General features: G+C 76.4%; 3 protein-coding genes (1 of these 3 only partly in view). All 3 read left to right on the forward strand.

What is annotated here, in order from left to right; translation table 11 throughout:
• Positions 1-11722 carry the 3' portion of a non-ribosomal peptide synthetase gene (locus ABT354_RS28465; RefSeq protein WP_351498908.1) on the forward strand. 5900 nt of this gene lie to the left of the window's left edge, so 11722 of the gene's 17622 nt are visible here — the last part of the coding sequence; the start codon falls outside the window, past its left edge; its stop codon occupies positions 11720-11722.
• A gap of 428 nt (positions 11723-12150) precedes the next feature.
• A complete protein-coding gene (locus tag ABT354_RS28470) occupies positions 12151-29097 on the forward strand; it encodes an amino acid adenylation domain-containing protein (RefSeq protein WP_502983518.1) in 16947 nt (5648 codons plus the stop codon).
• Positions 29094-46424 (forward strand): non-ribosomal peptide synthetase, encoded by a 17331-nt coding sequence (locus ABT354_RS28475; protein WP_351498912.1) that lies wholly within the window; start codon positions 29094-29096, stop codon positions 46422-46424. The genes ABT354_RS28470 and ABT354_RS28475 overlap by 4 nt, the downstream gene beginning before the upstream one ends.
• Positions 46425-46553: the final 129 nt, after the last annotated feature.

The raw sequence follows: 46553 nt of genomic DNA on the forward strand, positions 1-46553 counted from the left end.
CCGGATGTACCGCACGGGTGACCTGGCCCGGCGGCGCCCCGACGGCACCCTGGAGATCGTCGGGCGCGCCGACCACCAGGTGAAGATCCGGGGCCACCGGGTCGAGCCGGGCGAGATCGCCGCCGCGCTGCGCACCGATCCCCGGGTCGGGGACGCGGCGGTGGTCCCCCACAGCCTTCCCGGCGACCCCGCGCCCCGGCTGGTGGCCTATCTCACCGGGCCCCGGGACGCGGCCGAGGCCGAGCTGGTCCGGACGGATCTGGCCGGGCGTCTGCCGGGGCATCTGGTCCCCGCGCTCTGTGTGGTGCTCGACGCGCTGCCGCTCACCCCCAACGGCAAGCTGGACCGGGCCGCGCTCCCGGCGCCGCGACTCGATGTCCGGGGCGGCCGGGCCCCCCGGGGCCAGCGCGAGGAGCTGCTCGCCGGGCTCTTCACCGAGATCCTCGGGGTGCCGGAGGTCGGCGCGGACGACGACTTCTTCGCCCTCGGCGGCCACTCCCTGCTCGCCGCCCGGCTGGCCGGACGCTCCGGCGAGGCCCTCGGCCGCACCCTCTCGGTACGGGAGATCTTCGACGCGCCGACCGTGGCGGGGCTCGCCGCCCGGACGGCGGGAGCCGGGGCCGCGCTGCCCGCCCCGGTGCCCCGGCCGCTGCCGGAGCACCCGCCGCTCTCCCCCGCGCAGGCCCGGCTCTGGTTCCTCAGCCGGCTCGACGGCGCCGCGCCGGAGGTGCCGCCCGCCTATCAGCTGCCCTTCGTCCTCACCCTGGACGGGGTGGTGGACCCGGACGCCCTCACCGCCGCCGTCGGGGACGTCGTGGAGCGGCACGAGGTGCTGCGGACCGTCTTCCCCGACCGCGACGGACTCCCGTACCAGCGGATCCTGCCGGCCGGGGGGCCGGTCACGGTCCGGTCGGTCAGCGGGCCCGAGGAGCGGGAGCGGCTGCTCGACGCGGTCTGCCGGGAGCCGTTCGACCTGGCGGCCGAACCGCCCCTGCGGGTCACCCTGTTCCGGGAGCCGGAGCGCACCACCGTGCTCTTCCTGCTCCATCACATCGGCGCCGACGAGGGGTCCGTGGACCCGCTGCTCGCCGATCTCTCCGCCGCCTACGCCGCCCGGCTCGCGGGCGGGCGGCCCGATTCTGCGCCGCTGCCGCTGACCGGGGCCCAGCACGCCCTCTGGCAGCGGGAGGTGCTCGACGGCGAGGGGTGCCGGGCGCAGCTCGGCTTCTGGCGGGAGACCCTGGCCGGGGCCCCGGCGGAGCTGGCTCTTCCGGCGGACCGGCCGCGTCCGGCCCGGCCCGGTGGCCGGGGCGGGGTCGTCCCCTTCGCCCTCTCCGAGGAGGTCTCCCGGGGGCTGCGGGAGCTGGCGCGGGCGTGTGGCGCCACCCCCTTCATGGTGGAGCAGGCGGCCGTGGCCGCGCTGCTGAACGCGCATGGCGCGGGTGACGACATCCCCCTCGGGGTGCCCACGGCGGGCCGTGACCGCACCACCGAGGAGCTGGTCGGCTTCTTCGTCAATACGCTGGTGCTGCGGACCGACCTCTCCGGGAATCCCAGTTTCCGGGAGCTGCTCGGGCGGGTCCGTGCCGTCGCGCTGGACGCGTTCGACCATGCCGATGTGCCGTTCGAGCGGGTCGTGGAGGAGCTGAATCCGGAGCGCTCCGGCGGCAATCCGCTGTTCCAGGTGATGCTGACGCACCGGGTGCGGACGGAGCCCCCGTTCGCCGCCCCGGGGGTCACCGCCGGCTTCGCGCTGCGGGAGACCGGGGCGGCCAAGTTCGATCTGCTCGTCGGCTTCACCGACGATCCGGGCTCCGGGCTGATCGACGGGGCGCTGCTCTATGCCGAGGACCGGTTCGACGCCGCCACCGCGCGGGATCTCGCCCGGCGGCTGGTCGCCCTGCTGACGACGGCGGTCACCGATCCCGGGCTGCCGCTGGGGCGGTACGAGGTGCTGACGGCCGGCGAGCGGGACGCGCTGGCGGCCGCGTGGAGCCCGGGCGCTGTCGCCTCCCCGGCGGACTCCCGTACGGAGGACACCGCCCCGGAGGAGACCGCCCCGGTCGAGGTGACCGAGCGGTTCGCCGCCGCCGTCGCGGCCCGCCCGGACTCCGTCGCGGTGGTCCATGGGGGCAGCGCCCTCACCTACCGCGAGCTCGACGAGCGCACCGACGCGCTCGCCCGGCGGCTCATCGCGCGGGGCGCCGGCCCCGAGGAGCGCGTCGCGCTGCTGCTGCCCCGCTCGCTCGCCCTGGTGGAGGCGGTCCTCGCGGTCGCCAAGACCGGTGCGGCCTATGTCCCCCTGGACCCCGCCTATCCCATCGACCGGCTGGCCGGCACCCTCGGTGACGCGGCGCCCCTGCTGCTGCTCACCGACGCGGAGACGGACCCGGCCGCGACGGCCGCCCTCGCCGCGATGGCGCCCGGGGGGCCGCGTCCGGAGGCGCTGGAGCTGTCGCGGCTCGCCCAGGAGACCGGGGGCGGCCGCACCGGGGGCATCACCGACGCGGAGCGGACTGCTCCGCTCCACCCCGACCAGGCCGCCTATCTCATCCACACCTCCGGCTCCACCGGCCGTCCCAAGGGCGTCGTCGTCACCCGGCGCAATCTCGCCCGGCTCTTCGACGCCACCCGGGACTTCGCCTTCGGCGCGGACGACGTGTGGACCCTCTTCCACTCGTACGCCTTCGACTTCTCCGTCTGGGAGCTGTGGGGCGCGCTTCTGCACGGCGGGCGCCTGGTCGTCGTCCCGAAGGACCTCACCCACGCCGCCCTCGACTTCCTGCGGCTGCTGCACACGGAGGGGGTGACCGTCCTCAACCAGACCCCGTCCGCCTGCTACCAGCTCACCGAGGCCCTCACCGCGCCGGACTCCCCCGGTGTCCCCCCGTCGCTGCGCCGGATCGTCTTCGGCGGCGAGGCGCTGGACGCCGCCCGGGTGGCCCCCTGGGTCGCGGGGCGGGACGCGCCGCGCCTGGTCAATATGTACGGCATCACCGAGACCACGGTCCATGTCACCGGGTACGAGCTGACCCGGGAGCGGATCGCGGCGGCCGGCGCGCGGGGGGCGACCCCGATCGGCGGCGCCATCGGGGATCTGCGGCTGATGGTGCTGGACGACGCGCTGCGCCCGGTCCCGGCGAACGTCACCGGCGAGCTGTATGTCGCGGGCCCCGGCCTGGCGCGCGGCTACCGGGGGCAGCCGGGTCTCACCTCGGCCCGCTTCGTGGCCGATCCGCACGGCGCGCCCGGTGCGCGGATGTACCGCAGCGGCGATCTGGCCCGCTGGTCCCCCGGGGGCGGGCTGATCCATCTGGGGCGGGCGGACCGTCAGATCTCGCTGCGCGGCTTCCGGGTGGAGACCGGCGAGATCGAGGCGGTGCTGCGGACCCTCGGCGCGGTGCCCGCCGCCGCCGTGGTGCTCCGTACCGATCTGCCCACCGGCCCCGGTCTGGTCGCCTACACCACCGGCGGTGCGGACGCCGCACGGCTGCGCGCCGTCTGTGCCGGGGCCCTGCCCGAGCACATGGTGCCGTCCGCGTTCGTCGCGCTGGAGCGGCTGCCGCTGACCGTCAACGGCAAGCTGGACGAGGCCGCCCTGCCGCTGCCCGCGCGGGAGGGCCCGTCGGGCGGCCGGGCGCCGCGCACCGAGCGGGAGCGGGTCCTCGCCGGGCTGTACCGGGAGCTGCTCGACCTCGGGCAGCTCTCCGTGGACGACGACTTCTTCACCCTGGGCGGGCATTCCCTGCTGGTGACCCGGCTGGCCGGGCGGATCCGTGCGGAGCTGGGCGTCTCCGTGTCCGTACGGACCCTGTTCGATGTGCGGACGGTGGCGGGGCTCGCGGCACGGCTGGACGCCGACGGCCCCTCCGACGAGCCGGCCCGTACGGTGGTGCCGGTCGCCGCCGCCGACCGGCCCGAGCCGCTGCCGCTCTCCCCCGCCCAGGCACGCCTCTGGTTCCTGCACCGGCTCGCCGGGGCGGCCACCACCTATGCCGTCCCGCTGCTGCTGCGGTTCTCCGCGCCGGTGGACGCCGGTGCGCTCGGCCGGGCGCTGGCCGCGCTGACGGAGCGCCACGAGATCCTGCGGACCGTCTATCCGGAGTACGAGGGGCGGCCCGTCCAGCGGATCCTGCCGCCCGATGGCGCCCCGCTGGAGGAGATCCGCGTCGGCGCCGACGCCCCCGGGGACGACGGCCGACAGGCCGCCGACGACGCGTTCGCGCGGACCGCCCGGCGGATCGCCGCCGACGCCTTCGACCTGCGGACCGAACCACCGCTGCGGGCGCGGCTGCTCACCGCCGCCGACGGAAGCGCGGCCCTTCTGCTCGTCCTGCACCACATCGCCACCGACGAGTGGTCCACCGGCCCGCTGGTACGGGATCTCGCCGCGCTGTACGGGGCCGAGCGCGACGGCGCGGCGCCGCCCCCCGTACCCCCGCTCCAGTACGCCGACCACACCCTCTGGCAGGACCGGGTGCTCGCGCGGGAGACACCCCGGCTGCTCGCGCACTGGCGGGCCGTGCTCGCCGGGGCGCCCGCCGAGATCCCACTGCCGCTCGACCGGCCCCGGCCCGAGGAGGTCGACCAGCGCGGCGCATCCGCCGAGTTCACCGTCCCGGCGGCGGTGCACCGGGACGTCGCGCGGCTCGCCGCCGACAGCGGGGCCACCCTCTTCATGGCCCTCCAGGCGGCGTTCGCGGCGCTGCTCACCGCCCAGGGGGCGGGGACCGATCTGCCGCTGGGCACCGTGGTGGACCAGCGGCACGACGACGGTCTCCGGGAGCTGCCGGGGCTGATCTCCAATACGGTCGTCCTGCGCACCGACACCTCGGGGAACCCGACCTTCCGGGAACTCCTGGAGCGGGTCCGGCGGGTCGATCTGGACGCCTTCGAGCATGCCGCGCTCCCCTTCGAGCGGCTGGTGGACGAGCTGGCTCCCGAGCGTTCGCTCGCCCGTCATCCGCTCTTCCAGGTGGCGGTGATCCATCAGAACGCGCCCGCCGGCACGGCCTTCGGCGACGGGACGGTGCGGGTCGACCCGGTGGAGACCCGGGAGGCGAAGTTCGATCTCACCCTCGCCGTCGTGGAGAGCGCGGGCACACAGGGGCTGCGGGCCGCCGTCAACTACCGGACGGCGCTCTTCGACGCGTCGACCGCCGTCGCGCTGGGCACCCGGCTGAACCGGCTCCTGGAGTGGGTCTGCGCCCACCCGGACCGGCCGGTGGGGGACGCGCCGCTGATGGACGCGGCGGAGCTGCGGCGGGCCGTCACGGACGGTACCGGCCCGGACCGCCCGCTGCCCGCGACCACCCTGGTGGAGCTGGTACGGGAGCGGTGTGCCCGGACCCCCGGCGCGGAGGTGCTGCGGGACGGCGAACGGGTCTGGAACGGGGCGGAGTTCACCGCCGAGGCGGACCGGATCGCCCGCCGGATCGCCGCCACGGGCGCGCGCCGGGGAGGGCTCCGGGGGCGGACGGTCGCCGTCCGGCTGCCGCGCTCCGCCGAGCTGGTCCTCGCGGTGCACGCCGTGCAGCGCGCCGGGGCCGCCTATCTGCCCATCGATCCGCAGCTGCCCCGGGCCCGGGTGCGGGAGCTGCTCGACGACTCCGGGGCGGTGCTCCTGGTCGGGGCGGGAGCCTGGTCGGGGCCGGAGCCGGCACCGCTGCCGTATCTCGACCTGACCTCGGACGACGACACGGGCGCCGGGGCGGAGGGACGGGTGGTGCTCACTCCCCCGGCCCCCGGCGACCCGGCGTACACGATCTTCACCTCGGGCTCCACCGGCCGCCCCAAGGGCGTCACCGTGGCGCACTCCGCCATCGTCAACCGGCTGCTGTGGGCACAGGACACCCATCGGCTCACCGCCGGTGACCGGGTGCTCCTGAAGACGCCCGCGAGCTTCGACGTCAGTGTGTGGGAGCTGTTCTGGCCGCTCCTCGCGGACGCGACCCTGGTGGTCGCCGGGGACGAGGACCACCGTGACCCGGCCCGGATCGCCCGGCTGCTGCACGAGCACGCCATCACCACGGTGCACTTCGTGCCGTCGATGCTGGCCGCCTTTGTCGCCGTCGCCGGTCCGGGGGCATGTGCCAGCCTGCGGCGGGTCATCACCAGCGGGGAGAGCCTGCCCGCCGCCACCGCCGAGCGGCTGCTGCGGCTGGCCCCCCACGCGGAACTGCACAATCTCTACGGGCCCACCGAGGCCGCCGTGGATGTCACCGCGTGGCGGGTCACGGAGCGGGATGTCGCCGACGGCCGGGTCCCGATCGGCCGGCCCGTCCCCAACACCGGGACGTTCGTCCTGGACGCGGCGCTGCGGCCGGTGCCCACCGGGGTCCCCGGCGAGCTGTATCTCGCCGGGGTCCAGCTGGCCCTCGGCTACCACGGCCGGGCGGCGCTGACCGCCGAGCGTTTCACCGCCGCCCCCGACGGGCTCGGTCTGCCGCCCGGTGCCCGGCTGTACCGCACCGGTGACCTGGCGGCGCGGCGGGCCGACGGTGCCCTGCTCCATCTCGGCCGTACCGACCACCAGATCAAGCTGCGCGGCCAGCGGATCGAGCCCGGGGAGATCCAGGCCGTCCTGGACGCCCATCCGTCGGTCGAGCACAGCGCGGTGATCGCGCGGACCGACCCGGACACCGGCGCGGTCCATCTGGTCGGCTATGTGGTCCCGGCGGCGGGGGCGGGCGACGACACCTCCGGGCTCGCCCGCCATCTCGCCGAGCGGCTGCCCGCCGCGCTGGTGCCCACCGCGCTGGTGGCGCTCGGCGCGCTGCCGGTGACGCCCAACGGCAAGCTGGACCGGGCCGCGCTGCCCGCGCCCGTCCTGGTCTCCGAGGAGAGCTGGGCGGAGCCGGCCGGCGCGGACGAGCGGCTGCTCGCCGGGCTCGTCGCCGAGCTGCTGCGGATCGACCGGGTGGGTCTCGACGACAGCTTCTTCGCCCTCGGCGGGGACAGCATCCTCTCCATCCAGCTGGTGAGCGCGGCCCGCACGGCGGGGCTGCGGTTCTCCCCGCAGGATGTCTTCCGGCAGCGCACGGTGCGGGGGCTGCTCTCCGTCGCCGGGCACGGGGATCCGGCGGAGGACGACGACCGGCCCGCCGGCCCGCCGCCCGGTGAGCGGGCCCCGGTCACCCCGCTCCAGGAGGGGCTGCTCTTCCTCGCCCAGTACGAGGGCGGCCACGACGGTCCGTACGAGGGGGACGGCGGCGCCGGGCAGGGGCTCCTCGACGTCTACCACGTCCAGGTCGTCCTGCGGCTGGGCGGCGGGGAGATCGACGGTGACCGGCTGCGGACCGCGCTGACCACCGTCCTGGAGCGGCATGCCCCGCTCCGGACCGCGTTCACCGCCGAGGACGGCGTCTGGACCCAGCGGGCCGTCCCCGGGGTCACCGCCGATCTGGAGGAGGTGGATCTGCGGCGCCGCAGGCCCAAGGAGCGGGACCGCCGGGCCCGGCGGCGGGCCGAGGACGACCGGGTGCGCCGTTTCGACCTGGCCGCGCCGCCGCTGCTGCGCGCCACCCTGGTACGGCTCGACGACACCACCGCCGAGCTGATCCTCACCGGGCACCACCTGGTGCTGGACGGCTGGTCGCTGCCGCTGCTCGTACGGGAGCTGCTCCATCTGTACGGAGGGGCCGTCCTCGCCCCCGCCCCCCGCTACCCGGAGTATCTGCGCTGGCTCGCGGGCCGGGACCGGGAAGCGGCGCGGGAGGCCTGGCGCACCGCGCTGGCGGGGGTCGGCGAACCGACGCTCCTGGTCCCCGGCGACGCGTCGGAATCCGAGCTTCCGCAGGAGTACACGGTCCGGCTCGACGCGGCGCTGACGGCCCGTCTCGCCGCGTTCGCCCGGGAGCGGGAGCTGACCCTGAGCGTGCTGGTCCAGACGGTCTGGGCGCTGGTGCTCGGGGCCGCGACCGGCCGCCGGGACGTGGTCTTCGGCACCGTCGTCGCGGGCCGCCCCGGTGAACTCCCCGAGGCGGCGGACATGATCGGACTCTTCGTCAACACGGTGCCGGTACGGGTCACCACCCGCCCCGAGGAGACGCTCGCGGAGCTGCTGGAGCGGGTGCGCGACGACTTCACCGGGCTGCTCCCCCATCACCACCTGGGGCTCGCCGACATCCAGCGGGCCGCCGGGCAGGGGGTTCTCTTCGACACGCTGACGGCGCTGGAGAACTATCCCGCCGACACCCTGGACGCCCTGGGCGCCTCGGCGGGCCTCACGCTGGAGGAGGTGAGCGGCCGGGACGCCACCCACTATCCGCTCACCTTCGTCGCCGTGCCGGGTCCCGAGCTGACGCTGCGGCTGGCCCACCGGCCTCGGTCGATCGGCGCGGACCGGGTCGCCGCCCTCGCGGACCTGGCCCGCCGGCTCCTCGCGACGCTGGTGGAGGCGCCGGGGACCCGCATCGGCTCACTGGACCTGCTGCCGGAGCGGGAGCGCGCACTGCTGCGCGCCCAGGGCGACGGACCGGCGGCGGTGCCCGCCCGGTCCTGGGCGGGGCTCTTCGCGGACCGGGTCGCGGCCCGCCCGGAGGCCGTCGCCGTGGACGCGCCCGGACTCACCCTGAGCTATGCCGGGCTCCAAAAGCGGGCCATGCGGCTGGCCGGCCGGCTGGCGGCGGCGGGCGCGCGCCCCGGGGCGCTGGTCGCGGTGGTGCTGCCGCGCTCCGCCGACCTGGTCGTGACCCAGCTCGCGATCCAGCTGACCGGGGCGGCGCAGCTGCCCGTGGACCCGGACTATCCGGCGGACCGGGTGGCGTACATGCTCGCCGACGCGGAGCCCGCGCTGGTGGTCACGGGGCGGGCACTCGCGGAACGCCACCCGGACGCGCTGGTCGTGGCGGGCGCGGCGGCCGGGGACGACGGTGACCCCGGGGACCCGGGGCACGGTACGGACGGCGTCAATGCCGGTCTAGGTGTCGGCGTCGGCGTCGGCGTGACCCCCGATCACCCCGCGTATGTCATCTACACCTCCGGCTCCACCGGCCGTCCCAAGGGCGTGGTCACCACCCACCGGGGGCTCGCCTCCCTCGCCGCCTCCCAGGCGGAGCGGCTGGCGATCGGGCCGGAGAGCCGGGTGCTCCAGCTGGCGTCGCCGTCGTTCGACGCCTCCGTCATGGAGTCCCTGATGGCCCTGGCCACCGGTGCGACCCTGGTCGTCCCCGAGCCGGGACCGCTCGCGGGCGAGCTGCTCGGGGAGACCATCGCCGCCCGCCGGGTGAGCCATGCCCTGATCCCGCCGACCGCGCTCACCGGTCTGGAGCCGGACGGTCTGGAGACCCTGCGGACCCTGGTCGTCGGCGGCGAGGCCTGCTCCGCGTCGCTGGTCGCCCGCTGGGCGCCGGACCGCCGGATGGTCAACGCGTACGGGCCGACGGAGGTGACCGCCTGCGTCACCATGAGCGAGCCGCTCACCCCCGGCGCCCCGCCGCCGATCGGCACCCCGCTGGCCGGGGTACGGCTCCGGGTCCTCGACAGCATGCTGCGGCCGGTGCCCTGGGGCACCGTGGGCGAGCTGTACGCGGCCGGCGCCGGGGTGGCACAGGGCTATCTGGGCCGTCCCGGGCTCACCGCCGAGCGCTTCACCGCCGAGCCGGACGGGCCGCCCGGCAGCCGGATGTACCGCACCGGTGACCTGGTCTCCCGCGACGAGCACGGTGTCCTGCACTACCACGGGCGCGCCGACGACCAGATCAAGCTGCGGGGCTTCCGGGTGGAGCCGGGCGAGATCCTGGCCGCGCTGCACCGCGATCCGGCGGTCCGTACCGCCGCCGTGGTGGTCCGTCAGGAGGCGGCGGGCGGGCCGCGCCGGCTCGTCGGCTATCTCGTGCCCGCCGATCCGGCGGCCGGGATCGACACCGAGGGGCTGCGGGCCGCGCTCGCCCGCTCGCTGCCGGACCATATGGTGCCCAGTGCGCTGGTGACCCTGGCGGAGCTGCCGGTCACCCCCAACGGCAAGCTGGACCGGGACGCCCTCCCCGCGCCGGACTTCACCTCCGCCGTGGGGCGGGGCGTGTGCGCCACACCGCTGGAGGAGCTGCTCGCCGGGGTCTTCGCCGAGGTGCTGCGGGTGCCCGGGGCCGGCGCGGAGGACAGCTTCTTCGCCCTCGGCGGGGACAGCATCCTCTCCATCCAGCTGGTCGCCCGTGCCCGGGGCGCCGGGGTACGGATCACCCCCCGGGAGGTCTTCGAGCATCCGACGGTGCGCGGGCTCGCCGCGCTGGTCGCCGGACGCGACCCCGCCGCCGGGGCCGTGGCCGCCACGGTGGCCGCCACCGGGACGGCGCCGCTGACCCCGGTCATGCGCTGGCTGGCCGGGCGGGGCGGCCCCGTGGGCAGGTTCAGCCAGTCCATGCTGCTGACCCTGCCGCCGGGGATCGGCGACGAGCGGCTCACCCGGGTCCTCGGCGCCGTCCTGGACCGCCATGACGCGCTGCGCGCCCGGGTGGACCTCGACGCCGGTACGTTCACGGTGCCGGCGGGACCGTACGACACCGCCGGGGTGCTCGACCACGGCACGGGTACGGGCGGGTTCGCCGAGGCGGAGCTGGCGCGCGAGGTGGACGAGCTGGCCGCCGGTCTTGACCCGGCGGCCGGGCGGATGGTGCGGGCCCGGGTCTGGCACGCCGACGGCGAGGAGGCGGGCCGGCTGCTGCTGGTCGTGCACCACCTGGTCGTGGACGGGGTCTCCTGGCGCATCCTGCTGGACGACCTGGCCCGCGCCTGGGCCGCCGTCGCCGAGGGCCGTACGCCCGCGCTCGACCCGGTGCCGACCTCCTTCCGGGGCTGGGCCCACGCCCTGGTGGAGCTGGCGGCGGGGCGCGCCGGGGAGCTGCCGCTGTGGCGGGAGGCGCTCGACGGCGGCGCGCTGCCCCGGGTCGCCCCGGGGGCGGCGGGCCGGACGGCCGACGCCCGGCACCGGATCGTGTCCCTCCCCCCGGAGACCACCCGTGCCCTGCTGACCACGGCCGGGGAACGCCATGGCGCCCGGGTGCAGGATCTGCTGCTGGCCGCGCTCGCCATCGCGGTACGGGAGTGGAGCGGCGCGGAGCGGGTGAGCTTCCCGGTCCATGTCGAGGGCCACGGCCGTGAGGAGCAGATCGGCACGGGGCTGGATCTCGCCCGTACGGTCGGCTGGTTCACCAGTGTCTATCCCGTGCGGCTGGCGGCGGAGGCGGGTGATTCGTCCGCCGGGGCGGTCGCCCGGGTCCGCGACGAGCTGGCCCGCGTTCCCGACAGCGGTGTCGGGTACGGGCTGCTGCGCCATCTCCACCCGGAGTCGGGCGCGGTGCTGGCGGGGCTGGCGGAGCCCGCCATCGCCTTCAACTATCTGGGCCGCTTCGCCGGGGCCGGTGCCACGGCCGGCGCGACCCCGGAGCGGCCGTGGACACCGGCGCCGGGGGCGGGGGTCCTCGGCGGCTCGGTCGACGCCGAACTGCCGATGGCTCACGCGGTGGAGGTGAACGCCGTCACCCGGGACACGGAGACGGGACCCGAACTGCACACCCGGCTCACCTGGTCACCCGGGGCGCTCGCCGACGACGACGCCGGGGAACTCGCCCGGTGCTGGACGGCCGCCCTCACCCGGGTCGCCCTCGCCGACCCGGGCGGCGGGCGGGGCCCGTCGCCCCGCACCACCCCGGACGCCACGGCGCTCTCGCCGCTCGGCCCCGAAGAGACCGCACTGCTCGAAGCCCGTTGGAGGAACCGGTGAGTGTCAGCAGCAACGCCGAGCGCAGGAACGGCGACCGTGTGGGGGCCGCTCCCGGCCCCGGCAACGCCGCCACGGTGAACGGCGGCGCGGCGCCCGGCCCTTCGGGGCGCGGTGACGCCCCGGGCGCCGGAGCCCTCGTCGGCACCCCGCCGGACGACACCTCCGCGACCGACGGCACACCGAACGGCACCACGATGAGCAGCGGGCCCGCACACAGCGGCGCTCCCGGGAGCGCGACGGACGACACCACCGCAGTCGGCACACCGAACGGCACCACGGCCGACGGGCGGCGGACCCGCCCCGCCGTGGACAGCGCTCCGCAGGGGGACCCCACCATGAACAGCGGCCCGGCCGGCGACGGCACCCACGGCACGGCGGGCGACGCACCCGTCGACACCACGGCCGACGGCTCGCGGGCCGCCCGCGCCATGGACGGCGGCCCGGCGGCCGGTGACGGCGGGGACCGGGCCCGTGCGGAGGGTGGAGGGCTTGAGGACGTCCTGCCGCTCACCCCGCTCCAGGAGGGCCTGCTCTTCCACGCGGACTTCGACGCCTCCGCGCCGGACGTCTACACCCTCCGGCTCGTGTTCGAGCTGCACGGCGAGGTCGTGTCCGACGCGCTGCGTGCCGCCGCCGACACCGTGCTGCGCCGGCATCCGCAGCTGCGGGCGGCGTTCCTCCAGGACGGGCTGGAGCGGGCCGTGCAGGCGGTTCCCCGGGAGTGGGAGGTGCCCTGGCGGGAGCTGGATCTGCGGGGTACGGAGCCCGGTGAGCGGGCCGCCGCGCGGGAGGAGGCGCTGGCCGGGGAGCGGGCGTACCGCTTCGATCTGACCCGGCCGCCGTTGCTGCGGTTCACGCTGATCCGGCTGGAGGACGAGGTCTCCACGCTGATCCTGACGGCCCACCACATCCTGCTGGACGGCTGGTCGATGCCGCTGCTCGGCCGGGAGCTGTTCACCGCGTACGCGCTGGCCACCGGGGCCGCCGCCGACCCGCTGCCGCCGGTGCGCCCGTACCGTGACTTCCTCGCCCATCTCGCCGCCCAGGACCGCTCCTCGGCGGAGGCCGCCTGGCGCCGTTCGCTGGCCCGCGCCGAGGAGCCGACGCTGCTGGTGCCCGAGGCCGCCGCGCACTCCGCGTCGGTGGCCGAGCCGCCGCTCCAGATCGATCTGCGGATCGCCCCCGGGACGGCCCGGAAGCTGGCCGCGCTCACCGCCGGCCGGGGGCTCACCGCCGCCACGCTGTACCAGACCGCCTGGGGGGTGGCGCTGGCCCGGATCACCGGCCGGCCGGATGTCGTCTTCGGGACCACCGTCTCCGGCCGCCCCGCCGACCTCGACGGTGCCGAGTCGATGATCGGGCTCTTCATCAACACCCTGCCGGCCGCCGTCTCGGCGCCGTCCGGGCGCGGCCTGGGCGAGGTCGCCGAGGCCGTCCAGCGGGACCGCACCGCGCTGCTGGGCCACCATCACCTCGGGCTCGCCCGGATCCAGGAGATCGCCGGTCCGGGGGCGCACTTCGACTCGCTGCTGGTGGTCGAGAACTTCGGTGTGGACACCGCCGGGCTCGCCGCCGCGCAGCGGGCCGGCGGGCTGACGGTCGCTTCGGTGCGCGGCGAGGACGCCACCCACTATCCCGTCACCCTGGTGATCCACCCGGGTCCCGAGCCCCGTATCGCCCTGCGTCACCGTCCCGATCTGGTGGATCCGGAGCGGGCGGCGGCGCTGGGGACCGCGTTCGTCCGGGCGCTGGACGCGCTCGCCGGCGGCCCGGAGCGGCCCGTCGGTTCGGTGGAGCTGCTCGCCGAGCGGACGCGGCGGCGGGTCCTGGACGACGGGGACCCGGCGGATCCGGAGTCCGGCCGACCGGCCGGGACGCTCGTCGAGCGGTTCGCCGCCGTCGTCGCACGGGACCCGCACGCCGTCGCGGTCACCGACGGCGCCGGCGGGACGACCTATGCCGAACTGGACGCCGAGTCCGACCGGATCGCGCGGCTCCTGGGGGAGCGGGGTGTCGTGCGGGGCTCCCTCGTCGCGCTCGCGCTGCGTCCCTCCGCCCTCCAGATCAGCGCCGTCCTCGGGGTGCTGAAGGCGGGCGCGGGCTATCTGCCGCTGCCGCCCGACGCCCCCGCCGCCCGGGTCGCGGCCCAGCTGGCGGTGGCCCGGCCGGTCGCCGGGCTCACCACGGCGGACATCGCCACCGACGGCTTCACCGGCACCGAGTGGACCGTCCTGGACAGCGGGCCGGTCCGGGAGCTGCTGGCCGCCCTGCCCGCCACCGCCCCGGCCGTCGCCCTCGGCCCCCGGGACACCGCGTATGTCATCCACACCTCGGGCTCCACCGGCCGCCCCAAGGGGGTGGTGATCGAGCACCGCAATGTGCTGCGGCTGCTCGACACCACCGAGGACGACTTCGGCTTCGGGCCGGACGACGTCTGGACGCTGTTCCACTCGTACGCCTTCGACTTCTCCGTCTGGGAGATCTTCGGCGCGCTGCTGTACGGGGGCCGGCTGGTCGTCGTCCCGCCCGCCGTGACCCGGGCGCCGGAGGAGTTCGCCGCGCTGCTGCGGCGGGAGCGGGTGACGGTCCTCAACCAGACCCCGTCCGCCTTCCACCAGCTCACCGATGCCGTGCTCGCCGACGCCGCGCTCGCCGCCCCCGAGGCGGTGGAGCCGCTGGCGCTGCGCACCGTGGTCTTCGGCGGCGAGGCCCTGGACCCCGGGCGGCTGGCCGGGTGGCGGCGCCACCACGGCGAGGACGGTCCTGAGCTGGTCAATATGTATGGCATCACCGAGACCACGGTGCATGTCACCCACCATCCGCTGGACGAGGTCCGGGAGGCGGGGGACGGCGGGCCCGGTCCGCGCAGCCCCATCGGGCGGCCGATCGGGGATCTCGGGATCCGGCTGCTGGACTCCGCGCTGCACCCGGTGGCGCCGGGGGCCGAGGGTGAGCTGTATGTGTCGGGGGCGGGGCTGGCGCGCGGCTATCTCGGCGCGCTGCCGCTGACCGCCACCCGTTTCGTGGCCGACCCGTACGGGCCGCCCGGCGGGCGGATGTACCGCACCGGCGATCTCGCGCGCTGGACGGCCGAGGGTGAACTCGACTATCTGGGCCGCGCCGACGAGCAGGTGCAGATCCGTGGCTTCCGGGTGGAGCCGGGCGAGGCGCGCACGGCCCTCGCCGGGCTGGCGGGGGTGGCCGAGGCGGAGGTGCTGGCCCGTCCCGCGCCCGGCGGCGGGACCCGGCTCGTCGGCTATGTCACCGCCGACCCGGCGGCCGGGCCGCTCGACCCGGCCCGGCTGCGGGAGGCGCTGGCGGCGCGGCTGCCGCACTATCTGGTGCCGGCCGCGATCGTGCCGGTGGCGGCCTGGCCGCTCACCGTCAACGGCAAGCTGGACCGGCGGGCGCTGCCCGAGCCGGAGGGCGGGCCGGATCCGGTCGCCGGCGGGCGGCCCCCCGCCGGGCCCCGGGAGGAGATCGTCGCCGGTCTCTTCGCGGAGGTCCTGGAGCGGGACGCGGTCGGCGCGGACGCCGACTTCTTCGCCCTCGGCGGGCATTCGCTGCTCGCCACCCGGCTGGCCTCCCGTATCCGGGCCGCCTTCGACGTACAGCTGTCGGTGCGGGATGTCTTCGAGGCGCCGACCGTGGCCGCCCTGGCCCGCCGGACGGAGTCGGCCGGAGCGGCCCGGCCCCCGCTGGTGGCCCGGCCCCGGCCGGAGCGGATCCCGCTCTCCCCGGCCCAGCGGCGGCTGTGGTTCCTGCATCAGCTGCACGGCCCCAACGCCCACTACAACATCCCCTTCGTGGCCCGTCTCACCGGGCCGCTGGATGTGCCCGCGCTCCGTGCCGCCCTCGGCGATCTGCTGGCCCGGCACGAGAGCCTGCGGACGGTCTTCCCCGCCGAGGAGGGACGGCCCCGGCAGGAGATCCTGCCGGTGGCGGCCGTGCCGGACCCGCTGACGGTCCAGGAGGTGACCGGCGGCACGCTCGACGCGCGGGTCATCGAGGCGACCCGCGCGGTCTTCGACATCGAGCGCGAGATCCCGCTGCGGGCGACGGTCCTGCGGCTGGACGCCGAGCAGCATGTGATCGCCCTCGTCGTCCATCACATCGCCGCCGACCAGTGGTCGGCCCGCCCGCTGCTGGCCGATCTGGCCGCCGCGTACGGGGCCCGGCGCCGGGGCGCGGCGCCGGCGGGTCCCGCGCTGCCGGTGCAGTACGCCGACTACACGCTCTGGCAGGAGGAGATCCTCGGCGCCCCGGATCCCGCCGGGGAGGGCGAGCCGTCGGGGGTGCTCGCCGACCAGCTGGCGCACTGGCGGGAGCGGCTCGCCGGGCTGCCCGAGGAGCTGCCGCTGCCGGCCGACCGGCCCCGGCCCGCCGACCCCAGCCACCGGGGCGGGTTCGCCCGCTTCACCGTGGCGCCCGAGGTCCACCGGGACCTGCGCCGACTGGCCCGTACCGGTGCCGCGTCGATGTTCATGGTGGTGCACGCCGCCGTCGCCGCGCTGCTGCACAAGACCGGTTCCGGGACGGATGTGGTGATCGGGACGCCCGTGGCGGGGCGTCAGGACACCGCCCTCGACGACCTCGTCGGCTTCTTCGTCAACAATCTGGTGCTCCGTACGGATCTGGGCGGCGACCCGTCCTTCACCGAGCTGCTGGCACGGGTGCGGGAGACCGACCTCGCCGCGTACGCCCATGCGGAGCTGCCCTTCGAGTCCCTGGTGGACACGCTCGGCCCGCGGCGCTCGCTCGCCCGGCACCCGCTGTTCCAGGTGATGCTGGCGTACGAGAACCGGTCCGGCGGGGAGATCGGGCTGCCCGGGGTGACGACCATCGCCTATCCGGTCGGCGGGCACACCGCCAAGTTCGATCTGACCTTCACCCTGGCGGAGCGGGACGGCGCCGACGGCATCGAGGGCGTCCTGGAGTACGCCACCGATCTCTTCGACGACGCGACCGCCGAGACCCTGACCGCGCGGCTGGTCCGGCTGCTGGCCGCCGTCGCCGCCGACCCCGGGGCGCCGCTGCACCGGCTGGAGGTGCTCGACCCCGCCGAGCGGGCGGCGCTGCTGGTCGCGCCCGTACTCGCCGCGCCCGGGGGCGACCCGGCCGGGGCCACCCTGCCCGGTCTCTTCGCCGCCTGCGCGGCACGGCACCCGGAGGCGCCGGCCCTGGCCGGCCGGTCGCTGGCCGGCGAGCGGACCGAGCTGACCTACGACGGGCTGCGCACGGCGGCCGACGCCCTGGCCCGGCGGCTGATCGCGTGCGGTGTCCGGCCCGAGGACCGGGTCGCCGTCGTCCTGCCCCGGACCGTCGAGGCGGTCGTCGCCCTGCTGGCGGTGGCGCGGGCCGGTGCGGTGTATCTGCCCGTGGACCCGGACTACCCGGCGGACCGGGTGGCGTACATGCTCGCCGACGCCGCCCCGGTGCTGGCCGTCGCCGCACCCGGCGCCGAGCACCCGGGTCTTGAGGGCGTGCCCGTCATCGATCCCGGGCCGCTCCGGGGCGGGGAGAGCGGGAACGCCCCGGTGTGGCCGTCCCCCCGGCCGGACTCCGCCGCGTACATGATCTACACCTCCGGTTCCACCGGCCGGCCCAAGGGGGTGGTCGTCTCCCACACCGGGCTGCCCGCGCTCGCCGCGACCGTCATCGACGCCTTCGGCACCGGACCGGGCTCCCGGGTGCTCCAGTTCGCCTCGCTCAGCTTCGACACCTCCGTCTGGGAGATCGTCATGGCGCTGTTCTCCGGCGCCGCCCTGGAGATCGTCCCCGCGGACCGGCGGCTCGGTCCCCCGCTCGGGGAGTATCTCGCCGAGCACGGTGTCACCCATCTCACCGTGCCGCCCGCCGTCCTCGGCACCCTGCCCCGGGAGGCCGTCGCGCCCGGCACCACCCTGATCGTCGCGGGTGAGGCGGTCACCGCCGCGCTGGTACGGGAGTGGTCCGGCCGTACCCGGATGTTCAACTCGTACGGACCGACCGAGACCACCGTCGACGCGACGCTCTGGCGGTGCGCCGCCGGGGCCGGCAACGGGCCGGTCCCGATCGGGCGGGCCGTGGTCGAGACCGGTGTGTACGTCCTGGACGCGGCGCTCCAGCCCGTCCCGCCCGGCACCCCGGGTGAGCTGTATGTGTCGGGCTCCGGCCTGGCGCGCGGCTACCACCGGCGTCCCGGGCTGACCGCCGGGCGCTTCGTCGCCGATCCGTACGGCGCGCCGGGCACCCGGATGTACCGCACCGGCGACCTGGCCCGGCTGCGCCGCGACGGCGACCTCGAATATCTGGGGCGCGCCGACGACCAGGTCAAGTTGCGGGGCTTCCGGATCGAGCCGGGCGAGGTCGAGGCGGCGCTGCTGGCGCTGGAGGGCGTGGCGCAGTCCGTCGCCGTGCTCCGTGAGGACACCCCGGGGCAGCGGTTCCTGGCCGCCTACGCGGTGCCGGAGGCGGGGGCCGCGCTGGACACCGGCGCCCTGCGGGAGGCGCTCGCGCGCTCGCTGCCCGACCATCTCGTCCCGGCCGCGGTCGTGGCGCTGGACGCGCTGCCGCTCAGCCCGAACGGGAAGGTCAACCGGCGTGCCCTGCCCGCGCCCGTCTTCGGCGGGAACGGGGACGGGGCCGTCGCGGACGGTCCGGCCGGGGAGTTCGCCGCGCTCTTCGCCGAGGTGCTGGGGCTGGCGGGGGCCGGGGGCGACGCGTCCTTCTTCGCCCTCGGCGGTGACTCGATCTCCTCGATCCAGCTGGTGGCACGGGCCCGCCGGGCGGGCTGGGCGCTCAGCGCGCGCCAGATCTTCGAGCACCCCACCCCGGCGGCGCTGGCGGAGATCGTGGAGCGGCTGCCCGCCGCGCCCGCCGGGAGCGGGAGCGGCGCCGGTGGCGAGTCCGGTCCCGTACCGCTCACCCCGGTGATGAACTGGCTCGCCCGCCACCCCGACCACTGGCGGAGCTTCCACCAGTCGGTGCTCGTCACGGTGGCGGCGGGGCTGACCGACGACCGGCTGCGCACGGCGCTCGGCGCCCTCGCCGGCGCCCATGAGATGCTGCGCGCCCGGACGGTGACCGGCGGGGACGGGACCACGGTCCTGGAGACCACCGAGGACACCCCGGCGGCGGCCGGGCACATCCCGCTGACCACGGTCGACGCGGTGGGGGCGGACGAGTCCCGGCTGCGCGCGCTGATCGGTGACGCGTCGGCGGCGGCGGTGGCGGAACTCGACCCCGCCGAGGGGCGGATGGCCCGGGCGGTCTGGTTCCGGCGCGGCGACGCGGACGGGCGGCTGCTGCTCGTCGTCCACCATCTCGCCGTGGACGGGGTCTCCTGGCGGATCCTGCTGCCCGATCTCGCGGAGGCGGTCGCCACCGGTGGCACGCCCGAGCCGCCCGCGACCTCCTTCGGCCGCTGGGCGCGCGGAATCGCCGGCTCCGCCGACACCCACCGGGATGAACTCCCGTACTGGGAGGCCACCCTCGGGGACGCCCCCGAGCCCTTCGCCGAGCGCTTCTCCGGGCCCGGTGACGACGGTTCGGGCGGTACGGACGCGGGCGCCGACGGCACCGGTGCCGTGGACTCCGGTACGGGAGCGGCCGCCGACGGAGCCCCGGGCTCCGGCACAGCCGGGCGCGGCGGTACGGGGACGCTGCTCACCGAGATCCCGGCGGAGCTGACCGGGCCGCTGCTGAGCCGGGTCGCCGACGCCTTCCACGCCCGCCACGACGAGCTGCTGCTCGCCGCCCTCGCCCGGGCCGTCGGCGGTGATCTCCTGGTGGACCTGGAGTCCCACGGCCGCCATGAGGAGCTGCTGCCCGGCGCGGAACTCTCCCGTACGGTCGGCTGGTTCACCACCCAGTACCCGGTACGGCTCGACGCGGGCACCGGCGACGCGGGCCGGGCCGTCAAGCGGGTCCGGGAGCGGCTGCGGGCCGTCCCCCGGCACGGCACGGGGTACGGGCTGCTGCACGGCCAGGCGCCCAGCGGCGCCCGGGTCGCCTTCAACTATCTCGGGCGGTTCACCGCCGGGGGGCCGGGCGGACACTGGGCGCCCGCGCCCGAGTCGGACGCTGTCCGGGCCGGGGAGCAGGGTGTGCCCGTCCTCCTCGACGGACACCGCCTCGATGTCAACGCCTCCACCCTGGACGGCCCCGACGGGCCCGTGATGACCGTCCGCTGGACCTGGGCGGAGCCGGCGCTGGACCGGGAGCGGGTCGCCCGGCTGGCCGACCGCTTCACCGGCGCGCTGCGGGAACTCGCCGACCGGTACACCGAGCCCGGGTACGCCGGGCGCAGCGCCGCCGACTTCCCGCTGCTCGCGCTGGAGCCGGAGGAGATCACCGAGCTGGAGACGGCCCGTCCCGGTCTCGACGCGGCGCTGCCGCTCTCCCCGCTCCAGCAGGGTCTGGCGTACCACGCGCTCGCGGACGTGTCGGGGACGGATGTGTATGTCGTCCAGCTGGAGCTGGAGCTGACCGGCGCGCTCGACGGGGAGCGGCTGCGCGCGGCGGCCCGCGCGGTCGTCAACCGGCACGCGGGGCTGCGAGCTGGCTTCCGGCAGCTGGCGACCGGGACGCTGGTCCAGTACACGGTCCCGGGCGCGGAGCCGCCGTGGCGGGAGGAGGATCTGCGGGGCGCCGCCGACGTACCCGCCGCGCTGGCGGCGCTGGCCGGGGAGGAGCGCGCGCGGCGCTTCGACCCGGACCGGCCCCCGCTGCTGCGGTTCGCGCTGGTCCGGCTGGCCGACGACCGGTACCGGCTGCTGTTCACCAGCCACCATCTGCTGATGGACGGCTGGTCGGCGCCGCTGCTGCTGACGGATCTCTTCACCCGGTACGCGGGTGGGGAGCCGGTGGAGCGGCGCCCGTTCGCCGACTATCTGGGCTGGCTCGCCGGGCGGGACGAGCGCGCCGCGCTGGACGCCTGGCGGGCGGCGCTGGCCGGGACGGCCGAGCCCACCCTGGTCGCACCGGGCGCGGCCGAGGACGCCCCCGGCTTCCCGGACGAGGTCGCGCGGATCCTCGCTCCGGAGCTGACCCGGGCGCTGGAGGAGCGCGCCCGGGAGGGCGGCACCACCCTCAACACGCTGGTGCAGACCGCCTGGGGGCTGGTCCTCGGCCGGCTCACCGGCCGTGACGACGTGGTCTTCGGCAGCGCGGTCTCCGGGCGGCCCGCCGAACTCTCCGGCGTGGAGTCGATGATCGGTCTCTTCGTCAACACCCTGCCCACGCGGGTACGGCTGGCCCCCGGGCGGCCGGTCGCCGAGGCGGTGGCCGATCTGCACCGCCGGACGCTGGATCTCCTCGACCATCAGCAGGTGGGTCTCGCGGCGGTGCAGCGGGCCGTGGGCCTGCCGGTGCTCTTCGACACGATGACGGTCTTCGAGAACTACCCCTTCGACGAGGAGGCGCTCGCGGCGAGCGAGCGGGCGGCCGGTCTGGAGGTACGGGGCGTCGGCGGCCGGGACGCCACCCACTATCCGCTCACGCTGGCGGTGACCCTGCGGGACGGGGTGCTGCGGCTCGTCCTCAAGCACCGGCCCGAGCTGACGGACGCTCCGGCGGCCGGGCACATCCTGGGGCTGGTCGCCGAGGCGCTGGAGACGCTGGCCCACCGGCCGGGGACCCCCGCCGGGCGGGTCGCCCTGCCGCTCGCGCCCACCGTGACCGGTGCGGCGCCGGGGCTGCTCGCCGGCCCCGCCCCCGTGGCCCCGGCCGCCCCCGGTATCGCGGCGGCCTTCGCCGCCCTGGCCGCACGGCAGCCGGCGGCGACCGCCCTGAGCACCCTGGGCGGCGGCCCGCGCCTCGGCTACGCGGATCTCGCCGACCGCGCCGCCGCGCTCGCCGACCGGCTGCGCACGGTGGGCGCCGGTCCCGACCGCCTGGTGGGTGTGGTGCTGCCCCGCTCGCCGGAGCTGGTCATCGCCCTGCTGGCGACGGCGTGGGCGGGCGCCGGTTTCCTCCCCCTCCACCCGGACTGGCCGCTGGCCCGCCGCCGGCGGGTCCTGACGGCGGCGGGCGTGGTCGCGCTGATCGCCGCCGCGGGCGACGAGACGGCCACGGGTACGGGCATCCCGGTGCTGCACCCCGTGGACCCCGCCCTGGACGACGCCCCGGGCACCCCTCGGCCGCGCACCGCCGGGGCCGGCCTGCTGGCCCCGGCACCGGGCCCCGTCACCAACTCGCCGGAGCAGCCCGCGTCGCACGGCGGCGCCCCGGAGAGCATCCCGGGACAGAGCCGCACCACGCTCCCCTCGGAACGACCCGCGCACCGGAGCAGCGCCCCCGTGGCAGCCGCCCCGGCACGGGAGACCACCGGGACCGGCCCCGGCAGCGACCGCAAGACACCGGCCGGGCCCCGCGCACCGGAGGGGACACCCCCCACGACCCTGCTCCCCTCCACGGTGACCACCACCGGGGCCGGCCCGCTGACACCGGCACCTGACCCCGCCACCGACCCGTCGAAGCGGCCCCCGTCGCACAGCGACACCCCGGAGAGCATCCCGGGACAGAGCCGCACCACGATCCCCTCAGAACGAACCACGTCCCGGAGCGGGGCCGCCGTGGCAGCCGCCCCGGCACAAGAGCCAGCCGGGGCCGACCCGCTGACACCGGCACCGGACCCCGCCACCGACCCGTCGGAGCGGCACACGCCGCACGGCGCCGCCCCGGAAGCCACCTCGGCACAAGAGCCGGCCGGGGCCGATCCGCTCGACCCGGCGCGGAACCGCGCCACGGTCGTCTCGGGACGGCCCACGCCCCGGAACTCCGCCCCGCTGGAAGCCGCTCCGGCGCAGGAGACCTCCGGGGCCAACCCTGCCGACGACCGGAGGACACCGGACGTGTCCCCCCGCACCGGGTCCGCCGTCACCATCTCCGACCCGCTCACCCCGGTGCGAAGCCACGCCGCCGACACCGCGCGGCGACCCGCGTCCCAGGAAAGCACCGGGCCCGGCCCGGACTCCGGCCGGGGGGTGCCGGACGTGGCTCCCGGCACCGGGGACACCATCGGGTCCCCGGGCGAGGCACGCGCCGGGGAGCCGGGTGCGGACGACGGGGGCCAGGAGCGCACCCCGGCAGGAGCCGCGCCGGGCGCGGCCACCGGTCCGGACGCGGCGGCGGGTGACACCGCACCGACCGTGCGGCCCACGGACCACACGGGCGCGGTGCCCGTGGCGCGGTCGGCTCCGGCGGGGGTCGAGCCCGGGCATCTCGCCTATGTGATGTACACCTCCGGCTCCACCGGTGAGCCCAAGGGTGTCGCCGTCACCCAGGGGTCCGTGCTCGCGCTCGCCGCCGACGCGCGGTTCGCGGGGGCGGCGTTCCGCCGGGTGCTGGTGCATTCGCCGCACTCCTTCGACGCGTTCACGCATGAGCTGTGGGGCACCCTGCTGCGCGGGGGCGAGGCCGTCCTCGCGCCGGAGGGGTCGCCCGACCCGGCGCGCTGGCGGGAGTTGCTGGGGCGGGACCCGGTCGGGGCGGCCTGGTTCACGGCCGGGCTGTTCGCCCTGCTGGCCCAGGACGCGCCGGAGGCGTTCCGGGGGGTGGCGGAGGTGTGGACCGGTGGCGACGTCGTGTCGCCGGCGGCCGTCGCCGCCGCGCTGCGGGCCGCGCCCGGACTGCGGGTCGTCAACGGCTACGGCCCGACGGAGACGACGACCTTCGCCACCGCCCATCCCCTGCACACCGGGAAGGACACCGGCACGGCCGGCGACGGCGCGGCCCTGCCCATCGGGCGGCCCCTGGACGGGACGGTCGTCCGGGTCCTGGACTCCGCGCTGCGGCCGGTGCCCCCGGGGGTCCCCGGTGAGCTGTACCTCGGCGGCACCGGGCTGGCCCGGGGCTATCTCGGGCGGGCCGCGCTCACCGCCGAGCGCTTCTGCGCGGACCCCTTCGGGGAGCCGGGGCGGCGGATGTACCGGACCGGTGACCTGGTCCGCGAACGGGCCGACGGCTCGCTGGACTTCCTCGGCCGCACCGACGACCAGCTCAAGCTGCGGGGATACCGGATCGAGCCGGGCGAGGCGGAGGCCGCGCTGCTGGCGCTGGACGGGGTCGCCCGGGCCGCCGTCACGGTCCGGACCGATCCGCCCGGCGGGCCCGCGCTCGTCGGGTACGCGGTGGCCGCGCCGGGTGCCGTGCTGGAACCGGAGGCGCTGCGGGAGCGGCTGGCCGGGGAACTGCCCGGCTATCTGGTGCCGTCGGCCGTGGTCCTCGTGGACGCCATCCCGCTCACCGCGAACGGCAAGGTGGACCGGGCCGCGCTGCCCGCCCCCGTACGCCCGGAGACGGACGGCGGGGAGCGGGCGGCGGCCGCGCCGGCGGGTCAGCGCGAGGAGCTGCTCGCGCGGCTCTTCGCCGAGGCCCTCGGGGCCGCGTCCGTCGGACTCCACGACGACTTCTTCGCCCTCGGCGGGGACTCGCTGGCCGCGCTGCGGCTCGCGGGCGCCGTGCGGTCGGCGCTGGCGGCCGAGATCTCCGTACGCGAACTGCTGGACGCGCGGACCCCGGCGGCCACCGCCGCGCTGCTCCGCCCGGCGGCGCGCCCCGCGCTGCCGCTGACCCGCCGCGAGCGCCCGGCCGAGCTGCCGCTCTCCCCCGCGCAGCAGCGGATCTGGTTCCTGGACCGGCTGGCGGGTGAGCCGGCCGCCACCTACAACGTGCCGCTGGCCCTCCGTTTCGACGGACGCCTCGACCCGGCCGCGCTGGGTGCCGCCGTGGCCGATCTCGTGGCACGCCATGAGTCGCTGCGTACGGTCTTCCCGGAGCGGGAGGGGCTGGCCCGGCAGGTGGTGTGCGAGGGCGCGGAGGCCCGGGTGGAGCCCCGGGTCGTCCCGTGCGGTCCCGAAGCGCTGGAGGCGGCTCTGCGCGCCGAGGCGGTGCGGCCGTTCGATCTCGCCGTGGATCTGCCGTTCCGGGTCACCCTGTTCCCGGTCTCCGACGGCCGGGACGTGCTGCTTCTGCTGCTGCACCACATCGCCGCCGACGAGTGGTCGGTCCGTCCGCTCGTCACCGATCTGGCCCAGGCCTACGCGGCCCGGGTCCGGGGCGCGGCGCCCGGGTGGGAGCCGCTGCCGGTGGGCTATGCCGACTACACGCTCTGGCAGCGGGAGTTCCTCGGCGACGACGGCGTCACCGGGGACGAGCCGGAGTCCGGGACGGACGCGGAAGGCACAGAAGACACCACGGGCACGGCGGGCGGTGAGGCGGCCCGGCAGCTCGCCTACTGGCGGCGGCGCCTGGACGGCATCCCGCCCGAGCTGCCGCTGCCGCTGGACCGGCCGCGCGCGAAGGACACCGGATACGACGGCGGTGTGGTCGAGTTCACCGTGCCCGACGCGGTACGCGAAGGGCTGACCCGGCTGACCCGGCGTACCGGGGCCACCTCCTTCATGGTCGCCCACGCCGCCCTCGCCGTGCTGCTGCGGCGGCTCGGCGGTGGCACCGACATCCCCATCGGCACCCTGGTCGCCGGGCGCGACGAGCGGGCCCTCCACGATCTGGTGGGCTTCTTCGTCAACACCCTGGTGCTGCGGACCGATGTGGGCGGCGACCCCACCCCGGCGGAGCTGGTGCTGCGGGTCAAGACGGCCGATCTGGCCGACTTCGACCATGCCCAGGTCCCGTTCGAGCGGCTGGTGGACGTCCTGGAGGTGGAGCGCTCCCTGGTGCGGCATCCGCTCTTCCAGGTGATGCTGAACCATCAGAACCGCGCCCCGGCCGGCCCCGGCTTCGCCGGGCTGCGCGGTGAGCCGATCGCGGTCCACACCCGTACCGCCAAGTTCGATCTGACGTTCACCCTGGTCCAGGAGACCGGTCCGGGCGGGGCGCTCACCGGCGGGATCACCTATCGGACCGGGCTCTTCGACGCCGCCGGCGCGGAGCAGCTGGCCGGCTGGTTCCTGCGGGTGCTCACCGCGTTCGCCGAGCGTCCCGACGAGCCCGTGGGCGCGCTGCCGCTGCTCGACCCCGGTGCACGGCACCGGGTGGTGACCGAGTGGAACAGCGCGGAGGAGCCCGTCGAACCCGTCGCCATCGCGGCGGCGTTCGCCGAGCGGGCCGCCCTCGACCCGGGCGCGCCCGCCGTCGTCACCGACGACGGGAGCGGCGCGGCCGGCGCCGCCGTGCTCGACTACGGCGGGCTGCACCGCCGGGTCACCGCGCTCGCCGCGCTGCTGCGGGAGCACGGGGTCGGGGCCGAGGACCCGGTCGCGGTGGTGCTGCCGCGCTCCGTGGAGCTGGTGACCGCCGCCCATGCGGTGCTCCGCGCGGACGCCGTACTGATGCCGCTCGACCCGGCCCATCCGGAGCGGCGGCTCGCCGGGATGCTCGACGGGTATCCGCCCCGGGTGGTGATCGCCCGGAGCGACACCCTGGCGCTGCTCCCCGGGGAGCGGCCCTGGCCGGTGATCGTGGTGGACGACCCGGCCACGGCCGCCCGGCTGACGGAGCATCGGGCGGACGGCGCGGATGAGCTGCCCGTACCGCGTCCGCATCCGTCACGGACGGCGTGTGTGCTGCACACCTCCGGGTCCACCGGGGTGCCCAAGGCGGTCGCGGTCCCGCACGGGGCGCTCGGCAACCGGCTGGCCTGGACCCAGCGGCGGTATCCGCTGGGCCCGGGGGACCGGATGCTCTTCAAGGCGGCGCCCGGTTTCGATGTCGCCGTCTGGGAGATGTACGGTCCGCTGCTCAGCGGCGCGGCGGTGGTGGTCGCGGGCCCGGAGGACCATCGCGATCCGGCCGCGCTGGCCCGGCTGGTCCGGGACCACGGGGTGACGGCGGTCCACTTCGTCCCCACGATGCTGGCGCTGTTCGCCGCCGAGCCCGGGGCGGCCGGCTGCACCGGTCTGCGCTGGGTCTTCAGCGGCGGCGAGGCGCTCACCGACGCCCTGGTCCGGCGGTGCGCGGAGGTGTTCGACGCGCCGGTGGTCCATCAGTACGGGCCCACCGAGGCCGCCGTCGACATCACCGCCCGCCCGGCGGTCCCGGGTGAGCGGCCGCTGGTGCCGCTGGGCCGGCCGGGCGCCGGGACCAGGGTCTATGTCCTGGACGGGAGGCTGGAGCCGCTGCCGCCGGGGGTCACCGGCGAGCTGTATCTCGCGGGTGCCCAGCTGGCGACCGGCTATCCGGGGCGGCCCGGTCCCACCGCGGAGCGGTTCGTCGCGGCTCCGGACGGTCTCGGGCTGCCCCCGGGGGCGCGCCTCTACCGCACGGGCGATCTGGCCCGCTGGAGCCGGCGGGGCGAGCTGGAGTTCGCGGGCCGCGCCGACGACCAGGTCAAGCTGAACGGGGTACGGATCGAGCCGGCGGAGATCCGGTCGGTGCTGCTGGACCATCCGGCGGTGCGGGACGCGGCCGTCGTGTTCCTGGCGGACACTCCCGATACCACCGGTGACGAGGGCGCGTCCGCCCCGCGCGGCGGACGGCTCATCGGCTATGTCGCCGGTGACCCGGCCGGGCTGGACCTCGGGGAGCTGCTGCGGCACGCCGCCGCGCTGCTGCCGCCCGCGATGGTCCCGGCCGCCGTGGTCCTCGTGGACGCCATCCCGCTCACCGCGAACGGGAAGCTGGACCGGGCCGCGCTGCCCGCCCCCGTCGTCACCGCCACCACCGGCGACGGGGACGCGGAGCCCCGTACCGAGGCGGAGGCCGTCCTGGTGGAGCTGATGGCCGAGCTGCTGCGGCAGCCCTCGATCGGCGTCCATGACAGCTTCTTCGCCCTCGGCGGGGACTCCGTCTCCTCCATCCAGCTGGTGAGCGCCGCCCGGCGCCGGGGCCTGGTGATCGGCCCGCGCGAGATCTTCGAGCACCGCACACCCGCCGCCATCGCCCGGGTGGCACGCCGGGAGGAGGAGGTACGGGCGGTCCATGACCCGGGCCACGGCGAACTGCCGCTGACCCCGGTGATGCACGCCCTGCGCGAACGCGGCGGGGACCACCGGGGATACAGCCAGTCGATGCTGGTCGTCACCGGGGACGGGCTGACGGCGGAGCGGCTGCGGGAGGCCCTGGCCGCTCTGGTACGGCATCATCCGATGCTGGTGGCACGGCTGCGCACGGACGGCGGCTGGCGGCTGGAGGTCCCGGAGCCGGACACCGTGCCGGCGGAGGGCGACCTCCTCCGGGTGGTCCCGGTCCCCGGCGGCCGTGCGGCGCTGGAGGAGGCCGTACGCCACCACTCCCGGGCCGCCGTCGCCGCGCTCGACCCGGAGCGGGGCGCGATGCTGCGCGCGGTCTGGTTCGACCGGGGTCCCGGGCGCCGGGGCCGGCTGCTGCTGACCGCCCATCATCTGGTGGTGGACGCGGTCTCCTGGCGGGTGCTGCTGCCCGATCTGGCCGAACTCGCCGCCGACCCGGCGGCCCCGCTCGCCCCGGTGGAGATCTCCTTCCGGAGCTGGGCGCACGCCCTGGTGCGGCAGGCCGCCGGGCACCGTGCGGAGCTGCCCCACTGGACGGCGGCCCTCACCGGTGACGGGACCGTCCCGCCCCTGGGCGGGCGGCGGCTCGATCCGGCCGTGGACACCCCCCGCACCCTGCGGCAGTTCTCGGATACCCTCCCGGCCTCGCTGACCGAGCCGGTGCTCTCGGAGATCACGGCCGCCTTCCACTGCACCGAGCAGGACATCCTGCTCACCGCGCTGACCATGGCCCTCACCGGCGAGGACCCGGAGCGGGACGACGCCCTGATCCTGCTGGAGGGTCATGGCCGGGACGCCGCGACGCCCGGTGGCCGCGAACCGTCCCGTACGGTCGGCTGGTTCACCGCGCTCTATCCCGTACGGACCCGGCTGGAAGGGCTGGACCCGGCGGCCGTACGTACCGATCCGCAGCAGGCGGCGAAGGTGCTGAAGCTGGTCAAGGAGCAGCTGCGGGCGGTCCCGGCGCGGGGCGCGGGGTACGGTCTGCTGCGCCATCTGGACCCGGAGGCGGGCCCGGTGCTCGCCGGTCTGCCCGGACCGGAGGTCAGTTTCAACTACCTGGGCCGGTTCGATGTCCCGGCGGCCCCCGGCGGCACCGTCAGCTCTGACGGCACCGACGAGGCCGACGAGTCCGGGGCCGTGCCCTGGAGCCCGGCGCCCGAGTCCGCCGCCGTGGAGCGCGCGCCCGCCGCGATCGGTGTCGACACCGCCCTCGATCTCACCCTCACCGCGCTGCGCCGGCCCTCGGGCACGGAGCTGTCGGTGACCTGGCAGTACGCGTCCCGGCTGATCCCGGCCGACCGCGTCGCCCTGATCCACCAGAGGTGGCGCGCCGCCCTGGAGACCCTGCTCACCGCCACCCGCGCCGCCGCGGGCGGCCCCACCCCGTCCGACCTCGGTCTGCTGACTCTGAGCCAGGACGAAATCGATGAGTTCGCAGACGAGTGGAGGATTTCGTGAACGGCGCACCCTTGGAACCCAACGGCGCTACGTCAGGGCCCGGCGCATCTTCAGGGTCCGGCGCACCCTCAGGACTTCAGGACATCCTCCCGCTCTCCCCCCTCCAGCAGGGTCTGTACTTCCTGTCGTCGTACGACGACGGTGCCCCCGATCTCTACACGGTCCAGCTCGTCCTCGATCTGGAGGGCCCGCTGGACCGGGCCCGGCTGCGCCGGGCCGGCGAGGCGCTGCTGCGGCGCCACCCCAATCTGATGGCGGCCTTCCGGCAGCGGAAGAACGGTGAGGCGGTCACCCTGATCCCGCACCGGGTGGAGCTGCCGTGGGCCGAGGCGGATCTCGTGGAGCTGCCGGAGGCGGAGCGCGAGCGCCGGCTCGCCGAGCTGACCGACGCGGACCGGCGGGCGCGGTTCGATCTCGCGACCCCGCCGCTGGTGCGGTTCACCGCGCTGCGGCTGGGCGAGGAGCGGCACCGGCTGCTCTTCACCCACCACCATCTGCTGCTCGACGGCTGGTCGACCGCCCGGGTGGTGCAGGAGCTGTTCGCCCTGTACGCGAGGGACGGCGACGCCTCCGGTCTGCCGGCGGTGCGGCCGTACCGGGACTATCTCGCCTGGGCCGCCGCCCGGGACACCGAGGCCGACACCCGGGCGTGGACCCGGGCGCTCGCCGGGCTGGACGGCCCGACGCTGATCGCCCCCGGCCCGGACGGACAGCCGTCCGGCGAACCGGCCACCGTGACGGTGGAGACGGCGCCGGGCAGCGGCGCCGCGCTGGCCGCCGCGGCCCGCGCCCTCGATGTCACCCTGCCGGTGGCGGTGCAGACCCTGTGGTCGCTGGTGCTGGGCGGGCTGACCGGCCGTCGTGATGTCGTCTTCGGGACCACCGTCTCCGGCCGTCCGGCCGAGCTCGACGGGGTGGAGACGATGGTGGGGCTGTTCATCAACACCCTGCCGGTCCGGGTGGCGGTACGGCCCGGGGAGACCCTGGCCGGGCTGATGCGCCGGGTCGCGGCCGAGCAGGCGGCGCTGGTGCCGCATCAGCACACCGGGCTCGCCGGGATCCAGCGGATCGCCGGCTTCGGCGGTCCCCTCTTCGACACGCTCTGCGTCTTCGAGAACTATCTCGTCGGCGAGTCCCCCGGCGGCGCGGAGACGTCCGGTGACGCGGAGACGTCCGGTGGCGCGGAGACGTCCGGTGGCGCGGCGGCGGCGGGCGCCACGGAGTTCGCCGGTCTGCGGGTGACCTCCGTGAGCGGCCGGGACGCGACCCACTATCCGCTCACCCTGGTCGCCGCGCCCGGTGCGGACGGCGGCCCGGTGCTGAAGCTGAGCCACCACCCCGACGCCGTCCCCGAGGCCGAGGCCCGGCGACTGGCGGACCGGCTGCGGCATGTCATGGAGACGTTCACGGCCGACCCCGAGCGGCCGGTCGCGGAGCTGGCGCCGCTGACCCCCGACGAGCGCGAGCGGGTGGTGCACACCTTCAACGCGCGTACCGCCGAGGTCGTCCCGGCGACCCTGGGCGAGCTGTTCGAGCGGCAGGCCGATGCCCACCCCGACCGTCCGGCCGTGGTCGACGGGGCCCGTACCCTCACCTACCGCGAACTCAACGAGCGGGCGAACCTGCTGGCCCACCGGCTGATCGCGCGGGGTGTCGGTCCCGAGGACATCGTCGCCACCGCCGTGCGCCGGGGCGCCGACGCGCAGATCGCGCTGCTCGCCGTGGCCAAGGCGGGCGGGGTGTACACCCCGCTCGACCCGGACCACCCCGCCGAGCGGCTGGCCGCCCTGCGGGACGGGTGCGGCGCCGGGTATCTGCTGGTCGCCGCCGACACCGACACCGCCGCCTGGGCCGGCCCGGCCGATGTGGTCACCCTCGACGGATCCCCGGACGACGGCCCGCGCCACAATCCGTCCGACCCGGACCGGCGGGCCCCGCTCCGCCCCGACCACGCGGCGTATCTCATCCACACCTCCGGCTCCACCGGCACCCCCAAGGGGGTCGTGGTCGCCCACCGGCCGCTGGCCGATCTGGTCGCCTGGGCGCGGGAGAGCTTCGGCACCGGCCCCGGCGACCGGGTGACCCAGTTCGCCTCGCCCGTCTTCGATGTCACCCTCGCCGAGCTGGCCGCCTCGCTGCTCTCCGGCGCGACGCTGACCGTCGTCCCCGAGGAGCGGCGCGCGGGTGCCCCGCTGGCGTCCTTCCTCACCGAGGCGGGGATCACCCTCGCGGTGGTCCCGCCCACCGTCCTCGCCTCCCTCCCCGAGGAGAGCGAGCTGCCCCGGGAGCTGGCGCTGGCCGTCGGCACCGAGGCCCTGCCGCCGGAGGTGGTCCGCCGCTGGGCCGCCCGTCATCGTCTGCTCAACGCGTACGGACCCACCGAGGCCGTCGTCAACGCGGCCACCTGGCGGGTGCCCGCCGACTGGTCCGGCGGCCCGGTGCCGATCGGCCCGCCGGACGTCAACCAGCGGGCCCTGGTCCTGGACGAGCTGCTGCGGCCGGTGCCGCCCGGGGTCCTCGGCGAGCTGTATCTCGCCGGTACGGGTCTGGCCCGCGGCTACCGGGGACGGCCCGGCACCACCGCCGAGCGGTTCACCGCCGCCCCCGTCGGCCTCGGCTGCCCGCCCGGCTCCCGGATCTACCGCACCGGCGACCTGGTCCGCTGGAACCCGGCCGGGGAGCTGGAGTACGCCGGACGCGCCGACCACCAGCTCAAGGTCCGGGGGTTCCGGATCGAGCCCGGCGAGGTGGAGGCCCGGCTCACCGGGCACCCGGCCGTCGACCGGGCCGTGGTCACCGCCCCCGTCGACGACCGGGGGGTGCGCCGGCTGGTCGCCCACGCGGTCCCCGCCGACGGACAGACCCCCGACCCGGCCGACCTCGTCGCCTGGTGTGCCGAGGCGCTCCCCGGCCATCTGGTGCCCGCGGCCGTCGTCCTGCTGGACGCCCTGCCCCTGACCCGCGCCAACAAGATCGACCGGGCGGCGCTGCCCCGCCCCGACTTCACCGCGCCCACCGGGGGCACCGCCCCCCGGACGGCGGCGGAGACCCGGCTCGCCGCGCTCTTCGCCGAGGTCCTCGGCGTCTCCTCGGTCGGCGTCCACGACAGCTTCTTCGCTCTCGGCGGCGACAGCATCTCGGCCATCCAGCTGGTGGGCGCGGCCCGCCGGCACGGGCTGCGGCTGCGCCCCCGGGATGTCTTCGACCACCGCACCGTCGAGGCGCTGGCCACCGCCGCCCGCCCGGTCGAGACCGCTCCCGCCCGGCCCGCCGCGCCCCGTACCGAGGGCGGCAGTGTCCCGCTCACCCCGATCCTGCGGGCCCTGGTGGAGCGGGGCGGCCCGGTGACGGGCTATCACCAGTCCCTGGTGCTGCACACTCCCCCGGGCACCACCCCGGAGCAGCTCGCCGCCGGCCTGGCCCAGGTCGTCGGCCACCATGAGGCGCTGCGCGCCCGGCTCACCTTCACCACGCTGGAGATCCCCCCGTACGCGCCCGTGGACGGTGCCGCGCTGATCACCCGGGTCGACGCGGCGGGCACCGCGCCCGACGCATTGCCCCAGGCGCTGCGTCCGCACGCCCGGCGGGCCGCCGGGGAACTGGACCCGTACGCGGGTGCCATGGTGCGGGCGGTGTGGCTGGACGCCGGGCCGGACCGGGGCGGGCTGCTCGCGGTGCTGATCCACCACGCCGTCGTGGACGGTGTCTCCTGGCGGGTGCTGACCGAGGATCTGGGCGCCGCCTTCGAGGCCGCCCGGACCGGCACACCGGTCGAACTCCCGCCGGTGGGCACCTCGCTGTCGGTATGGGCCGAGGGTCTGCGGGCGGCGGCGGCCGATCCCGCGCGGGTCGCCGCGGCCGAGGAGTGGATCGCGCTCCACGACGGCGAACCGGCCCGGTTCGCCGGGCCGCCGGACCCCGGGGCCGACACCCTCGCCACCCTCGCCACCGTCTCCGTCACGCTCGATCCGGCGACCGCCGGGCCGCTCCTCACCGAGCTGCCCACCCGCTACCACACCGGGCCCGACACCGTGCTGCTCGCCGCGCTGGCGATGGCGCTGGCCGCCTGGCGCGGCCAGACCGGCCCGGTCCTGGTCGATCTGGAGGGCCACGGCCGCGACGAGGACACCGTCCCGGGCGCGGATCTCTCCCGTACCATCGGCTGGTTCACGAGTGTGCACCCGGCCCGGCTGGACCTCGGCGGCCTCACCACCGGTGGCGACGCCGACGCCGGGGCCGTGCTCAAGCGGGTCAAGGAGCAGCTGAGGCCGCCGGGCGGCGACCCGCTCGGCCATGGTCTGCTGCGCCGTCTGAACCCGGAGCTGTCCGGGCGGCTCGCCGCGCTGCCCGTCCCGGAGATCGGCTACAACTATCTCGGCCGCTTCGGCGCGCCGTCCGGCGACGGGGCCGGGGCGCGGCCCTGGAGCCCCGCCCTGACCGGCTCCTTCGGCGGTGGCGCCGACGACGCGCTGCCGCTGGCCCATCCGCTCCAGCTCAATGTCTCCGCCGTGGACGGCCCGGACGGGCCCACGCTGCACGCCGGTTTCGGCTTCGCCTCGCGGCTGCTGGCCGAGGCGGATGTGGCCCGGCTGGCCGAGCTGTGGCTGACGGCGCTCGGCACCCTCCACCGGCATCTCGCCGATCCGGCGCCGGGCGGGCACACCCCGTCCGACTTCCCCCTGGTGACCGTCGCCCAGCCGGAGATCGACGTGCTGGAGGCCCGGGGGCCGCTCGCCGATCTGCTGCCGCTCTCACCGCTCCAGGAGGGGCTGCACTTCCTGGCCGCCTACGGTGCGGAGGGGGACGGGCCCGATGTCTATGTCACCCAGACCACGCTGGAGTTCGACGGCTCCCTGGAGCCGGCCCGGATGCGGGAGGCGTGCCGCCGGCTGCTGGCCCGTCACCCCAGTCTGCGCGCCTCCTTCCACACCCGCCGGGGGACCAGTCCGCTCCAGGCCGTCGCCTCGGTGACCGAGCCGCCGTGGGCGGAGCACGACCTGACCGATGCCACTGAGGAGGCGGGAGCGGACGCGCCCGCCCCGGAGGGGTCCGCGTCCGGCACCCGTGAGCGGGGGCTGCGGATCCCCGGGCGGGCCCGCCGGATCCTCGCCGCCGAGCGGGAGCGCGGCTTCGATCTCGCCGAGCCGCCGCTGGTCCGCTTCACCCTGATCCAGCTCCCCGGCGACCGCCGGCTCTTCGCCCTCACCTCGCACCACATCCTGCTCGACGGCTGGTCGGGGCCGGTCATCGTCCAGGATCTGCTGGCCCTCTACCGGGGCGACGCGGGGCCCGCGCCCCGCCCGTACCGCGACTATCTGCTCTGGCTGAACGGGCGTGACCGGGACGAGACCCGGGAGCTGTGGCGGGAGGCCCTGGCCGGGATCGAGGGCCCCACCCGGCTGGTCCCGCAGGCCGCCGGGGCGCCCGCCGGTGTCCCGGAGCGGGTCGAGCTGGAGCTGCCGGACGCCCTGGTGGCGAAGGTCTTCGCGCTGGCCCGTGCCGAACAGGTCACCGTCAACGCCGTCCTCCAGACCGCGTGGGCGCTGGTGCTGGGCCGGCTCACCGGCCGGGACGACGTCTGCTTCGGGGTCACCGTCTCCGGCCGCCCCGCCGATCTCGACGGCGCGCAGCGGATGGTGGGCCTCTTCATCAACACCGTGCCCGCCCGGGTCGTCACCCGTCCCGGACAGCCGGCCGGCGAGCTGGTGCGCGAGGTCGCGGACCGTCAGTCCCGGCTGATGGACCACCAGTACGAGCCGCTGGCCGAGTTGCAGCGGCTCGCCGGGCACCGGGAGCTGTTCGACACGCTGATCCTCTTCGAGAACTTCCCGGTCGAGGCCGACGAGCTGCGGCGGGCCGAGGAGCGTGCCGGGCTGCGGGTGACCGCGGCGGAGGGGCATGACGCCACCCACTACCCGCTGGTCCTGGTCGCCCTGCCGGGCCGGGAGCGGCTGGCGCTCGCGCTGGACCACCGGCCGGACGTGCTGAGCGCCGAACGGGCCCGGTTCATCGGCGAACTGCTGGTGGGGACGGTGGAGCAGCTGACCGGCGGGGCGGCGCGGGCCACCCGTTCGCTGGTCCCCGGGGGTGGTGCCACGGTGCCCGCCGGACCGGATGAGGCGATCACCCCGCTGGGGCTCGCCGGGCGCTTCCTGCGGCAGGCCGCCGCGACCCCGGAGGCGGTGGCGCTGATCGCCGGGGGCGAGGAGTGGAGTTACGGGCGTCTCGCCGCACGGGTCACGGTCCTCGCCGAGCGGCTCGCGGAGCGGGGCGCCCGCCCCGAGGTGCTGGTGGCGGTGGCGCTGCCGCGCTCCGCCGAGCTGGTCGCCACCCTGCTGGCGGTGGCGGCGACCGGTGCCGCGTATGTGCCCGTGGACCCGGGTTTCCCGGCGGAGCGGGTGGCGTATCTGCTGGCGGACTCCCGTCCGCTGCTCACGGTCACCCCCGAATCCCCCGTGCTCACCGGGTCCCCGGAGGAGACCGGGGTCCGGGACGCCGCGCGGGTGTTCCCCGGTGAACGGCCCCACCCGGACGGCGCCGCCTATGTCATCCACACCTCGGGCTCGACCGGCGACCCCAAGGGTGTCGTCATCTCCCACCGGGCGATGGCGAATCTGCTGGACGCCATGGCCCACACCCTGGACAGCGGGCCGGGACAGCGGCTGCTCGCGGTGACCACCGTCAGCTTCGACATCGCCGTCCTGGAGCTGTACGTCCCGCTGATCACCGGGGCCACCGTGGTCCTCGCCGACCACGACGAGGCCCGGGACCCGCTGCTGCTCGCGGGGGTCGCCGAGCGCACCGGGGCGACCCATCTCCAGGCCACGCCCTCGCTCTGGCGCGGTATCACCGAGACCGCGCCCGAGCTGCTGGACGGGCTGACCGTGCTCAGCGGCGGCGAGCCGCTCCCCGCCGATCTGGCGGCGGAGCTGGCCGGCCGGGGCGACCGGCTGGTCAATCTGTACGGGCCGACCGAGACCACCGTCTGGTCGACCGTGGCGGAGCTGCCCGAGGGCGTCGAGCCCCATGTGGGCGGCGCGCTGCGCAACACCACCCTGCGGATCCTCGACGGCTGGCTGCGGCCGGTCCCCGAGGGGGTCGCCGGGGAGCTGTACATCGGCGGCTCCGGTGTCGCCCGGGGCTATCTGGGCCGGGCCCCGCTGACCGCGAGCCGCTTTGTCGCCGACCCCGCGGGACCGCCCGGGGCGCGGCTCTACCGCACGGGCGATCTCGCCGCCCTGCGGCCGGACGGCACCCTCCATGTCCTGGGCCGGGTCGACCACCAGCTGAAGGTCCGCGGCCACCGGGTGGAACCGGGCGAGGTGGAGGCCGTGCTGCGCACCCATCCCTCGGTCGGGGACGCGGTCGTCATCGGCTCCCCCGACGCCTCCGGCGCCACCCGGCTCGTCGGCTATCTCACCGGGGACGCCGCAGGTGTCCGGGAGTTCCTCGCCGAGCGGCTGCCGGAGTATCTGGTGCCCTCGCTCCTGATCGAGCTGGCGGAGATCCCGCTCACCCCCAACGGCAAGACGGACCGGGCCGCCCTGCCCAGTCCGGAGTCCGCCGCGTCCGGCGGTCAGACCCGGGCCCCCCGAGACCCCCGCGAGGCGGTCCTCACCGAGCTGTTCGCCGATGTCCTCGGGCTGCCCCGGGTCGGGCCGGACGACGACTTCTTCCGACTGGGCGGGCACTCCCTGCTGGCGATGCGGCTCGCCAACCGGCTCCGGGCCACCCTCGGCGCCGATGTGGCGCTGCGGGATGTCTTCGACCATCCGACGCCCGCCGCGCTCGCCGGTACCGTGCTGCCGCGCGGCACCGGGCGCGCTCCCCTCACCCCCCGCACCCCGGTCCCCGGTGAGCGGCTGCCGCTCTCCTTCGCCCAGAGCCGGCTGTGGTTCCTGCACCGCCTGGACGGGCCCAGCGCCACGTACAACCTCTTCCTGGTGCTGCGCCTCGGCGGCGAGCTGGACATCGAGGCGATGCGGCGGGCCGTCGGCGATGTCGTCGTCCGTCACGAGAGTCTGCGGACCGTCTACCCGGACACCGAGGGACTGCCGTACCAGCACATCCTGGACGAGGAGGCGGCACGGGCCGCCGCGGACATCTCCGTGCGCACGGTCGCCGAGGCCGATCTGGAGCAGGCCGTGCACACCGAGGTGACCCATCCCGTCGACATCGTCACCGAGATACCGCTGCGGGTACGGGTGCTGCGCACCGGGACCGACCATGTCCTGTGTGTGATGCTCCATCACATCGCCGGTGACGAGTGGTCGATGCGCCCGCTCACCGAGGATCTGCGCACCGCCTACGCCGCCCGGGTCAGCGGCGCCGAGCCCGGCTGGCAGCCGCTGCCCGTCGGCTACGGCGACTACGCGGTCTGGCAGCACGAGCTTCTCGGCACCGAGGACGACCCCGAGAGCCTCGCCGCCCGGCAGGCCGCCCACTGGCGCCAGGCGCTCGCGGGCTCCCCCGAGGAGCTGGCCCTCCCCTACGACCGGCCCCGGCCGGCCGAGGAGCACCACGACGGCAGGACGGTGACCTTCGAGATCGGCACCCGGACCCATCAGGTGCTGCGCAGCCTCAGCGCGGAGACGGGCACCAGTGTCTTCATGGCGGCCCAGGCCGGGCTCGCGGTGCTGCTCGCGGCGCACGGCGCGGGCACGGACCTGCCGATCGGCACCCCGGTCGCCGGGCGCACCGACGCCGCCCTCGACGATCTCGTCGGCTTCTTCGTCAACACCCTCGTCCTGCGGACCGATGTGAGCGGGAACCCGACCTTCCGGGAACTCCTTGCCCGGGTGCGGGATCTCGACCTGGCCGCCTTCGACCACGCCGATCTGCCGTTCGAGCAGCTGGTGGAGATGATCGCGCCGGAGCGGACGCTCGCCCGCAACCCGCTCTTCCAGGTGATGCTGGTCTTCCAGAACGTCTCCGACGAGGAGCTGACCCTGCCCGGACTGACCGTCACCCCGGTCAGCGCCGACCCGCACACCGCGAAGCTGGATCTGATGGTCACCCTCGCGGAGCGGCCCGGCGGGGCGGGCATCACCGGCATGCTCACCTTCCAGACCAGCCTCTTCGACGAGTCCACCGCCCGTGCGCTCGCCGACCGGTTCACCGCGCTCCTCGCCGCGCTCGCGGAGCGGCCGGATCTGCCGTTCCACCGGGCCGGGGTGCTCACCCCGGCCGAGCGGGCCCGGATCCTCGCGGCCGGTACGGGTGAGACCCGGCCGCTCCCGGCCGGCACCCTGCCGGAGCTGCTCGCCGACGGATACCGGAGCGCACCCGCCGACCGGGTCGCCCTGGTCGACGGCGACACCACGCTGACGACGGCGGAGTTCGACGACCGGGTGGGGCGGCTCGCGGCCCTGCTGCGGGAGCGGGGGGTCGGTCCGGAGGTCCGGGTGGCCGTCGCCCTGCCGCGCTCCGCCGAGCTGGTGGTCGCCCTGCACGCGGTGCACCGGGCCGGCGGCGCCTATGTGCCGCTGGACACCGGCCACCCGGCCGAGCGGATCGCGCATGTCCTCGGGGACAGCGCGCCCCGGGTGGTGGTGAGCCGTACCGGGTACGCCGATTCCCTGCCCGTCCCCGACGGCGTGGAGGTCCTGCTGCTCGACGCGCCGGAGACCGGGGCCGCGCTCGCCGCCGCCCGTCCGGCGGCGGTCCACCCCGGGCTGCGTCCCGGGAACGCCGCGTACCTCCTCTACACCTCGGGCTCCACCGGCCGCCCCAAGGGCGTGACCGTCAGTCACGCGGGGCTGGTCAACCGGCTGCGGTGGATGGCGGACGAGTACGGGATCGGCCCGGCCGACCGGGTGCTCCAGAAGACCCCGGCGAGCTTCGATGTCTCGGTGTGGGAGTTCTTCCTGCCGCTGCTGACCGGCGCCCCGCTGGTCGTGCTGGAGGACGGGCACCACACCGACCCGGCGCAGGTCGCCGCCGCGATCCAGCGGCACGGGGTGACCGTCGCGCACTTCGTCCCCGCCATGCTGGCCGCCTTCGCCGCCGAGCCGTCCGCGGCCGGCTGCGCCACGCTGCGGCTCGTCGTCGCCAGCGGGGAGGCCCTGCCCCGGGCGGTCGCCGACGGTCTGCGCGCGGTGCTGCCCGGTGCGGTGCCGCACAATCTGTACGGGCCGACGGAGGCCACGGTCGATGTCACCGCCTGGCCGGCCGTCTCCCCGGACCCCGGCGCCGACGACTCCGGTCCCGGCTCCGGGGGTGTGCCCATCGGCCGCCCCGTCCACAACACCGGTGCCCATGTCCTCGACGCCTGGCTGCGGCCGGTGCCCGACGGGGTCACCGGGGAGCTGTATCTGAGCGGCTGCCAGCTGGCCCGGGGCTATCACGCCCGGCCCGCGCTGACCGCCGAGCGCTTTGTGGCCCATCCCTTCGGCGCCCCGGGCGAACGGCTCTACCGCACCGGCGACCTGGTGCGCCGCCGGCCGGACGGTGCCCTGGTCTTCATCGGCCGGGCCGACGGCCAGATCAAGCTCCGGGGCCTGCGGGTCGAGCTGGGCGAGATCGAGGCGGTGCTCGGCGAGGAGCCGGAGATCGCCTCGGCCGCCGTGCTGCTCCGTACGGACCAGCCGGACAGGCCCCTGCTGACGGCGTATCTGGTGCCCCGGGGCGACGCGGTGCCCGATCGGGAGGCGCTCTCCGCCCGGCTGGCGGAGCGGCTGCCCGCCCATATGGTGCCCGCCGCGATGATCACGCTGGACCGGCTGCCGGTGACGCCCAGCGGCAAGCTGGACCGGGCCGCGCTGCCCGCCCCCGACCTGGGGGCGGACGCGGGCGGGGCCGCCCCGCGCGGTATCCGCGAGGCGCTGCTCACCGGGCTCTTCGCCGAACTGCTCGACATCCCGGCGGCCGGGGCCGAGGACAGCTTCTTCGCCCTCGGCGGCGACAGCATCCTCTCCATCCGGCTGGTCGCCCGCGCCCGCCGGGCCGGACTGGCCCTCACCCCCCGGGAGGTCTTCGAGCACCGGACGCCCGCCGCGCTGGCCCGGGTCGCCCGGACCCTGGACGCCCCGGGTGCCCGGGTCCTGCCGCCGACCGGACGGCTCCCGCTGACCCCGGTCATGCGCTGGGCGCGGGAAGCGGGCGTCCTGGCGGAGCTGTACGAGTGGCGGGCGCTGGTCACCCCGCCGGAGGCGACCCCCGCCACCCTCGCCGCCGCCCTCGGCCTGCTCATCGAGCGGCATCCGGTGCTCCGGGCCGTCCTGGTGCCCGAGGGGGCGCTGGACATCCCGGCGGAGCCCGCCGGAGCGGTGCCACCGCTTGTGACGGCCGATCTCACCGGGGTGCCGGACGCGCTGGTGCCGGAGCGGCTCGCGGAGCACGCCGCCGAGGCGATCGGCCTGCTGGACACCGCCGAGGGGCACCTGGTGGGTGCCGTCCACGCCGATCTCGGCCCCACGCGGGGCGGGCGGCTGCTACTGGCCGTCCACCGGCTGGCGGCGGACGAGGAGTCCTGGCCGGTGCTGCTGGACGATCTGGCCGCCGCCCATGCGGCGGTGACCGGGACGGCCGGGTCGGCGACGCCGGACGGCACGCCGGAGGACTGGCCGGAGGGCACACCGGAGGGCACGACCTCCTTCCGGCAGTGGGCCCTGGGGCTCGCCGACGCCGCGACGGAGCCGGAGCGGCGCTCCGAGGACGCGATCTGGCTGGCCCGGGACACCGCCCCGGCGCCCGCGCTGGGCTCCACCCCGGACACCGGTGACACCCCGGCGGACGTCGCCCGGCTCACCGAGGCGCCCGCCTCCGTGCACGGCACCGTCCACGATGTGACACTCGCCACCGCCGCCACGGAACCGGACCGGCGCTCCGAGGACGCGATCCGGCCGACCCGGGGCACCACCCCGGACACCGCCGGGACCTCCGCGGAGGTCGCCCGGGTGACCCGCACCCTCACCGGTGCCACCGCGCGCGCCCTGCTCACCGAGGTACCCGCCTCGGTGCACGGCACCGTCCAGGATGTGACGCTCGCCGCCGCCGCGCTCGCCCTCGCCCAGTGGCGACGGGAGCGCGGAGACACCGCCCCCGGGCCGGACGTCGTGGCGGTACGGAGCCATGGGCGCGCCGCGGGTGTGGTGCCCGGCAGCGATCTGTCGCGTACGGTCGGCTGGTTCACCACCCGCTTCCCGGTGGTCCTGGAGATCCCCGGGGCCGACCCGGCCGGGGCCGCCGAGGACGGCACGGCCGCGCGGAACGCGCTGATCGCCGTGAAGGAGCAGCTCCGGGCCACCCCGGACGGGGGCGTGGGCCATGGTCTGCTGCACCGGTTCGGCGACCGCGCCGGCGCGCCGCCGCGTACCCCGGAGATCTCCTTCGCCCACCACGACCTGCCCGCCGGGTCCGCTCCCTCGGCCCCGGCGGGATGGCCGGTAGCACCGGAGACGGTGACGGTGACCGGGCGCCACCGCGCCCCGGTCCTCTTCCCCCTGGAGATCACCACCACCGCCGTGGACGGCCCCGACGGCCCGGTCGTCACCGGCACCTGGGCCCATCTGCCCGCCGTGCTGGCGCCCGAGGACGCCGAACGTCTCGCCGATCTGTGGTGCGCGGCCCTGCTCACCCTCGCGGACCTGGCCGCGCCCGCCACCTGGACACCGTCCGACTTCCCGCTCGTGGCGCTCGACCAGGCCGAGGTGGGGGCGCTCCAGCGCCACTTCCCCGGGCTGACCGATGTCTGGCCGCTCGCGCCGCTCCAGGAGGGCTTCCACTTCCTGACCGAGCTGGCCGGGGACGGGCTGGATGTCTACACCATGCAGCTGGTGCTGCGGCTGGCGGGCGCGCCGGATCCCGAGGCGCTGCGTGCGGCCACCCGGGATCTGCTGGACCGCAACGCCAATCTGCGGACCGCGTTCGTGAGCACCGCGGGCGGGCGGGCCGTGCAGGCCGTCCTGGCCTCGGTGGAACCGGATGTCACCATCACCGATCTCCGCGGGGCCGGCGACGGCACCACGGGGCCCGGTGACGGGTCCGCGTCCGGCTCCGTATCCGCGTCCGGTGACGGGTCCGGGTCCGGCGATGTGCTGGCGCGGCTGGCCGAGGACGACCGGCTGCGCCCCTTCGACCTGTCCGCCCCGCCGCTGCTGCGGCTGCGCCTGGTCCAGCTGCCCGCCGACGGCGGCTGCGCGCTGATCGTCACCAACCACCACGCCGTCCTCGACGGCTGGTCGGTGCCGCTGCTGCTGGAGGAGTTGTTCCAGCTGTACGCGGCCCGCGCCGGCGACGCGCCCGTGCCCGCCCCGCGCCGGTCCTTCCGGGAGTATCTGCGGTGGCTGACCCGGCAGGACCCGGAGACCGCCCGCGCGGCCTGGCGTACCGCCCTCGACGGGACCGTCGAACCCACCCTGGTCGTCCCGGCGGACCCGGCGCGCCGGCCGGTGCCCTCGCGGCACCTCACGTACACCGTCGACGCCTCGCTCTCCCGGCGGCTGGCGGAGCTGGCCCGGATGGCCGATGTCACCCCCAATACGGTGATGCAGTTCGCCTGGGGGCTGCTCCTCGCCCGGCAGACCGGGCGGGAGGACGTGCTCTTCGGCGCCACCGTCTCGGGCCGCCCGCCGGAGGTCGACGGTGTGGAGGAGATGACCGGGCTCTTCATCAACACCGTGCCGGTCCGGGTCGATCTGCGGCGGCCGGCGGGCGGTGGCACGGTCCGCCGGGTCCTCGCCCGGCTCCAGGACGAGCAGTCCCGCCTCACCGCGTACCAGCATCTGGGCCTCTCGGCGATCCAGCGGCTCGCCGGTCTGCCGCAGGCCACCTCCGGCGAACTCTTCGACACCCTGCTCGTCTTCCAGAACTATCCGGTGGACGCGGAGGGTCTCCAGGCGGCGGAGGAATCGGGCGATCTGCGGGTCACCGGGGGTACCAGCATCGGCGACACGCACTATCCGCTGACGCTGGTCGTCGCCCCGGCCGCCGGGAAGCTGCTGCTGGAGTACCGTCCGGACCTCTTCACCGAGGCGGCGGCCCAGGCGCTCCTCGACCGGCTCGCACATCTGCTGGGGGAGCTGGCCGACCGGCCGGAGTCCCCGGTGCACCGGATCGAGGCGCTGCCCCCGGCCGAGCGGGAGCAGATCCTGACCGGCTGGAACGCCACCGGCCACCCCCACCCCGAGCAGACCCTGCCGGAGCTGCTCGCGGAGCGGATCGCGACCGACCCGGAGGCGCCCGCCGTCGTCAGCGGCGACACCGTCCTCTCCTTCGCCGAACTCGGCGCCCGCTCGGCGCGGCTGGCCCATCTGCTCACCGGGCACGGCGCGGGACCCGAGGAGGTCGTGGCGCTGATGCTGCCCCGCAGCGAGGAGATGCTCGTCGCCATCATGGCGGTGCACCGCGCCGGGGCGGCCCATCTCGCGCTCGACCCGGACTACCCGGCGGAGCGGCTGGCCTTCATGGTCCGTGACACGGCGCCGAGGCTGCTGCTCACCACCCGGGCGCTGGCCGACCGGGCGGCGACCGCCGGCGCGCCGGTACCGGAGGTCGTGGTGGTGGACGACCCGGGGACAGTGGCGCTGCTCGCGGGGCTGCCGGACACCCCTCCGGTGACCGCGCTGCGGCCGGACCACCCGGCGTATGTCGTCCACACCTCGGGTTCCACCGGCACCCCCAAGGGGGTCGTCGTCTCGCACCGCAATGTGGTCAGCCTCTTCCACAGCCACCGGCGGAATCTGTACGAGCCGGTGGTGGAGCGGACCGGCAGGCGGCGGCTGGCGGTCGGCCACGCCTGGTCGTTCTCCTTCGACGCCTCCTGGCAGCCGCAGCTCTGGCTCTTCCACGGGCATACGGTCCATGTGCTCTCGGAGGAGATCCAGCGCGACCCGGAGGCCCTCCACCGCTATCTGCGGGAGCACACCATCGACTTCATCGAGGTGGCGCCCTCGGTCCTGGCGGAGCTGGAACGCGTCGGACTGACCGAGGGCGGTCACTGCCCGGTGCCGCTCCTCGGGGTCGGCGGCGAGGCGGTGCCGCAGGAGCAGTGGACGCGGCTGCGGGAGCTGCCGGGGACGGAGACCGTCAATCTGTACGGCCCGACCGAGTGCACCGTGGACTCGGTGTTCGCCCGGGTCGGCGAGCACGACCGGCCGGTGATCGGGCGGCCCGTGGACAACGCCCGGGTCCATGTACTCGACGCCTGGCTGCGGCCGGTGCCCCCGGGGGTCTCCGGTGAGCTGTACATCGGCGGCGCCGGACTGGCCCGGGGCTATCTGGGCCGGGCCGGGCTGACCGCCGAGCGGTTCGTGGCCGATCCCTTCGGGGGCGGCGGCGGCCGGCTGTACCGCACGGGCGACGTGGCCCGGTGGACCGCCGACGGGGCGGTGGAGTTCCTCGGCCGGGTGGACGACCAGATCAAGATCCGTGGTTTCCGGGTGGAGCCGGGCGAGATCGTGGCCGCGCTGACCGCCCTGGACGGTGTCGACCGGGCGGTGGTGGTGGCGCGTACGGACAGCGGGGTGCGGCGGCTCGTCGGCTATGTGGTGCCCCGGCCGGGGGCGGCGCCGGACCCGGTGGCGCTCCGCGCCGGGCTGGCCGGGCGGCTCCCGGGCCATCTGGTGCCCGCCGCCGTCGTCGTCATCGCCGAACTGCCGCTGACGGCCAACGCCAAGCTGGACAAGGACCGGCTGCCCGCGCCCGACTTCGGGGCCTCGGCGGTCGGCCGGGAGCCCGTCGGGGCGGCCGAGACCCTGCTCTGCGCGGTCATGGCGCGGGTCCTGGGGCTGCCCAGGATCGGCGCCGACGACGACTTCTTCGCCCTCGGCGGGGACAGTCTGGTCTCGCTCCATCTGGTGGCCGCCGTACGGGCGGAGGGCTGGAAGCTCTCGCCGCGCGAGGTGTTCGATCTGCGGACGCCCGCCGCGCTCGCCGCGGTCCTCGGCGACGGCGCGTCGCCGGTCGCCGCCGAGGATCCCTCGGCCGCCGTCGGGGAGACCCCGCTCGTCCCCGGTCTGGACCGGCTGCGGGAGCTGGACGGGCCGCTCGCCCGGCACTGCCAGTCCACGGTGCTGCGGGTCCCCGCCGGGCTGCGGCGGGACGGGCTGGTCACCGCCGTCCACGCGCTGCTGGAGCGTCATCCGGTGCTGCGGGCGGCCCTCGACCGGCGGCCCGGGGAGCACTGGCGGCTGTCGGTGCCCGGCCCCGGCGGGGACACCGGTGCGGCCGGGGCCCTGGTCGAGCGGGTGGCGGTCGCCGAGGTCCCGGACGGCCCCGAACTCGCCCATGTGATCGGGGAGAAGCTGCTGGAGACCGTGGAGCTGCTGGACCCGGACCGGGGCCGGATGCTCCGGGTGGTCTGGTTCGACGCGGGCGCGTCGCGGCCGGGCCGGCTGCTGATCCTGCTCCACCATGTGGTCGTGGACGCGGCCACCTGGCGGGTCGTCCACGGTGATCTGCGCGCGGCGTGGGAGGCCGCCCATGAGGGGCGGGAGCCCGCGCTGCCGCCGGTGCCCACCTCGTACCGCACCTGGACCCGGCATCTGGACACCCTGGGTGCCGGGCGGGAGGGCGAACTGCCGTACTGGCGGGGGGTCCTGTCCGATGTGGGGGGCCCGCTGGCCGGACGGCGGCTGGACCCGGCGGTCGATGTGGTACGGACCCTGCGCCGACTCGAAGTGCGGCTCGGGCCCGAGGAGACGGGGCCGCTGCTGGGGGCCGCCGCCCTGCGGGACGCCGGTTCCGTGCGGGCCGTGCTGCTGGGGGCGCTGACCCCCGCCTTCGCCCGGTGGCGGCGCGACCGGGGCGAGACAGCGGCCGACCGCACCACGGTCGCGCTGGAGAGCCACGGCCGGGAGCAGGAACTCCTGCCGGGCGCCGACCTCTCCCGTACCGCGGGGCGGTTCACCTCCGTACACCCCGTGGTGCTGGACGCCCGGGGAGCGGGGGCCGACCCGGAGCGCGGCCCGGTCGAGCTGGTGGGCCGGATGGCCGGGGCGCTGGCGTCCGTACCGGACTCGGGGATCGGTTACGGTCCGCTGCGGCGGCTCCATCCCGGTCTCGGGGAGGAGCCGGAGGTGCAGTTCGACTATCTGGGCCGGTTCGCCGTCCCCGGCGGCCGGGCCGACAACGGGACCGCCGGGGCCGTCGGGGTCGACTGGGGCGGTGCGCCCGAGGCGGGAGTCCTCGGCAGCGGGCGGGACCCGGAGGCGCCGATCACCCATGTGCTGGACATCACCGTCTCGGTGGGCGACGGCCCCGGCGGACCCCGGCTGGACGCCGGCTGGGTCTGGGCCGGCCGGCTGCTCACCGAGGCCGAGGTGCGGCATCTGGCCGACGGCTGGACCGCCGCGCTGCGGTCCCTGGCCCGGGTGTACGGGGCATAGGTGACCCGGTCCGGGCCGGATACGGCGGTGCGCGCCGGGGACCTCGGCCGAGCCGGAGACGGCGGCCCGGAGCCTGCCGCCGAACGCCTCGCGCAGCTTGGCGTAGACGAGGGCGTCGGCGACCTTGTG

The sequence above is a fragment of the Streptomyces sp. NPDC000594 genome (assembly GCF_040299965.1).
Taxonomy (GTDB): Bacteria; Actinomycetota; Actinomycetes; order Streptomycetales; family Streptomycetaceae; genus Streptomyces.

Coding starts and splice junctions, on each gene's coding strand:
- ABT354_RS28470 (WP_502983518.1), top strand. CDS start 12,151: ATGGACGGCGGCCCGGCGGCCGGTGACGGCGGGGACCGGGCCCGTGCG.